Source organism: Azospirillum sp. NS33 (genome assembly GCF_059703765.1).
The window spans coordinates 166,244-209,181 of record NZ_BAAKJB010000005.1 but is presented as its reverse complement, the minus strand read 5'-3'; the positions used below and the strand labels follow the sequence as shown (position 1 = coordinate 209,181).

41 protein-coding genes and 1 pseudogene (1 of these 42 cut by a window edge) are annotated in these 42,938 nt (G+C 72.5%); 18 read left to right on the top strand and 24 right to left on the bottom strand.

What is annotated here, in order from left to right; genetic code table 11:
* Both AC6H2I_RS07405 and AC6H2I_RS07400 read right to left on the bottom strand, forming a co-directional pair.
* Positions 1–142 (bottom strand): annotated as a pseudogene (locus tag AC6H2I_RS07405) (NAD(P)(+) transhydrogenase (Re/Si-specific) subunit alpha); the annotation flags it as partial.
* A gap of 311 nt (positions 143–453) precedes the next feature.
* Positions 454–1,473 (bottom strand): 2-dehydropantoate 2-reductase, encoded by a 1,020-nt coding sequence (locus AC6H2I_RS07400; protein WP_497499952.1) that lies wholly within the window; start codon positions 1,471–1,473, stop codon positions 454–456.
* A gap of 288 nt (positions 1,474–1,761) precedes the next feature.
* Between AC6H2I_RS07400 and AC6H2I_RS07395 the strand changes: the two genes are divergently transcribed.
* A complete protein-coding gene (locus tag AC6H2I_RS07395; RefSeq protein ID WP_497499951.1) occupies positions 1,762–2,202 on the top strand; it encodes a GNAT family N-acetyltransferase in 441 nt (146 codons plus the stop codon).
* Between the two features lie 90 nt (positions 2,203–2,292).
* Here the strand turns inward: AC6H2I_RS07395 and AC6H2I_RS07390 are convergent, their stop codons facing one another.
* Positions 2,293–4,707, bottom strand: coding sequence for a methyl-accepting chemotaxis protein (locus AC6H2I_RS07390; RefSeq protein WP_497499950.1), 2,415 nt, complete (start codon positions 4,705–4,707; stop codon positions 2,293–2,295).
* A gap of 201 nt (positions 4,708–4,908) precedes the next feature.
* Between AC6H2I_RS07390 and AC6H2I_RS07385 the strand changes: the two genes are divergently transcribed.
* Entirely contained in the window at positions 4,909–6,540 is a 1,632-nt protein-coding gene (locus tag AC6H2I_RS07385; RefSeq protein WP_497499949.1) for an alpha-D-glucose phosphate-specific phosphoglucomutase, read from the top strand.
* A 16-nt stretch (positions 6,541–6,556) separates the two neighbouring features.
* Here AC6H2I_RS07385 and rraA read toward each other — a convergent pair whose 3' ends face one another.
* Positions 6,557–7,054: a ribonuclease E activity regulator RraA gene (rraA, locus tag AC6H2I_RS07380; protein WP_497499948.1), complete on the bottom strand. Its 498-nt coding sequence runs from the start codon at positions 7,052–7,054 to the stop codon at positions 6,557–6,559.
* An 81-nt stretch (positions 7,055–7,135) separates the two neighbouring features.
* A complete protein-coding gene (locus AC6H2I_RS07375) occupies positions 7,136–7,771 on the bottom strand; it encodes a LysE family translocator (RefSeq protein WP_497499947.1) in 636 nt (211 codons plus the stop codon).
* 389 nt (positions 7,772–8,160) lie between these two features.
* Here AC6H2I_RS07375 and AC6H2I_RS07370 point away from each other — a divergent pair, with 389 nt between their 5' ends.
* Positions 8,161–8,880 carry a GAF domain-containing protein gene (locus tag AC6H2I_RS07370; protein WP_497499946.1) on the top strand — a complete coding sequence of 240 codons (720 nt, stop codon included), beginning with the start codon at positions 8,161–8,163 and terminating at the stop codon, positions 8,878–8,880.
* Between the two features lie 20 nt (positions 8,881–8,900).
* On the opposite strand, the gene AC6H2I_RS07365 is transcribed toward AC6H2I_RS07370, so the two are convergent.
* The 6 genes from AC6H2I_RS07365 to AC6H2I_RS07340 form a co-directional block, all read right to left on the bottom strand.
* Complete coding sequence (locus tag AC6H2I_RS07365; RefSeq protein ID WP_497499945.1) at positions 8,901–9,722, bottom strand: ABC transporter ATP-binding protein; 822 nt, start codon at positions 9,720–9,722, stop codon at positions 8,901–8,903.
* Positions 9,719–10,780 (bottom strand): dihydrodipicolinate synthase family protein, encoded by a 1,062-nt coding sequence (locus tag AC6H2I_RS07360; RefSeq protein ID WP_497499944.1) that lies wholly within the window; start codon positions 10,778–10,780, stop codon positions 9,719–9,721. Before AC6H2I_RS07360 ends, AC6H2I_RS07365 begins: the two co-directional genes overlap by 4 nt.
* 32 nt (positions 10,781–10,812) lie before the next feature.
* On the bottom strand, positions 10,813–11,661 hold the full coding sequence (locus AC6H2I_RS07355; protein WP_497499943.1) for a GNAT family N-acetyltransferase: 849 nt from the start codon (positions 11,659–11,661) through the stop codon (positions 10,813–10,815).
* Positions 11,648–12,691, bottom strand: coding sequence for an NAD-dependent epimerase/dehydratase family protein (locus AC6H2I_RS07350; protein ID WP_497499942.1), 1,044 nt, complete (start codon positions 12,689–12,691; stop codon positions 11,648–11,650). Before AC6H2I_RS07350 ends, AC6H2I_RS07355 begins: the two co-directional genes overlap by 14 nt.
* Positions 12,688–13,524 (bottom strand): ABC transporter permease, encoded by an 837-nt coding sequence (locus AC6H2I_RS07345; protein WP_497499941.1) that lies wholly within the window; start codon positions 13,522–13,524, stop codon positions 12,688–12,690. Before AC6H2I_RS07345 ends, AC6H2I_RS07350 begins: the two co-directional genes overlap by 4 nt.
* Positions 13,525–13,600: 76 nt before the next feature.
* Positions 13,601–14,296, bottom strand: a complete 696-nt coding sequence (locus tag AC6H2I_RS07340) for a TetR family transcriptional regulator (protein WP_497499940.1) — start codon at positions 14,294–14,296, stop codon at positions 13,601–13,603.
* Between the two features lie 123 nt (positions 14,297–14,419).
* On the opposite strand from AC6H2I_RS07340, the gene AC6H2I_RS07335 reads away from it, so the two are divergent.
* Positions 14,420–15,439 carry an ABC transporter substrate-binding protein gene (locus AC6H2I_RS07335; protein ID WP_497499939.1) on the top strand — a complete coding sequence of 340 codons (1,020 nt, stop codon included), beginning with the start codon at positions 14,420–14,422 and terminating at the stop codon, positions 15,437–15,439.
* A 57-nt stretch (positions 15,440–15,496) separates the two neighbouring features.
* On the opposite strand, the gene AC6H2I_RS07330 is transcribed toward AC6H2I_RS07335, so the two are convergent.
* A complete protein-coding gene (locus tag AC6H2I_RS07330; RefSeq protein WP_497499938.1) occupies positions 15,497–16,207 on the bottom strand; it encodes a GntR family transcriptional regulator in 711 nt (236 codons plus the stop codon).
* 75 nt (positions 16,208–16,282) lie between these two features.
* Positions 16,283–16,993 carry a GntR family transcriptional regulator gene (locus AC6H2I_RS07325; protein WP_497499937.1) on the bottom strand — a complete coding sequence of 237 codons (711 nt, stop codon included), beginning with the start codon at positions 16,991–16,993 and terminating at the stop codon, positions 16,283–16,285.
* Between the two features lie 241 nt (positions 16,994–17,234).
* Between AC6H2I_RS07325 and AC6H2I_RS07320 the strand changes: the two genes are divergently transcribed.
* From AC6H2I_RS07320 to AC6H2I_RS07300, 5 genes are all read left to right on the top strand, one after another.
* Positions 17,235–18,008 (top strand): maleate cis-trans isomerase family protein, encoded by a 774-nt coding sequence (locus AC6H2I_RS07320; protein WP_497499936.1) that lies wholly within the window; start codon positions 17,235–17,237, stop codon positions 18,006–18,008.
* A 118-nt stretch (positions 18,009–18,126) separates the two neighbouring features.
* Positions 18,127–19,158 (top strand): TRAP transporter substrate-binding protein, encoded by a 1,032-nt coding sequence (locus AC6H2I_RS07315; RefSeq protein WP_497499935.1) that lies wholly within the window; start codon positions 18,127–18,129, stop codon positions 19,156–19,158.
* An 85-nt stretch (positions 19,159–19,243) separates the two neighbouring features.
* Positions 19,244–19,798, top strand: a complete 555-nt coding sequence (locus AC6H2I_RS07310; RefSeq protein ID WP_497499934.1) for a TRAP transporter small permease subunit — start codon at positions 19,244–19,246, stop codon at positions 19,796–19,798.
* 4 nt (positions 19,799–19,802) lie between these two features.
* Complete coding sequence (locus AC6H2I_RS07305) at positions 19,803–21,119, top strand: TRAP transporter large permease (protein WP_497499933.1); 1,317 nt, start codon at positions 19,803–19,805, stop codon at positions 21,117–21,119.
* A 10-nt stretch (positions 21,120–21,129) separates the two neighbouring features.
* Positions 21,130–22,551 carry an amidase gene (locus AC6H2I_RS07300; RefSeq protein WP_497499932.1) on the top strand — a complete coding sequence of 474 codons (1,422 nt, stop codon included), beginning with the start codon at positions 21,130–21,132 and terminating at the stop codon, positions 22,549–22,551.
* On the opposite strand, the gene AC6H2I_RS07295 is transcribed toward AC6H2I_RS07300, so the two are convergent.
* The 9 genes from AC6H2I_RS07295 to AC6H2I_RS07255 all read right to left on the bottom strand — a co-directional run bounded on the left by AC6H2I_RS07295 (position 22,539) and on the right by AC6H2I_RS07255 (position 32,790).
* Complete coding sequence (locus tag AC6H2I_RS07295; RefSeq protein WP_497499931.1) at positions 22,539–23,297, bottom strand: iron ABC transporter ATP-binding protein; 759 nt, start codon at positions 23,295–23,297, stop codon at positions 22,539–22,541. The genes AC6H2I_RS07300 and AC6H2I_RS07295 overlap by 13 nt on opposite strands.
* Positions 23,294–24,259: an iron chelate uptake ABC transporter family permease subunit gene (locus AC6H2I_RS07290; protein ID WP_497499930.1), complete on the bottom strand. Its 966-nt coding sequence runs from the start codon at positions 24,257–24,259 to the stop codon at positions 23,294–23,296. Before AC6H2I_RS07290 ends, AC6H2I_RS07295 begins: the two co-directional genes overlap by 4 nt.
* Positions 24,252–25,214 (bottom strand): ABC transporter permease, encoded by a 963-nt coding sequence (locus tag AC6H2I_RS07285; protein ID WP_497499929.1) that lies wholly within the window; start codon positions 25,212–25,214, stop codon positions 24,252–24,254. Before AC6H2I_RS07285 ends, AC6H2I_RS07290 begins: the two co-directional genes overlap by 8 nt.
* Before the next feature lie 16 nt (positions 25,215–25,230).
* A complete protein-coding gene (locus AC6H2I_RS07280) occupies positions 25,231–26,187 on the bottom strand; it encodes a siderophore ABC transporter substrate-binding protein (protein WP_497499928.1) in 957 nt (318 codons plus the stop codon).
* Positions 26,188–26,361: 174 nt separating this feature from the next.
* Positions 26,362–27,396: an ABC transporter substrate-binding protein gene (locus AC6H2I_RS07275; RefSeq protein ID WP_497499927.1), complete on the bottom strand. Its 1,035-nt coding sequence runs from the start codon at positions 27,394–27,396 to the stop codon at positions 26,362–26,364.
* Between the two features lie 50 nt (positions 27,397–27,446).
* Positions 27,447–28,274, bottom strand: a complete 828-nt coding sequence (locus AC6H2I_RS07270; protein WP_497499926.1) for an ABC transporter permease — start codon at positions 28,272–28,274, stop codon at positions 27,447–27,449.
* Entirely contained in the window at positions 28,271–29,086 is an 816-nt protein-coding gene (locus AC6H2I_RS07265; RefSeq protein ID WP_497499925.1) for an ABC transporter ATP-binding protein, read from the bottom strand. Before AC6H2I_RS07265 ends, AC6H2I_RS07270 begins: the two co-directional genes overlap by 4 nt.
* A gap of 25 nt (positions 29,087–29,111) precedes the next feature.
* Entirely contained in the window at positions 29,112–30,200 is a 1,089-nt protein-coding gene (locus AC6H2I_RS07260) for an ABC transporter substrate-binding protein (protein WP_497499924.1), read from the bottom strand.
* A gap of 127 nt (positions 30,201–30,327) precedes the next feature.
* The gene (locus AC6H2I_RS07255) at positions 30,328–32,790 is read right to left on the bottom strand and encodes a putative bifunctional diguanylate cyclase/phosphodiesterase (protein ID WP_497499923.1); all 2,463 of its coding nucleotides are present in this window, start codon (positions 32,788–32,790) and stop codon (positions 30,328–30,330) included.
* Between the two features lie 400 nt (positions 32,791–33,190).
* Between AC6H2I_RS07255 and AC6H2I_RS07250 the strand changes: the two genes are divergently transcribed.
* Complete coding sequence (locus AC6H2I_RS07250) at positions 33,191–33,964, top strand: response regulator (RefSeq protein WP_497499922.1); 774 nt, start codon at positions 33,191–33,193, stop codon at positions 33,962–33,964.
* Entirely contained in the window at positions 33,961–34,452 is a 492-nt protein-coding gene (locus AC6H2I_RS07245) for a hypothetical protein (protein ID WP_497499921.1), read from the top strand. The genes AC6H2I_RS07250 and AC6H2I_RS07245 overlap by 4 nt, the downstream gene beginning before the upstream one ends.
* A gap of 16 nt (positions 34,453–34,468) precedes the next feature.
* Here the strand turns inward: AC6H2I_RS07245 and AC6H2I_RS07240 are convergent, their stop codons facing one another.
* Together AC6H2I_RS07240 and AC6H2I_RS07235 are read right to left on the bottom strand one after the other, a co-directional pair.
* Entirely contained in the window at positions 34,469–35,668 is a 1,200-nt protein-coding gene (locus AC6H2I_RS07240; RefSeq protein ID WP_497499920.1) for an MFS transporter, read from the bottom strand.
* The gene (locus AC6H2I_RS07235; RefSeq protein ID WP_497499919.1) at positions 35,665–36,990 is read right to left on the bottom strand and encodes a protease; all 1,326 of its coding nucleotides are present in this window, start codon (positions 36,988–36,990) and stop codon (positions 35,665–35,667) included. The genes AC6H2I_RS07240 and AC6H2I_RS07235 overlap by 4 nt, the downstream gene beginning before the upstream one ends.
* A gap of 296 nt (positions 36,991–37,286) precedes the next feature.
* On the opposite strand from AC6H2I_RS07235, the gene AC6H2I_RS07230 reads away from it, so the two are divergent.
* From AC6H2I_RS07230 to AC6H2I_RS07200, 7 genes are all read left to right on the top strand, one after another.
* Positions 37,287–38,615: an alanine racemase gene (locus tag AC6H2I_RS07230; protein WP_497499918.1), complete on the top strand. Its 1,329-nt coding sequence runs from the start codon at positions 37,287–37,289 to the stop codon at positions 38,613–38,615.
* A 21-nt stretch (positions 38,616–38,636) separates the two neighbouring features.
* Positions 38,637–39,305: an amino acid ABC transporter permease gene (locus AC6H2I_RS07225; RefSeq protein ID WP_497499916.1), complete on the top strand. Its 669-nt coding sequence runs from the start codon at positions 38,637–38,639 to the stop codon at positions 39,303–39,305.
* A 15-nt stretch (positions 39,306–39,320) separates the two neighbouring features.
* The gene (locus tag AC6H2I_RS07220; RefSeq protein WP_497499915.1) at positions 39,321–39,971 is read left to right on the top strand and encodes an amino acid ABC transporter permease; all 651 of its coding nucleotides are present in this window, start codon (positions 39,321–39,323) and stop codon (positions 39,969–39,971) included.
* Positions 39,958–40,686, top strand: coding sequence for an amino acid ABC transporter ATP-binding protein (locus tag AC6H2I_RS07215; protein WP_497499914.1), 729 nt, complete (start codon positions 39,958–39,960; stop codon positions 40,684–40,686). The genes AC6H2I_RS07220 and AC6H2I_RS07215 overlap by 14 nt, the downstream gene beginning before the upstream one ends.
* A gap of 44 nt (positions 40,687–40,730) precedes the next feature.
* Positions 40,731–41,519 (top strand): transporter substrate-binding domain-containing protein, encoded by a 789-nt coding sequence (locus tag AC6H2I_RS07210; RefSeq protein ID WP_497499913.1) that lies wholly within the window; start codon positions 40,731–40,733, stop codon positions 41,517–41,519.
* Between the two features lie 41 nt (positions 41,520–41,560).
* On the top strand, positions 41,561–41,905 hold the full coding sequence (locus AC6H2I_RS07205) for a RidA family protein (RefSeq protein WP_497499912.1): 345 nt from the start codon (positions 41,561–41,563) through the stop codon (positions 41,903–41,905).
* Between the two features lie 70 nt (positions 41,906–41,975).
* Positions 41,976–42,938: the 5' portion of a deacylase gene (locus tag AC6H2I_RS07200; RefSeq protein ID WP_497499911.1), read on the top strand. The gene runs 66 nt beyond the window's last position; only the first 963 of its 1,029 coding nucleotides appear in the window; it begins with the start codon at positions 41,976–41,978; its stop codon lies beyond the right edge, outside the window.

Genomic DNA, 42,938 nt, shown 5'->3' with positions numbered 1-42,938 from the left:
CGTCCGTGACCGCGGCGCTGATGCCCGCCCCGGCCTCGACGGTGACCTCCAGGCCGAGGCCCTTGAGCTTCTTCACCGTCTCCGGCGAAGCGGCGACGCGCGTCTCGGTGGCGCGGCGCTCCTTGGGTATGGCGATCTTCATGATGACTCTCGAACCTTATGCTGGCGCGTGCGGCGGCCGGCCGGCCGGCGGGGGCGCGGAAACCGTGCCGCCGTCGATCGGGGCGGGCGGCTGACCGGGGGCGGGCGCCAGGGCCATCGTCGTGCGCGCGGTGGAACACGGGGTGTGGGGGCGGGCGGCCGTCCCCGGCAGGCGCCGGGAAGCCGCGCGGGCGGTGCGGGCACGCGGGCCCGTGCCCGCCCGGCACGGTGGCGGCCGGTGCGTGGGGGAGGGCATCGGCCCGCCCGCCGCGCCGCGGCGCGCGGGAGGGCCGATCCGGACGGGGAGGGGGCTTACTGGGCGGCGACCATCTGCGTGGCGGCGGGCGTCTCCGGCTGGGTGTAGCAGCCGGCCATCTCGCCGCGCTGGCGGACCAGCGCCAGGACGACGTCGAGGGTGGGGGTGGCGACGCCGACCAGACGGCCCATCTCCTGGACCACCGACACCAGGGCGTCGATCTCCATCGGCCGGCCGCGCTCCAGATCCTGGAGCATCGAGGTCTTGTGGGCGCCGACGGCGCCGGCGCCGTTGATGCGGCGTTCGACGTCGACCCGGAAGTGGACGCCCAGGCGGTCGCCGATCTCCTTGGCCTCCAGCATCATCGCCTTGGCCACGGCGCGCGTCTCGGTGTTGCCGCAGATGTCCTCCAGGGTGGCGTGGGTCAGCGCGCTGATCGGGTTGAAGCACAGGTTGCCCCACAGCTTCAGCCAGATCTCGTCGCGCACCCGCTCCAGCACCGGGGCGCGCAGGCCGCCGGCCTGCATCATCTCGCTCAGCGCCGTGGCGCGCGCGGAGATGGAGCCATCGGGCTCGCCAAGCGGGAACTTGTCGCCGTAGACGTGCTTGATCACGCCCGGCGCCACGACCTCGGTGGCGGGGTACACGATGCAGCCGATGGCGCGCTCCGGACCCAGGCCCTTCCACTGCTTCGCACCGGGATCGATGGTCTCCAGGGTGCGGCCCTCGAACGCCCCGCCGTGCTTGTGGAAGTACCAGTAGGGGATGCCGTTGACGGCGGTGACGACGGCGGTGTCCTTGCCCAGCAGCGGCTGCATGGAGTCGACCACCCCCGGCACGGAATGCGCCTTGAGGCCGACGATGACGTAATCCTGCGGCCCCAGCTCGGCCGGGTCGTCGGTGCAGCGGGGGTGGACGACCTGCTCCTCGTCGCCGACCAGAAGCGTCACGCCGTTGGTGCGCATCGCCTCGAGGTGGGCGCCGCGCGCGATGAGGCTGACATCGGCCCCGGCCTGATGAAGTCGAACGCCGAGATACCCTCCGATCGCCCCCGATCCGTAGATGCAGATTTTCATGATTGCGTGGCCCTCTCCCTACCGTTGGCACGCCCGGCCTGGGCAATGGGTTGCCTGGCCGATTGTTGGTGCCACAATACAGGCGCATTCTGGTATACCATATACCGGGTGTCAACAGCCAAGTGGCGTCCCCGGGCCCCGCGGGCCGCATTTTTGTCAAGGCGTGAAAACTTTACGGCCTCGTCCTTGCCTCTCAGGCCGAAAACCGCACAGCATGTGGGTCTCTGCTGCTCAGTGCGGGGGGCGGCGTTGGTAAAGTTTTGAAAATCAGGGCAGAGGAGAGCGACCATGAGCGAGGCCAAGATCACCATCGAACCCGCGGGCAGCGACGCCGACATCGACGCCAGCTTCCCCATCGTCCAGCAGCTGCGCAGCCACATCACCGACGCCGCGGCCTTCCGCGCCCAGGTGCGCCGCCAGATGGACGACGGCTACACCCTGGCGTTGCTGCGCGTCGACGGCGAGATCGCCGGCTGCGCCGGCTTCCGGGTGCACGAGACCCTGTCGCGCGGCACCTACATGTATGTGGAGGACCTGGTCACCAGCTCGGCGCACCGTTCGCTCGGCCTGGGCGACGCCCTGTTCGACTGGCTGGCCGGCCAGGCCAAGGAGCGCGGCTGCGCCCAGATGGAGGTGGTCTCCGGCACCCAGCGCACCGAGGCCCACCGCTTCTACCATCGCAAGCGGATGGTCATTAAGGCCTTCCAGCTCGTCCTGATGCTGAAGTGAGGGCGCGCGGGGGGGCGGCACGCCGCCCCCCCGCAGCGGCCCGCTGCGCCGTCGGCCACGGGCCGGGCTTGACGCGGGCCGCCGCGCCGGTCACGCCGCGCGCACGCGCTCCAGGAAGCCGCGCACCTCGCCGCGCAGCGCCTCGGCCTGGCCGGCCAGGCCGCGGGAGGCGTCGAGGACGGCCTGGGCGACCGTGCCGGTCTTGACCGCCGACTCCGTCACCTCGGCGATGCGCTCCATCACCACATGGGTGCCGACGGCCGCCTCCTGGACGTTGCGGGCGATGTCCCGGGTGGCGTCGCCCTGCTCGTGCATGGCCCCGGTGACCTCGCCGACCGAGGCGCTGATCGCCTCGGCCGAGCCGACGATGGAGCGGATCGCCGCCACGGCGTCGTCGGTGGCGGTCTGCATCTCGGCGATCTGCTGGGTGATCTCGGCGGTCGCCCGGCTGGTCTGGCCGGCCAGGTTCTTGACCTCGCCGGCCACCACGGCGAAGCCCTTGCCGGCCTCGCCGGCGCGCGCCGCCTCGATGGTCGCGTTGAGCGCCAGCAGGTTGGTCTGGCCGGCGATCTCGCCGATCATCTCGACCACCCGGCCGATGCGGCCGGCGGCGGTCGCCAGCCCCTCGACGATGCGGTTGGTGTCGCCGGCCCGGGTGGCCGCACCGGCGGCGGCGCGGGCGGAGTCCGCCAGCCGGTCGGCGATGGCGTCGACCGAGGTCGACAGCTTTTCCGCCGCCGCCGCCACCGTGTCGACGTTGGCGCTGGTCTGCTCCGAGGCCGCGGCGACGGTGGCCGAGCTGGTGCGGGTGGCGACCGCGTCGGCGGACATGGTCTCGGCGTCGCGGGCCATGGCGTCGGCGGCCTCGCGCAGCCGCTCCACCACCGTGCCGACCGACTGCTCGAAGGCGTTGGCGAAATCCTGCATGGCCCGGCGACGCTCGGCCTCGCTGCGGCGCTGCAGGGTGTCGCGCTCCGCCTCCAGGCGGCGGCGCTCCACGGCGTTCCGCTTGAACACCTCCACCGCCGCGGCGAGGCTGCGGATCTCGTCCTTGCGGTCGCCGCCGGGCACCGCCACCTCCAGGTCGCCGGCGGCCAGCCGCTCGGTGGCGCCGGCCATGGCGCGCAGCGGCCGCACCACGCTGCGGCCGATCGCCCAGGCGAGCGCGGCGCCCAGCAGCAGGGCGAGGCCCGAGCCGGCGACGATCAGGGTTTCGGCGTTGCGGCGGCTGGCCTCGCGCGCCGCATCCTGCTCGGCGACCAGCCGGGCGACCGTGTCGGTGATGGCGTCGGTGTCCGCGTCCATGGCCGCCGCGGCCGCCGTCTGGCGCTCGGTGGCGGCGGCCAGGGCGGCGAACTCCTCGTCCAGGGCCACCGCCGCGGCGTCCATCGCCGCCGTCTCGGCCGCCGCCTCGTCGCCGTCCACCAGATCCGCCGTCTCCGCCACCAGGGCGCGGACGCGGCCCATGGCCTGGGCGACCGCGGCCCCGGCATCGGGGTTCTGGGTCAGCTGGAAATCGCGCTGGGCCACCGCCGCCGCCTGCACGACCTCGGCGATGCGCAGCGCCAGCGTGCGCAGTTGGGCGGCGGCGTTCAGTTCGTCCTGGGCGGCCGCCTGGGCGTAGCCGGTGGCCTCGCGCAGCGAGGCGAAGGCGGCCATCTGGCTTTCGCCCAGCACGGCCGCGGCCCCCTCCAGGGCGGCGGCGGCGTCCTGGGCGGCGGTGGCCAGCGCGGGCGGCAGGGTGGCGGCCGACTCCGCACCGGCCGCGATCGCATCGGCGAGGGCCGCCAGCGCCGCGCGGTAGGCGGCGGCGCCGTCGACGATCTCGCCAACCGCGCCCTCCTCGGCGGTGCCGGCGACGCGGGCCCGGAGCGCCGTCGCCTCCGCGACCACGCCGTCGACGGCGACCAGTCCATCCGCCGCGGCGTCCTTCAGGGGGCGGCGCAGCAGCGTCTTCAGGCGCAGGCTCAGCTCGCCCACGCGGCCCACCAGGTACTCGGTCATGGACGCCGTGCTCTGCGCCTCGTCGAGGGCCGCCTTGGCCTCGGCCAGGCCGGATCGCGCCGCCTCGTAGCGCGCGGTCTGCCGGCGCAGGATGCCCTCGGCGCCCATGCGCAGCTGGAGCGAGCGGGCGGTCAGCGTCTCCAGCCGCTGCTGCTCGTCCTCGCGTTCGGCGACCAGACGCTCGAAGGTCGCGGCGTAGCGTTCCACCGCCGTGCCGATGGTCGCGCCCTCGGTGGTGGTCGCCCGCACCGCCTCGGCCTGCCCGCGCAGGCGGTCGAGGCCGTCGCGCACCTCGGCGGCGTGGGCGGCGTTGCCACTGCGGCCGTAGACGGCGACCCGCTCGGCGACCCGGGCGAGGCCGCCGTCGATCCCGGCGAGGTGGGAGGAGACGTCGGCGGACCCGACGAAGGTCCGCAAGCCCGTCCAGCCGGCCAGCGCCACCACCAGGGTCAGCGCGAGAACGGTGGAGAAGCCGATGGCGATCCGGGTGGCGATCTTCATGGCACGGTCCCTTCCAAGCGCACCACCGTGGCGGGATGTCGCAGGTTTAATCAATATTTGCCCATTTCCTTTCCATAGAGTGAAAACTGTTTCTTGGACGAACAATATCGCCGCCTGTTGATCGCGGCGGTGCGGCGGGGCATACAGGACGTCAGCGGTGTGCCCGGCCGGCCGCCGACGCGCCCACGAGGGAGGTTTCCTGTGACCGCCGTGACCCATCCGACGACCCCGTTCACCGACCAGCGGCCGGGAACCTCGGGGCTTCGCAAGGCCGTCCGCGTCTTCGCGACGCCCGGCTACCTGGAGAATTTCGTCCAGGCGATCTTCGACTGCCTGGACGGGCTGGCCGGGGCCAGTCTGGTGGTGGGCGGCGACGGCCGGTATCACAACCGCAGCGCCATCCAGACCATCTTGAAGATGGCCGCGGCCAACGGGGTCGCCCATGTGGTGGTGGGCCGCGGCGGCATCCTCTCGACGCCGGCGGCCTCGTGCCTGATCCGCCAGCGCGGCACCCTGGGCGGCCTGATCCTGTCGGCCAGCCACAACCCCGGCGGCCCCGACGGCGATTTCGGCATCAAGTACAACGCCGGCAACGGCGGCCCGGCGCCGGAGGCGCTGACCGAGGCGTTCTTCCGCCGCTCCAAGGAGATCACGGAATACCGCGCGCTCGACGCCGCGGACCTCGACCTGGAGTCGATCGGCACCACCACCCTGGGCGGCATGACGGTGGAGGTGGTGGACCCCGTCGCCGACTACGCCGCGCTGATGGAGGGCCTGTTCGACATGGCCGCCATCCGCGCCCTGTTCGCGTCCGGCTTCCGCATGGTGTTCGACGCCATGCACGCGGTCACCGGCCCCTACGCCACCGAGATCCTGGAGCGCCGGCTGGGTGCGGCGCCGGGCACGGTGATCAACGGCGTGCCGCTGGAGGATTTCGGCGGCCACCACCCCGACCCCAACCTGGCCCACGCCCATGACCTGGTGGCCCGGATGGAGGGCGCTGACGCGCCCGATTTCGGCGCCGCCTCGGACGGCGACGGCGACCGCAACATGATCCTCGGGCGCGGCGTCTTCGTGTCGCCCAGCGACAGCCTGGCGGTGCTGGCGGCCAACGCCACCCACGTCCCGGCCTTCGCCGGCGGGCTGAAGGGGGTGGCGCGTTCCATGCCGACCAGCCGCGCCGTCGACCGGGTGGCGGCCGCGCTGGGGCTGGAGTGCTTCGAGACACCGACCGGCTGGAAGTTCTTCGGCAATCTGCTGGACGCCGGCCGCATCCGCCTGTGCGGTGAGGAGAGCTTCGGCACCGGCGCCGACCACGTGCGCGAGAAGGACGGGCTGTGGGCGGTGCTGATGTGGCTCAACGTGCTGGCGGTGCGGCGCCTGTCGGTGGCGGAGCTGATGGCCGAGCACTGGCAGGCCTACGGGCGCACCTATTATGGCCGCCACGACTACGAGGCGATCGAGCATGGCGCGGCCGACGCCCTGATGGGGGCCCTGCGCGATCGCCTGCCGGGCCTTCCCGGCCAGGACCTGCAGGGGCATCGCATCGCGCTCGCCGACGAGTTCGCCTACACCGACCCGGTGGACGGCAGCCGCACCGAGCGCCAGGGGCTGCGCATCGGCTTCACCGACGGCTCGCGGATCGTCTTCCGCCTGTCGGGCACGGGCACCGCCGGCGCCACCCTGCGCGTCTACCTCGAGCGCTACGAGCCCGACCCGGCGCGCCACGGGCTGGCGACGGAGGCGGCGCTGGCCGACCTCGCCGCGATCGCCGTCGAGGTCGCCGGAATCCGCCGCCACACCGGCCGCAGCGCGCCCGACGTGCGGACCTGACGGGCCGCGCCGCCCGTCAGTCGGCCGGCGGCGCGTCCCAGGCCGCGGCGTCGAGCACCAGAACCCCGTCGGCGTCGGCGAACACGCGGTCGCCGGGGGTGATGCGGATGCCGGCGACCGTTATGGGCAGTCCGGTCCGGCCCTCGCCGCACCGTTCCGTCTTGCGCGGGACGGCGGCCAGCGCCTTGATCCCGAGGTCGAGGCCGGCCAGCTCCGCGGTGTCGCGCACGCAGCCGTCGACGATGACGCCCTCCCAGCCCTGGGCCACCGCACTCTTGGCGATGAGGTCGCCGACCAGGGCGTAGCGGCGGCTGGCGCCGCCGTCCACCACCAGCACCCGGCCGTGGCCCGGTGTGGCCAGCAGCTCCTTGACGCGCGAGTTGTCCTCGAAGCATTTGACGGTGACCGCCTCGCCGGCGAAGGCGGTGCGCCCGCCGAAGTCGCGGAACACCGGATCGCACACCCGGGCGGTCTCGCCGAAGCGGTCGTAGAGGTCGCAGGTGCTGTGGCTCATGGCGCGCAATGCTCCCGGTTGGTGGGCCTCGGGAGCCCACTTAACCCGATTTCGCGCCGCCCGGGCAGGGGGCGCGATGCCTCACGCGCGGCGGACCAGCGCCAGCAGGGCGCCGGCGCCGATCAGCAGGCCGCCGGTCAGGCGGTTCAGGCGGCGCGCCGCGCGCGGCCCGGAGAGCCGCGCCGCCAGCGTCGTGCCGCCCGCGGCGTAGGCGAGGATCCAGGCGAACTCGATCACCAGCATGGCGGCGACCAGCGTGGCGAGCTGCGGCGCCAGCGCCGCCGCGGGGTCGATGAACTGGGGAAACAGCGCCGCCATGAACACCAGCGCCTTGGGGTTGCTGGCCGCCACCAGGGCGCCGCGCACGGTCAAGCGCAGGGCGGTGGCGTCGGCTCCCGGCGCCGCCGCGGCGCCATCGCCCGGCGCCGCCGCCACCGGGGCGCGCCAGCTCTGCACGCCGAGCCACGCCAGATAGGCCACGCCGGCCCACTTCACCGCCTGGAAGGCCGGCTCGGAGGCCGCCAGCAGGGCGCCCAGCCCGAGCGCCGAGAGGGCGGCCATCACCGCCAGGGCCAGGCACATGCCGACCCCGGCCCAGGCGGCGCGGCGCACCCCGAAGCGCACGCCCAGCCCCATGGCCAGCAGCATGTTCGGCCCCGGCGTCATCGACAGCACGAACGCGGTCGCCACGAACACCGACAGACTCTGCCAGCTCACCGGATGCCTCCCCTCACCAAAAGCCTGAGGTGACACACGGCCGGACGATGCACCACCGCACCCCGCGCAACACAGCCACGCGTCCGCCGCGCAGGTGTCGCGGTCCGGTCCGGAACATGCCGGACAATGCACCGATCCGTTCCGCTTCCGTCGCGCGTTGGAAAGAAAACCCACGCCATTGTGAAGACTTCGTGCTTTTCGCACAAAGCCCCGCCTTGCAGCAATCCACGGCGGTTCCACCGTAGTATGGTGGAATGCTGGATGACGTGGCCGGTGATCGCATGCGTACGGATGGACGTCTTGGGGCGATGGCGATGCGGTGGTTGGTTGTTTGGGGTGGGGCGGCGTTGTGCCGTGACGCCGTGACGCAGGGCGGGGATGTGGGCCGGATGACGAGGGACGGGAAGGTGGACGTGTCGGATGGGATGGACGAGGCGGCGCACCGGAGCCAGGGGGGCGGGTGGACGCCGGGCCGCGGCGGTTGGGGCGGTGGCGGCTGGGGTGGCGGTGGCTGGGGCGGGGCGGGGGACGAGGACCCGCCATTGACGGCCTTTCACGAGCCGCCGGCCTTCCCCGACCTCGCCGACTCCGACCTTCCGGACCCGGGCCCCCTTGACGCGTGCGGCACCGACCCGGTCGACGACGAGCCGGCGCGGCTGGCCGCGCTGCACGAGCTGCGCGTCCTGGACACGGTTCCGGAAGCGGCCTTCGATCGGCTGACCCGCTGGGCGGCGGAGCATTTCGAGGTGCCGACGGCGCTGATCTCGCTGATCGACGCCGACCGCCAGTGGTTCAAATCGGCCCACAACCTGGCGCTCCGGGAAACGCCGCGCGACGTGGCGTTCTGCAACGTGACCATCCTGTCCCGCCGGCCCACGGTGGTCGAGGACACCACCCGGGACCCGCGCTTCCGCTTCAATCCGCTGGTGGTCGGCGAGCCGCAGATCCGCTTCTACGCCGGCGCCCCCATCGTCACGTCCGACGGCTTCGCCCTGGGCACCTTCTGCCTCGTCGACCGCGAGCCGCGCTGCTTCCCGATCTCCGACCAGTTCACCCTGCGCCAGTTGGCGGCGCTGGCGATGGAGGAGCTGGCGGCGCGGCGGCGCTGACCGGCGCGCCGCCGCCCCGTCTACTCCATGCCCAGCAGGCGGTAGATGCGCTTGGCGTAGGCGCCGAAGGGCTCGGTGGTCTTGACGTCGAGGTGGCGCGGGAAGGGCAGGGTGATGGCGAAGTGGTCGGCCATCCGCGCCGGCCCGGCCGTCAGCACGGCGCAGTGGGAGCCGAGGAACACCGCCTCCTGGATGGAGTGGGTGACGAAGACAATGGTCTTGCCGCTGCGCTGCCAGATGCGCAGCATCTCCAGGTTCATCTTCTCCCGGGTCAGGGCGTCGAGCGCGCCGAACGGCTCGTCCATCAGGATCAGCTTGGGGTCGTGCACCAGGGCGCGGGCGATGGCGGCGCGCTGCTGCATGCCCCCCGACAGCTCGTACGGGCGCTTGTCCTCGACCCCGTCGAGGCCGACCATGGCCAGCAGGTCGCGGGCGCGCTCCACCGTCGCGCGCCGCGGCAGGCCGAGGATCTCCGCCGGCAGCGTCACGTTCTCCAGGATCGTGCGCCACTTCAGCAGCAGCGCCTGCTGGAACACCATGCCGACGTCGCGGCCGGGGGTGAAGGCGCTGGCGGCGCTGCCGATGCGCACCTCGCCGTCGCCCTCGTCGGCGTCGTGCAGCCCGGCCAGGACCTTCAGGAGCGTGCTCTTGCCGCAGCCGCTGGGTCCGACCAGGGAGACGAGGTCGCCCTCGGCCACGTCCATGGTGACGTCGGAGATGGCGACGAAGGTGCTGGCGCCGTTGCGGTAGGTCTTGCGCACGTTGCGCAGGCGGATCAGCGGTTCCCGGGGCGGTTCCGGCGGCGCGGCGGCGGCGGGGCCGGCGGGGTGCGTGGCGGTCATGACAGCCAGCGCTCCCGGTTGGCGGCGACGAAGGCGTCGTCGGCGAGGTCGGCGTGCTCCCGGCACACCCGGTCGATGGCGGCGGCCTGGCCGGGACTCAGCCCCTCGGCCGGGTCGAGGCACCAGGTGCCCTCCAGCAGGCCCTGGCGGCGCAGCACCTCGTGGCAGCCGGCGATGCAGCCGTGGAAGTCGTGGGCGACGTCGAAGAACGCGGCGTTGCAGTCGGTGACCCGGCTGTCCAGCGCCAGCACCTCCGCCGGCACCGGCCCGGCGGCGACCGCCGCGTGCAGGCGCTCCAGCAGGCGCACCGCGCCCTGCGTCCACACCGACCAGTGGCCGAGCAGGCCGCCCTTGAAGCGCACGGTCACGTCGGCCCCGTCGCGCCGCACGGTGAAGGGGGTCACCAGGTCCGGCACGATGTGGTCGTCGTTGCCGGTGTAGAGGGTCACCCGCTCCTCGGCCCCGGCGGCGACCACGCCGCGCACCACGTCCAGGGTGCGGTAGCGGTGGAAGGGCGCGACCTTGATGGCGACGACGTTGTCGATGGCGGCGAAGCGGGCCCAGAACGCCGCGTCCAGCACCAGCCCGCCGACCGCCGGCTGGAGGTAGAAGCCGACCAGCGGGATCTCCCCGGCGACGCGCTGGCAATGCGCGATCAGCGCGTCGGGGCCGGCGCCCTTGAGGGCGGCCAGGCTGAGCAGCCCGGCGTGGTAGCCGAGGCCGGCGGCGGTCCGCGCCTCCGCCACCGCCTGCTCCGTGCCGCCGCACAGGCCGGCGATCATCACCAGGGGCCGGTCGGTCCAGGCCCGCGCGTCCTCCGCCGCGGCGGCCAGCACCGGCGCGTAGAGGCCGACGTCGCGGATGGCGAACTGGGTGGTGTGCACGCCCACCGCCAGGCCGCCGGACCCGGCGTCCACGTAGTAGCGGGTGAGCGCCCGCTGCCGGCGCCGGTCGAAGCGGCGGTCGCTGTCGAGGGCCAGCGGGTGGGCCGGGATCACCGCCCCCCGGCGCAGGATGCCGAGAACCTCGGGCGGCAGGTCGGTGCGGTGCAGGGCCATGGGCGGGGGTCCTAGGGGAAAGGGGGGTGAGGTCAACCGAACTCGGGCCCGGCGGCGACCACCAGGCGCCGCGGGTCGCCGAAGGGCCGGGTGCGGCCGCGCGCCATGCGCAGGAATGGCCGCTCGACGGTGAAGCCGCGCGCCGCCAGCCGGCGCTCCAGGGCCGGCCGGCCGTCGGCGAGATCGAGCAGCACCGGGCCGGTGGCGGCGTCGAGCGCCGCGTCCAGCAACGCCACCGCCGCCTCTGGCCGCTCGGCCACCAGCGGGCCGATCTGCGTCGCCACCCGGCCGGGCCGGGACAGCACGGCGCCGGAGCCGTCGGCCAGGACGAAGGCGCCGGCCGGGGCGCGGGCGCGGAGGTCCGCCAGCAGGAGGCCGCGCGTGGCGCCGAACGCGGCGGCGTCGGCCGCCACCGCCCCGGGCAGGTCCGCCGCCGTCAGGGCACGCACCCCGGGCGGCGGGGCGGAGCCGCCGCCGCCGCCCGTGCCGTGCCAGCGGGCAAGGCCGAACAGCGGGGCGAACCCCAGCGGCCGGTAGACCGCCTGCCCCGCCGGGGTGGCGTCGAGCACCGGCACGAGGCGCCGCTCCGCCAGGGCGGCGACGCAGGTCTCCAGCACGCGGGTGCCGAGGCGGGCGCGGCGCCGCGCCGCGGTGACCAGCACCATGCCGATCCAGGCGAAGCCGCCGTCGTCGTAGGGCAGCACGGCGCCGGTGGCGACCGGGCGGTCCCCTTCGCAGACGCCGTAGACGGTGCCGTGGCCCAGGAACACGTCCCAGTCCGCCGCGCTCTGGTTCCAGCCGGCCTCGGCCGAGAGGGCGAGGCAGCCGCCACCGTGATGCGGCCCGAGCGCCACCGGGGCGAGCGGCTCAGTAGGTGCCATCGCGGACCTCGAAGCGGGTCGGCTTGCCGTAGCTGGGCCGGTCGCGGGCCACCCAGTCGGCCACCCAGTCGACCATGCGGCCCAGCGGCACCGCGGGGTAGCCGAACAGCGCCGCCGCCTTGGCCGTGTTGGTCAGCCAGGCCGTCGGCGCCTCGCTGCCGACCACCTCCGGCGCCCTGCCCAGCCGCTCGCCGAACGCCTTGGCCAGCCAGCGCACCGACACCGTCTCCGGACCGGAGACGTTGATCGGCGTGGTCGGCGTGGTCGCATGGCGCAGGCAGCGCAGGGCCTGGGCGTTGGCGTCGCCCTGCCAGATCACGTTGACGTGGCCCATGGTGACGTCCACCGGCTGGCCGTCGCGCACCTTGCGGGCGATGTCGAACAGCACGCCGTAGCGCAGGTCGATGGCGTAGTTCAGGCGGAACAGCCGCCCCGGCGTGCCGTGGAGGTGGGAGAAGTGCTCGAACACCCGCTCGCGACCGATGCAGGAGTTGGCGTACTCGCCGGGCGGGGTCAGCGGGCTGTCTTCGGTCGAGCCCTGGCCGCCGGTGGGCACGAAGGGGTAGACGCAGCCGGTCGAGAAGGCGACGATCCGCGACTCCCGGAACACCTCGGCGACGATGCCGGGGACGTGCACGTTCATCGCCCAGGTCAGTCCCTGGTTGCCCTCGGCGCCGAACTTGCGGCCGGCCATGAAGACGACGTTGCGCGCCCGCGGCAGGGCGGCGACGGCGTCGCGGTCGAACAGGTCGCAGGCGATGGTCTCCACGCCATGGCGTTCCAGCGCCTCGCGCAGGCCCGGCTCGCTGAAGCGGGCGACCGCCAGCACGCGGCGGTCGGGCGCGGCGTTGCGGGCCAGGCGGGCCAGGGTGGGGCCCATCTTGCCGCCCGCCCCCAGCACCAGGATGTCGCCGTCCACCGTGGCGAGATCGGCGGCCAGCGCCCGGCTCGGCCGGGCCAGGAAACCGTCGACCGCCTCCGGCGCGTCGAAGCGGTCGGGAAGCGGGGAGTCGTCGAGCCAGGCGGTCATGTCATTCTCGCGTCCTTGGGAACCAGGAGGTGCTCCAGCACCAGCACGGCGAGGTAGAGGGCGATGCCGAGCAGCGTGAGCAGGACGACGGCCATGAACATGGCCGGCGTGTCGAGGGAGGCCTGGACCTGGATCATCAGGTAGCCCAGGCCGCGCTCCGAGGCGATGAACTCGCCCACCACGGCGCCGGCGACGGCCAGGATGGCGGCGACCTTCATGCCGGAGAACAGGTAGGGCAGGGAGCCGGGCAGTTGGATGTAGCGGAACGCCTGCCAGCGCGAGCCCTTGAGCGAGCGCACCAGGTCCAGCAGGTCGGGCTCCACCTCGCGCAGGCCGCGCACCGTGGTCAGCAGGATGGGAAAGACGCACAGCGTGAAGGTGATCAGCACGTTGGTGCCGATGCCGTAGCTGAACCACACGATCACCAGCGGCCCCAGCGCCACCTTGGGGATCATGTTGAGGGTCACCAGCAGCGGGAACAGCAGCAGGGTCAGCGTCCGCGACCACGAGAACGCCAGCGCCAGCAGAACCCCCAGCACCACCGAGAGCGCATAGCCGCCGAAGATCTCCGCCGCCGTCACCGCGGCGTTGCCGAACCAGTCGTAGCTGCCCTTGCCCAGGGTGGCGACGATCGCCGTCGGCGCCGGCAGGATGTAGGCGGGAACCGCGAAGCCCCGCGCCGCCGCCTCCCACAGCACGAGGACGCCGAGATGGACCGCGGCGACCACCAGCGCGTGGCGGGCGCGCACCGCGGCCGCCGTCGCCGATGCTGCCGCCGATGCTGCCGCCGTGGGCGTCGCCCCGCCATCGGCCAGGTCTGGGCTGCCCGTCATGCACCGTCTCCCGTTGCGGTCGGTTCCAAAAGCGTAGGGTGCGACGACCGATGATGTCAACCAACCAGTTGGTTGACTATGGAGTGTCGGGACGGAGCGCCGCCAGCACGAAGGCGATGACGTGGCGCCGCCGTCCCGACACCGCCTTGGCGCTGTCCAGGTTGGTGGCGAAGATCGCCGACAGGGTGCGGTTGTTGGAGAAGAAGAAATAGGACAGGCCGGCGATCGAGACGTAGAGGTTGATGGGGTCGACGTCGCCGCGGAACGCGCCGTCGCGCACGCCGCGCGCCAGGGTGTCGGCGATCATGTCGACCAGCGGCGAATGCATCGCCCGCACCGCCTCCGACCCGCCGAGGTGGGGCGCGCCATGGCGGTTCTCGTCGTTCAGCAGGGCGATGAACTCGGGGTGTTCGGCGAGGTAGTCGAAGGAGAATCCGACCAGCCGCTCCATGGCCGCCAGTGGCGGCAGGTCGGCCAGGTGGAGTTCCCGTTCCCGGGCGCGGATCTGGCCGTAGACCTCTTCCAGCGCGGCGCGGAACAGGTCGTCCTTGTTGCCGAAATGGTGGTAGACGAGCTGCTTGTTGACGCCGGCGCGCCGGGCGATCTCGTCGACCCGCGCCCCGGCCAGGCCCTTGTCCGCGAACTCCCCCACCGCCGCGGCCAGCAGCGCGCGGCGGGTGCCCTCGGGGTCGCGGCGGGCCGGCCGCTCGGCCGGCGCTCCGGCCGGCGCTCCGGCGGGTGCAGCGGCGGGTGCAGCGGTGTCGTCGCTCATGGTCCGTGTGTTCCGTTATCAACCAACTGGTTGTTTGATAGTTGATCCGCCGGTTCGGTCAAGGCTAATGTTTTGCCACGGTCCGCGCCACCGGCGCGCCTTCCCCAAGGGAGACAACGGCCCATGATGACTTCCGCGCGCTTCACCGTCCTTCCCGCCGTCGCCGCCGTCGCCATCCTGGCGGCCACGCTGCCGGCCCCACGCGCCGCGGCGGCGGCCGAATCCGTCGGCCTCGTGCTCAACTGGGTGCCGACGGCTGACCACTCCCCCTATTATTACGCCAAGGCCCAGGGCTGGTACGCCGACGCCGGCATCGACCTGACCATCGAATCCGGCAAGGGCTCGGGCGTGTCGGCGCAGCGGGTGGGGGCGGGGGTGTCGCAGCTCGGCATCGCCGACATGGCGACGGCGTTGCTGGCCCGCGGCAAGGGCGCCGACGTGGTCGCGGTGATGGCGGTCTACGCCAACTCCCCCCAGGGCTTCTACTGGCTGAAGAGCGGCGGCATTGCCGGGCCCAAGGACTTTCCCGGCCACAAGATCGGCAACCCGCCGGGCGACGCGTCGCGGGTGATGTGGCCGGCCTTCGCCCAGGCGGCGGGGATCGCCGAGGATTCCGTGGGCTTCGTCAACGTGGCCCCCCAGGCCAAGGTGCCCTCCTTGAAGAGCGGCGCCATCGACATCACCAGCGACTTCTACAACGAGCACGACCTGAAGCTGCGGACCTTCGGCGACGACCTGGGCTTCGTCGCCTGGCGCGACATCGGCATCAACCCGTACGGCAACGCGATCATCGCCAACGGCGCCTACCTCGAGGAGCACCGCGCCGTGGTCGAGGCCTTCACCCGGGTGAGCCAGAAGGCCTTCGCCGCCTGCGTCGCCGACGTCGCTCCCTGCCTGGAGGCGCTGATGGCCGAGGTGAGCGGGCTCGACGCGGCCAACCAGCGCGATCAGTGGACCCGCATCCAGGAGCTGATGCGCGACCCCACCACCACCACGGTGGCGCTCGGCGCCTTCTCGCCGGAGCGCATGGCCAGCGACTACGCCATGGTGAAGACCTATTTCGGCATGGACCAGCCGTTCGAGGTCGAGGCGGTCTACACCAACGATTTCCTCGACCCCGCGCTCAAGATGACGGCGCCCTGAGCGCCCGTCTTCGTCCACCCGTCTTCCGGCCGCCCACCGGCGGCGGTTCCGCCGGGGTCAGGGCCGGGAGGGGCTGCCGCGGCGGCCGCCCTCGTGCAGGCCGGCCAGGACGGTGCCGCGCTGCTTGAGCAGCCGGCGCTCCAGCAGCGCGACCAGGGCCTCGCCGTTCCTGCGCCGCAGGGCGTCGAGCACCCCGGCCACCTCGCCGAACGCCTCCTCGCCACGGTCGGCGGTGCCGTCGACGAGGTGGAGCGCCCGACGGATGCGGGCGGACACCGTGGCGTGGAGCCCCTCGAGCACCGTGTTGCCGGCCAGCGCGACGATGCGGCGGTGGATCGCCTGGTCGAGGCGGGCGCCCCCCTGCCGGTCGCCGCGGTCGAGGCAGGCGCGCATCTCCGCGTGCAGCCCGGCGAGCCCGGCCAGGTCGGCGTCGCTGGCGTTGGCGCAGGCGAGCTGACCGGACAGGCGGTCGAGCGCCCCCATCACCTCGAACACCTCCTCCGCCTCCACCGCGGTGAGCGTGGCGACCCGGCATCCGCGGTTGGGTTCCAGCACCACCAGCCCCTCGCGGGCGAGCACCTTCAGTGCCTCGCGCAGCGGCGTGCGGGACACCTTGAAGGCCAGCGCCAGCTCGCGTTCCGGCACGCGGGCCCCGGCCGCCAGCTCGCCGTCCAGGATCATCCGGCGCAGGGCCGCGACCACTTCGTCGTGGAGGTTGGGGCGGGTGATGGGCTGGACGGCGTCCGGCAGGGGGGCGGCGTCGGTCATCGCGGTGTCGGCCGAATGCGGTGGTCGGCGGCGACTATCGTGCCGACCGCGGCGCGGCGCAAGCGTCGGCTGCGTTCACCCGCCGCCGGCACCTTGGCCCTCCAGGTCGGCCAGGCCGGCGACCACCCGCACCGCGGTGGCGCGCATGTGCGCCGCCAGCGCCCGTGACAGCGCCTCGCCGTCGCGCCGCTCCAGCGCCGCCAGGATCTCGCCGTGCTCGCGGGCCGCCTCGGCCCAGCGGTCCGCCGTGAGGTTGGCCAGGTAGCGGGCGCGGCGAAGCCGGGCCGCGAGCCCGGCGTGCACGCCCAGCAGCACCGTGCTGCCGGCGGTCTCGGCCATGCGGCGGTGGAACGCCTCGTTGGCGAGGTAGTATTCGGCGCGGCGGTCGGCGGCGTGCAGCGCCCCCATGCGCCCGTGCAGCGCGCGCAGCTGGCGGATGTCGCGGTCGGTGGCGCGTTCCGCCAGGCGGCGGCCGATCAGCCCCTCCATCTCGGCCATCACCTGGAACAGCTCCGCAGCCTCGCGCGCCGTGACCGTGCTCACCGAGGCGCCGCGGTTGGGCTCGATCACCACCAGCCCTTCGGCGGCCAGCACCTTCAGCGCCTCGCGCAGGGGGGTGCGCGAGACGCCGAGCCGCTCGCACAGGGCGGTCTCGTTCAGCCGCGTGCCCGGCGGCATGCGCCCGTCCAGCACCATGGCGCGCAGGCGATCCGCCACCGCGCTGTGCATCGACGCGCGGCCGGCGCCGCGCGCCCGCCGCCGCGCCATGGGCTTCGCCTCGCTCACCAACGGCATCCTCCCCGGTCGGACCCGCGGCGGCGGGGCGGTTCCGCCCAAACGCCGGGCATGTGGCCGCCGAATTGGGCAGAGCCCCGCGGACGCCCCGCGCGGACCCCGATCGTCGAGACAAAATTACATGCAAAATCAATGGGTTGTATCATATCGTAATGCAGAATTACGTTTGGCACGATCCTTGTAGAAGAGACGGGGAGAGCAAACAGGGCGCTGCGGCGAAAGGCAAGACCGAATGGACGTGGGCACGACGGCGGCGGCGGGTTCCGAGGCAAAGCTGCGGTGGCGGCGCATCGGCATGATCACGCCGTCCTCCAACACGGTGCTGGAGCCCTACACGGCGGCGATGCTGGCGCCGCTGCTGCCCGGGGTGACCGCCCATTTCGCGCGCATCCCGGTCACCCGCATCGCCATGGAGGAGGAGTCGCACCGGCAGTTCGACGCCGACGCCATGCTTGCCGCGGCGCGGCAGCTCGCCGACGCCCGGGTCGACGTGATCGCCTGGAACGGCACCGCGGCGGGCTGGCTCGGCTTCGAGCGCGACGCCGCGCTGTGCGCACGGATCACCGGGGAAACCGGCATTCCCGCGACCACGACCATCCTGGCGCTGAACGAGGCGCTGCGGCGGCTGGACGTCGCCCGCCTCGGCCTGGTCACCCCCTACCGGCCCGATGTCCAGGACCGCATCGTCGCCAACTACCGCCGGTCCGGCGTGGCGGTGACCGCGGAGCGGCACCTCGACGATCCCGGCAACTTCAGCTTCGCCGAATTCTCCGAACCCGTCATCGAGCGCCTGATCCGCGCGGTCGCGGCCGACCGGCCGCAGGCGATTGCCATCTTGTGCACCAACTTCCGCGGGGCGCCGCTCGCCGAGCGCCTGGAGGCCGAACTCGGCATCCCGATCCTCGACTCCGTCGCGGTCACCGTGTGGAAGACGCTCGCCCTCGTGGGCGAGGCGACCGACACGGTGCGCGGCTGGGGCGGCCTGTTCCGCATCCCGCCATCCTAGGCGCCGACCGTTCATCCGGGCCGGCACGACGCCGTCCCGTATTCCGGGACCGCAAGGCCCCATCGCCCGCCGGAGCGGCCCCGCCGCGCCGACCGGCCCCCTGAAGGAGGAGTTTCCGATGCGCCGCATCCTGCTCGCCGCCGCCCTGGCGGTGGCCGCCGCCACCCCGGCGATGGCGGAAACCGTCGCGCTCAAGGTGATGGGCCAGCCGGTCTCGACCGGGCTGATCCAGAAGACCATGGAGCAGCCGTTCTTCGAGGACTTCGCCACCAGGACGGGGCTCGACGTCACCGTCGACTACAAGCCGCTGGAGATGACCGGCATCAAGGACGCCGAACAGCTCCGCGTTCTGAAGAGCGGCCTGTTCGACATCATCTCGCTGCGCCTGTCGGCGGTGTCGCGCGACGAGCCGACCATCCTCGGCCTCGACCTGGTCGGGCTGAACCCGACCTACGCGGCGGGGCGCAAGGCCATCGACGCCTTCCGCAAGCACGTCGACGCCCGCCTGCAGGAGCGCTTCAACACCAAGCTGCTGGGCGTCTGGCCGTTCGGCCCGCAGGTCTTCTTCTGCCAGCCGGAGATCAAGCAGCTCGCCGACCTCAAGGGCAAGAAGGTCCGCGTCTACGACCAGAACCTGGCGAACTTCGTCTCCTCGATCGGCGGGACGCCGGTGCCGCTGAGCTTCCCCGACGTCCAGCAGTCGCTGGCGCGCGGCGTGGTGGACTGCGCGATCACCGGCCCCAGCTCCGCCAACTCCGGCGGCTGGACGGAGGTGACGAAGTTCACCCTGCCCATCGGCGTCCAGCTCGCCCTCAACGGCTACGGCATCAACCTCGACACCTGGAAGCGGTTCTCGCCCGAGCAGCAGGCGACCCTCGAGGCCGCCTTCGACGGCCTGGTCGACGAGATCTGGGCCTATTCCGAGGAGCTGTTCGACGACGCCGTGCGCTGCAACGTCGGCAAGACCCCGTGCGAGACGGTCAAGCCCTACGGCCTGACCGAGGTGCCGGTCACCGAGGCCGACCTCGCCATCGTCAAGAGCGCGGTCAAGGACATCTCGTTCCCGGCCTGGGCGGAGGTCTGCGACAAGGTGAATCCCACCTGCTCCGCCGACTGGAAGGCCAGCGTCGGCCCCCTGGTCGGCTTCTGACGCGGATGCCCCCCGCCCCGGCGCGCCCCCGCGGTGCCGGGGCGGGGCGCCCTCCCGCACCCCTGCTGCCGGAAGGACATCGCCCATGAAATGGCTCATGACGGCCGTCAGCTGGCTGTTCGGGCTGGCCCTGCTCGGCCTGTCGGCGTTCGTCGCGGTGGAGACGGTCCTGCGCAAGGCCATCAGCTTCTCGTTCGAAGGCGCCGACGAACTGGGCGGGTACGTGCTGGCCGTCGGCTCCGGCCTGGCCTTCGTGGTGGCCCTGGCCGACCGCGCCCACATCCGGATCGACCTCCTCCACCAGCGGTTCGGGCCGCGCGCCCAGGCGGCGGTGAACTGGCTGTCGGCGGCGTCCATGGCCCTGCTCGGCCTCTTCCTGGTCTGGGTTGGCCGGCTCGTCATACTGGACACGCTGGACTACGGCAGCACCGCGCCGACGCCCTGGGCGACGCCGCTGATCTACCCGCAGGCGCTGTGGTACGGCGCGCTGTGCGCGTTCGCGCTGCTGGCCGCCCTGCTGGCGCTGCGCGCGAGCTGGCTGCTCGCCACCGGGCGCATCGCCCAGCTCAACCGCGATTTCCATCCGAAGAGCACCCTCGAGGAGCTCGACGAGGAGATCGGCGACCTGGAAAGGCGCTGACGCCATGAGCATCCTGGCACTGTCCGCCGGCTTCGCGGTGATGATGGGGCTTCTCCTGCTGGGGCTGCCCATCGCCGCCATCCTGGTGCTGGTCGGCGCCGCCGGCGGGGTGGCGCTGTACGGGCCGCCCCTGCTGACCTCCATGGGGCCCATGCTGTGGGGGGTGCAGAACGAGAACATCCTCACCGCCATCCCCCTGTTCATCCTGCTGGGCGAGCTGCTGCTGCGCAGCGGGATCGCCGACCGCATGTACGGCGCGCTGGCGCTCTGGCTGGGGCGGCTGCCGGGCGGGCTGCTGCACACCAACATCGGGTGCTGCGCGCTGTTCGCCGCGACCTCCGGGTCCTCGGTCGCGACGGCGGCGACGGTCGGCACCGTGGCGCTGCCCGCCCTGCGCCAGCGCGGCTACGCCCCCAGCCGGGCGCTGGGGTCGCTGGCGGCGGGGGGCACCCTGGGCATCCTGATCCCGCCCAGCGTCAACATGCTGGTCTACGGCTCGATCGCCAACGTCTCGATCGGCCAGCTCTTCATCGCCGGCATCGTGCCGGGGATCGCGCTGACGCTGGCCTTCATGGCCTTCATCGCCGGCGAGAGCCTGCTGGCGCGCCGCCTGGGCCGCACCACCGACCCGGTCGAGCCGGCGGTCGACCTGGCGACGCGGCTGGCCGCGCTCAAGCACCTCGCCCCGCCGGCGCTGATCTTCGCCATCGTCATGGGATCGATCTACCTCGGCCTGGCGACGCCGACGGAATCGGCGGCCATCGGCGTCGTCGTGGCGCTCGGCCTGGTGTGGTCCGGCGGCCGGCTGACGCTGGGCTTCCTCGACCAGTGCTTCCGCCAGACGGCCAAGACGACGGGCATGATCCTGCTGATCATCGCCGCCGCCTTCGTCCTGAACCTCACCCTCGCGCTGGGCGGCGTCGCCGAGGCGATGACCAAATGGGTGGCGGCGCAGGGGCTGTCGGCGACCGGGCTGGTGCTGGCGCTGATCGTGTTCTATCTGCTGCTGGGGATGTTCATGGACGTGCTGTCCATGCAGGTGCTGACCATCCCGGTCGCCATGCCGATCATCACCGCCGTCGGCATCGACCCGATCTGGTTCGGCGTCTTCATCGTCCTGATGTGCGAGCTCGGCATGATCACCCCGCCGGTCGGCATGAACCTCTACGTGGTGCAGGGCGTGCGCAAGGACGGCGGCGACTTCCGCGACGTGGTCGTCGGCGCCATTCCCTACGCCGTCCTGATGATCCTGTTCGTGGTGCTGCTGATCGCGGTGCCGGAGATCGTGCTGTGGCTGCCCACCAGCATGGCCGCCCCCTGACGGAGCCCCGATGACCGACGTCGACACCCTCTGGCGCCTCGACGCCCACGACCTCGCCGCCGCCTTCGCCGCGGGCCGGGTCACGCCGCTGGACGCGCTGGCGGTGTTCCGCGAGCGGATCGCCCGCCTGGACCCGGTGCTCAACGCCTGGGTGTGCGCCAACCCGGCGGCCGAGGCGGAGGCGCGGGAGAGCACCCTGCGCCACCGCGCCGGGCGGCCGCGCGGCCCGCTCGACGGCGTGCCGGTCGCGCTGAAGGACAACCTGGTCGCCCGCGGCATGCCGGCGACCTGGGGCAGCCGGGTCTACGCCGACACGGTCTGGCGCGCCGACGAGCTGCCGGTGGCGCGGCTGCGCGATGCCGGGGCGGTGGTGCTGGGCAAGACCAACGTTCCGGAGTTCGCGGTGGAAGGGTACACCGGCAACGCCCTGTTCGGCGTCACCCGCAACCCCTGGCAGCCGGCCCTCACCCCCGGCGGGTCGAGCGGCGGGGCGGTGGCGGCGGTCGCGGCGGGCATGGCGACCCTGGCGCTGGGCACCGATGGCGGCGGCTCCATCCGGCGCCCGGCCGCCTACACCGGGCTGGTCGGCGTGAAGCCGGGGCTGGGCCGGGTGCCGCGCGGTGGCGGCCTGCCGCAGGTGCTGCTCGACTTCGAGGTGGTGGGGCCGCTGACCCGCACGGTGCGCGACGCCGCGGCGGTGCTGGCGGTGCTGTCGGGGGCCGACCGGGGCGACCCGCGCTCGCGCGGGCGCCACCCCGGCGCGGCGGAGGCCGCGGGAGCGCCGGGGCTGCGCATCCTGGTCGTGGAGAGGCTGGGCAGCGCGCCGCTGGACCCGGTGATCGCCCGGGCGGTGGGGGCGGCGGCCGACGGGCTGTCGCGGCTCGGCCATCGGGTGGAGCGCGGCGCCCTGCCGCTCGACCTCGACGCGGTGACCGGGTTCTGGCCGGTGGTGGCGCAGACCGGCCTGGCCCGGCTGCGCGCGGCCGAGCCGGGCATGGACCGGGCGAGCCCCCGGTACCTGGCCATGGCGGAGGAGGGCGCACGGGTGGCGGCCACCGACCTCCTGGCCGGGCTCGAGGCGGTGCACGCGCTGCGCGCCGCGGCCTCCGCGCTGTTCGCCGCCTGGGACATGATCCTCATGCCGGCCTGCGCGGCGATGCCGTGGCCCGCCGACCAGCCCTTTCCGCCGATGATCGACGGGGTCGCGGTGGGTCCGCGCGGGCACGCCGTCTACACCGGCTGGGTGAACGCCGCCGGCCACCCCGCGGTGACGCTGCCGGCCCCGGTGGAGGCGGGCGCCCTGCCGGTGGGCGTCCAGCTCATCGGCGATCTCGGCGCCGAGGAGCGGCTGCTGGCGCTCGCCGCGGCGTTCGAGGACGCCTGCCCCTGGGCCGACCGCTGGCCGGCGATGGCGGCGGATCAGGTGAAGTAGTTGCAGATGCGCCGCCCGCCGACGACCTGCACCGTCATCGGCAGGTCGTAGACGGCGTGCAGCACGTCCTCCCGGATCACCGCCTCCGGCGGCCCCTGGACCACCACCGCGCCGTCGCGCATGGCGACGATGTGGTCGGAGTAGCAGGACGCGAAGTTGATGTCGTGCAACACCAGGACGATGGTCTTGCCCAGCTCGTCGGCGAAGCGCCGGACCTGCTTCATCATCGCCACCGCGTGGTGCAGGTCGAGGTTGTTGAGCGGCTCGTCCAGCAGGATGCAGTCGGTGTCCTGGCACAGCACCATGGCGACGAAGGCGCGCTGGCGCTGCCCGCCCGACAGCTCGTCGAGGAAGCGGCCGGCCAGGGGGGCCAGGCCGAGATGGCCGATGGCGCGCTCCACATGGACCCGGTCGTCGGCGGTGAGGCGGCCCTTGGAGTGGGGGTAGCGGCCGAACTCCACCAGGTCGCGCACCGTCAGCCGGGCCGTCAGGTGGTTGTCCTGGCGCAGCACCGAGAGCCGGCGCGCCAGCGCGTGGCCCGGCGTGCGGGTCACGTCCAGCCCGGCCACGGTGACGGTGCCCGCGGACATGGGCAGCAGGCGGCTGATCATCGACAGCAGCGTCGACTTGCCGGCTCCGTTGGGGCCGATGATCGAGACGACGCCGGCGGCGGGCAGGCGCAGCGACACGCCGTCGACGACGACCGTGTCGCCGTAGCGCTTGGTGACGTTCCTGGCGTCGATCATCGCGCGACCCCGCGCAGCACCAGGCCGATGAACACGAGTCCCCCCAGGAAGTCGATGATGATGCGCAGGTTGGAGTCGAAGGCGAAGACCCGTTCCAGGATGGTCTGGCCGCCGACCAGGGTGATCGCCGCCAGGAGCACGGCGGCGGGCAGCAGGAAGCGGTGCTTGCTGGAGGGGATCACCCCGTAGGCGAGGTTCGCCACCAGGAGCCCGAAGAAGGTGACCGGCCCGACCAGGGCGGTGGAGACCGCCACCAGCACCGCCACCAGGATCAGGATGACGGTGACCGTGCGGCGGTGGTCGACGCCGAGGCTGATCGCCGCGTCGCGGCCGAGCGCCAGCACGTCGAAGCTGGAGCGGATGCGCCACGCCACCGCCGAACACCCGGCGACCAGCACCAGCGAGGCGAGCAGCAGGTCGCCGGCCACCGTGTTGACGCTGGCGAAGTAGCGGTCCTGGAGCACGGTGAACTCGGCCGGGTCGATCATCCGCTGGATGAAGTTGGACAGGCTGCGGAAGAACACGCCGAACACGACGCCGGTCAGGATCAGCAGGTGCAGGCTGCGCCGGCCGCTGGCGAACAGCAGCCCGTAGAGCACCACCGAGAAGGCCACCATGGCCGCGACCTCGCCGGCGAAGCGCAGGCGGTCGTCGATCGCCTGCACCGCGCCGGACCCCATGAGGAACACCGCGGCGCTCTGGATCAGCATGTAGAGCCAGTCGAAGCCCATGATCCCGGGCGTCAGGATGCGGTTGTTGGTGACGGTCTGGAACAGCACCGTCGACACCGCGACGGCGTAGGCCACCACCAGCATGGCCGCCACCTTGGTGCCGCGGAAGGGCAGCACGAAGCTCCAGCTTCCCCGGGCGCCCAGGGTCATGAAGGCGACCACCGCCACCGCCGCGGCCAGCGCCAGCAGCGCGATCACCGCCGGCGGCCCGAGCGCACCCCGCCTACCCAAGGGACTGGTCCTTGCGCAGCAGCAGATAGAGGAACAGCGCGCTGCCGACCACGCCGATCACCATCCCCACGGGGATCTCGTAGGGGTGGCGCAGGGTGCGGCCGATCAGGTCGCAGACCAGGACGAAGGCGGCGCTGCCCAGCCCCACCCAGGGCAGGGCGCGGCGCGCGTTGTCGCCGATCGCCATGCTGACCAGGTTGGGGACGATCAGGCCCAGGAAGGGCAGGGTGCCGACGGTGGCGACCACCACGGCGGTGTTCATGGCGACGATCACCAGGCCCAGCGCCACGGCGTGGCGGTGGTTCATGCCGAGGCTGGTGGTGACGTCCTGGCCCATCCCGGCCACCGTGAAGCGGTCGGCCGCCCGATAGGCGGCGGCGGTGAGCGCCAGGGCGATCCACAGGAGCTCGTAGCGGCCGCGCAGCACCCCGGAGAAATCGCCGGTGGTCCAGGCGCTCAGCGACTGCAGCAGGTCGTAGCGGTAGGCCAGGAAGGTGGCCATGGAATCGAACACGCCGCCCAGCATCAGCCCGACCAGCGGCACCATGATGGCCGAGCGCAGGGGGATGCGGCCGAGGATCAGCAGGAACAGGCCGGTGCCGGCCAGGGCGAACAGGGCGGCGACCGCCATGGTGCCGATGAGGTCCATCCCCGGCGCCAGCAGGGTGGCGACCAGGATGCCGAGGCTCGCCGATTCGATGGTGCCGGCGGTCCCCGGCTCGACGAAGCGGTTGCGCACCAGCAGCTGCATGATCAGGCCGCTGACCCCCATGGCCATGCCGGAGAGGATGACCGCCAGGGTGCGCGGGATGCGGCTGACCAGCAGCACCCGCATGGCGTCGCTCTCCGGCCCGGCGGCGACAAGCGCCGCCGGCGACAGGTCGGTCGCGCCGACGAACAGGCTGAGGATGGCCAGGGCGGCGACGCCGGCCGCCCCGAGGATGAGCTTTCCCATCGGGTCCCGGCCGGGTTCAGCCGCGCGAGGCGAAGGCCTGGGCGAGCTGGTCGACCATGCCCTGGACCGCGTTCAGCCCGCCGCCGACGAGGTACCAGCGCACCGGGTCGAGATAGACCACCTGGCCCCGCTTCCAGGCCTTGGTCTGGGCGACCAGCTCGTTGTCCAGCACCCGGCGCGCCGCCTCGCCGGTGCCGATCGCCGCGTCGCGGTCGACCACGAACAGCCAGTCGGGATCGGCCCGCAGGACGAACTCCGAGGAGATCGGCTGGCCGTGCACCGACGTCGTCAATCCGGCCGCCGCCGGGGCGACGCCGAACACGTCGTGCAGGATGCCGAAGCGCGACCCCGGGCCGTAGGCGCTCATCTTGCTGCCGGTGGTCAGCACCAGCAGCCCGTCGCCGATGGTGGGGGCGGTGGCGCGCAGCGCCGCGACCGACCGGCGCAGCGCCGCCAGCCGGCGCTCCGCCTCGTCCTCCCTGGCGAAGATGCGGGCGAGCCGGTCGACGTTGGCGGCGAGGCTGCCCAGGGCGTCCGCGGGGTCGGCGGTCAGGTCGATGGTCGGGGCGATGCGCGACAGCGCCGCGTGGTTGGGCGCCGACCGGCCGCCGATGATGATCAGGTCCGGCTCGAGGGCGTTCACCGCCTCGTAGTCCGGCTCGAACACCGTGCCGACCTTGGCGTAGGCGTCGGCCGCGTATTTGGACAGGGACCCGGGCAGCAGGCCGCCGGGCACCCCGTCGATCGCCACGCCCAGCGCGTCGAGCGTGTCCAGGGAGGCCAGGTCGAAGACCACGACGCGGTGCGGGGTGCGGGGCACCTCGGTGGTGCCCTGGGCGTGGGTCACCGTGACGGTGTCCGCGGCCTGCGTCGGCGCCGCCGCCGCACCCTGGGCCAGCGCCAGCGCCAGCAGGGCGGCGGAGACGATCCGGGCGAGGCGCACCGTGGGTGGGCGCTGCGGACGGTGTGCCATGGGTGCGGTCCTTCCATGCGGGGCGGGGGGCGCTGCGCGGCGGTCCGGCCGCGCGCACCGGCATGGCCAGAACAAATCGCAAAAACGGCCGCATGGCAAGGCGACCGATTCTCATTCGCACGCGCCACGCCGTCCCGGCCGGGGCGGCGTGGCGTCGCCCCGGATCACCGCATGTCAGGGCAGCGGCAGCATGCGCTGCTCCTTGGCCGGCAGGAAGGAGGCGTCAAACACCGTGTCGGGCGCCGGTGCCGTGGCGAAGCCGAAGGCCTGGGCGACCTGCTCCACCGTCACCGCGACGCGGTCGGCGCGCACCGCGCCCATGCCGTTGGCGCGCACGTCGGGGGTGTCGACGCACTGGCCGATGGCCAGCGTCAGGCGCTCCAGCTCCAGGGCCGGGTCGATCAGCGGGTCGCGGGCCTTGAGTGCGGCGACGCCGACGGCGGGGTCGGCGACCACGTCGCTCCAGCCCTTGACCACCGCGCGCAGGAAGCCCTTCAGCGCCTCGGGATGATCCGTCATCAGCTCCGGCGAGGGGATCAGCACGTTGCCGTAGAGCTTCAGCCCGACCCCGGAGTAGGTGAAGGTGGTGACCTCGCTCTCCGGAACGCCGTTGGCGCGCAGGTTGAGCAGGCTGGTGAAGGTGAATCCGGAGATGGCGTCGACGTCGCCGCGCACCAGCATCGGCTCGCGCAGCGGCGGCTCCATGGTGGCCCAGGTGACGTCGTCCGGGGCGAGGCCGACGGCGCCGGCGAAGGCCGGGAACATCTTGCGCGCGGCGTCGAAGATCGGCGCGCCCAGGGTCTTGCCCTTGAGCTGGGCGGGGTCGGTGATGCCGCTTTTCTTCAAGGTGAAGATGGCCGCGGGCGGCGCGTCGTAGATCATGAAGACGGCGGTCAGCGCCTTGTCCGGGTTCTTGTCGTTGAACTCCAGCATGGCGCCGAAATCGGCGGCGCCGATGTCGTAGCTGCCGCCGGCCACCCGGGTGACCGCGCCGACCGAGCCGTTGCCGCTGTCGACCGTGACGTCCAGCCCCTCGTCCGTGAAATAGCCCTTCTGCTGGGCCACCAGGAACGGGGCCGCCGGCCCCTCGAACTTCCAGTCCAGGATGAAGCGGATGGGGGTGTCCGCCCGGGCCGGGGCGGCCGCGGGGGCGGCCAGGCCGGCGGCGAGCAGCAGCCCGCCCAGCAGCGACGCGACGGTGGTCTTCATGGTCCCTCCGTGGATGGGGCGGCGCGACGCCGCCCGGATGGTGCGTGGGCTCACGCCGCCGGGCTGCCGCGGTGGGCCCAGCGGGTGGAGCGGCGTTCGATCACTGAGAAGGCCTCGTACATGGCGACGCCCATGGCGGCGATCACCAGCAGGCCGGCGAAGACCAGCGGCATGTTGAACTTGGAACTGGCCGACATCATCAGGTAGCCGACGCCGAGGTTGGAGGCCACCGTCTCCGACATCACCGAGCCGACGAAGGCGAGCGTGACCGCCACCTTCAGCGAGGCGAAGAAGAAGGGCAGGGCGCGGGGAAAGGCGACCTTGATCAGGATGTCGGTGCGCGTGGCGCCGAGCGCGCGCAGCACGTCGCGCAGCTCCGGCTCCAGGGTGGCGAGCCCGGTGGCGACGTTGACGACGATGGGGAAGAAGCTGATGAGGAAGGCGGTGATCACCGCCGGCACCGTGCCGATGCCGAACCACATCACCAGGATCGGCACCACCGCCACCTTGGGCACGCTGTTGAAACCGATCAGCAGGGGGTTGGCGGCGGCGTAGACCGCCCGCGACGAGCCCACCGCGACCCCCAGCAGCACCCCGAAGGCGACCGCCAGGGCGAAGCCGGCCAGGGTCGTCAGCAGGGTCTGCACCGCGTGCATCCAGATCGCGGCGCGGAAGGTCCAGGCGGCGGCCAGGCTGGCCGAGGGGGTGGGCAGGATGTATTCGGGGATGGCGAAGAGGCGGCACGCCAGCTCCCACACCACGAACAGGGCCAGGGTCGACCACAGCGGGGTCAGCCGGTCGACCTGGCGCTTCAGACGCCGGCGCCTCAGGGCGGAGCCCGTGGCGGCGGTCGCCGTGGCGCGATGATGTCCGGTCATGGCAGGGCCTCCTCGGGCGCGGCGGCCGGCGCCGTGCGCACCGCGCTGATGTGGTCGCGCAGCTCGTGGACGAGGCCGACGAAGGCGGGGGTGAAGGTGGTCTCCAGGGTGCGCGGGCGCGGCAGGTCGTTGCGGCGCACGTGCACCAGGCACCCGGGGCGCTTGCTCATGACGTAGATGGTGTCGGCGAGGAAGGCCGCCTCGCGCAGGTCGTGGGTGACCAGGATGACGGTGAAGGGCCGCTGGGTCCACAGGTCCTGGAGGATGGACCACAGCTCCTCCCGGGTGAAGGCATCGAGGGCGCCGAAGGGCTCGTCCAGCATCAGCAGGTCGGGCTCGTGGACCAGCGCCCGGCACAGGGAGGCGCGCTGCTGCATGCCGCCCGACAGCTCCCACGGGTGCTTGTCCTCGAACCCGCCCAACCCGACGGAGGCGAGGATGCGCCGGGCGCGCGCCTCGTACTCCGCCCGGTTGCGGCGCAGCCGGCCGCGATGCGGCTCGACGATCTCCAGGGGCAGCATGACGTTCTGCAGCGTGGTGCGCCAGGGCAGCAGGGTCGGGTTCTGGAACGCCATGCCGACGATCTTGAGCGGCCCCGCCACCTCGCGCCCGTCGACGATCACCGTGCCGTCGGACGGCGGCATCAGGCCGGAGACGAGCTTGAGAAGGGAGGATTTGCCGCAGCCGCTGGGGCCGACGACGGCGATGAACTCGCCGCGGGCGATCTTCATGGTGGTCTCGGCCAGGGCCAGGCTGTCATCCTCGCCGTAGCGCAGGGTGACCCGGTCGAGCTCGACGAAATGGGCGGTCACGGCAGCGGTTCCCTCCCCGGCGCGCTCACGGTGCGGTCAGCATGCGCTCGGCCTTGGCCGGCAGGAACGAGGCATCGAACACGGTCTCCGGCGCCGGCGCCGAGGCCAGGCCGAAGGCCAGCACCACCTGCGCGATGGCCTTGGCCATCCGGTCGGCGCGCACGCCGCCCATGCCGTCCTCCGTGACGTCGGGGGTGAGCACGCACATGGCGATGGCCATCTTCAGGCGGTCCAGCTCCAGCGCCGGGTCGATCAGCGGGTCGCGGGCCTTCAGCGCGGCGATCCCGGCCTCGGGGTCGGCGATGACCGCCTGCCAGCCCTTCACCACCGCCCTCAGGAACCCCTTCAGCGCGTCCGGGTTCTCGGCCATCAGCTTGGGCGAGGGAAGGAGGGCGTTGCCGTAGAGGCTGACCCCGGCGTCGGCGTAATTGAAGATGGTCAGGTCGCTTTCCGCCACCCCCTGGGCCTTCAGGTTCAGCAGGCTGGTGAAGTAGAAGCCCGAGATGGCGTCGACGTCGCCGCGCACCAGCATCGGCTCGCGCAGCGGCGGGTCCATGGTGGTCCAGGCGACGCTGTCCGCGGGGATGCCGATCGCCTGGGCGTAGGCCGGGAACAGCTTGCGCGGGGCGTCGAAGATGGGGGCGCCCAGCGTCTTGCCCGCGAGGTCGGCGGGGGCGGCGATGCCCGACTTCTTCAAGGAGAAGATGGAGAAGGGCGGAATGTCGTAGACGATGAAGACCGCCTTCATCGCCTGGTCCGGGTTCTTGGCGTTGAACTCCATCATCGAGTTGATGTCGGCCATGCCGATATCGTAGGCACCGCTGGCCACCCGGGTGACCGCGCCGGCCGACCCGTTGCCGCTGTCGATGGTGACGTCGAGCCCCTCCTCCTTGAAGAAACCCTTGTCCTGCGCCAGCAGGAACGCCGCGGCGGGGCCTTCGAACTTCCAGTCCAGGGTGAACTTCACCGCGGTCTCGGCCGCAGCACCGCCGGCCGTGTCCAGCGCGCCCAGCGCCACAACCAGCGACACCCCCAGCGACACACGGCGGGCGCCGCCCGCCGCCGTTGCGAACCGTTTCGTCACCGCCGTCAGGGCCGCCATCATCCTGGCCATCATCCGCTCCGCATCAAGACCGCCCGCCGCCCGGGCGCAACGGTCCGGGTCTAGCAACGGGCGTGCCAGCGGGCCGCGGATGCCGCGGGGCGGCTGCCGGTGCGGCCGCCCCGCGAACAATGCCCAATTATTGGGCGGCGGCGGGTTCCGCTGCGGAAATTGTCAACAATTTGGGGTAACCCTGTCGACGACGCACCGGCGGCCACGCCTGGTGGCGGGACGTCTCGTGCGCGTCGACCCACGCCACCAGCGCCTCCAGCGGCATCGGCCGGGCGATCAGGTAGCCCTGGATGAGGTCGCAGCCGGCGTCGGCCAGGAACGCCACGTGCTCGGCGCATTCGACGCCCTCGGCGACCACGGCGAGGTCCAGCGCCTTGGCCAGGCGGATGATCAGGCGCACGATCTCGGCGTTGCGGGTGCCCTGGCCCACCCCGTCCAGGAAGCTGCGGTCGATCTTCAGGGCGTCGATGTCGAGGGCGCGCAGGTGGACCAGGCTGGAGAACCCGGTGCCGAAATCGTCCAGCGCGACCGCCACGCCGAGCGAGCGCAGGCGGTTGAGGGTGGCGAGCGCACGGGCGGTGTCACCGATCACGGCGGTTTCGGTCACCTCGATCTCCAACCGCCCGGGATCGATCCGGTGGTGGTGCACCAGGCGGTCGACCTGGGCGGCGAGGTCGCCACGCGTCACCTGGGCGGCGGCGACGTTCACCGCCACGGTGAGCGGCCCCAGCCGGGCCTCGTCCCAGCCGGCGATGGTGCGGCAGACCTCCTCCAGCACCCAGGCGCCCAGGGGTTCGATCAGGCCGCACTCCTCGGCCAGCGGGATGAACTCGGCGGGCGAGACGGCGCCGCGCTCCGGATGGGTCCAGCGCAGCAGCGCCTCCACCCCCTGCAGGCGCCCCGACGCCAGCTCGACCTTGGGCTGGTAGGCCAGGGTGAACGCCCCGTCCTGCACGGCGCGGCGCAGGGCGCCCTCCAGGTCGAGGCGGCGTTCCGCCGCCTCGCGCATGGAGGCGCTGAAGTGGCGGGCGGTGTTGCGGCCCGCGCTCTTGGCCGCGTACATCGCGGCGTCGGCGCTCTTCAGAAGGGTCGACACGTCGCGCCCGTCCTCGGGAAACACGGCGATGCCCACGGACAGCCCGACATGGAGGTCCTGCCCGCGCACCCTGACTGGGGCGGCGAAGGCGTCGAGCAGGCGCCGCGCCGTGAGGTCGGCGTCCCCGGGGTCGTCCAGCCCCTCGGCGATCACCACGAACTCGTCGCCGCCCATGCGCGCCACCGTGTCCTCGGTGCGCACGCTGCCACGGATGCGCCGGGCCACTTCGGCCAGCATCTCGTCGCCGGCGGCGTGCCCCAGCGTGTCGTTGACCACCTTGAATCGGTCGAGGTCGAGAAACAGCAGGGCGAGCTTGCGCCCGTCGCGGGCGGCGCAGCGGATGATGTGGGCGGCCCGGTCGGCGAACAGGCTGCGGTTGGGCAGCGTCGTCAGCGGATCGGTGTAGGCCAGGGCGTGGACGTGGCGGTTCGACTGCTCCAGGGCGCGGGTGCGTTCGAGCACCCGTTGCTCCAGCGCCTGCTCGCTGTCGCGCAGGCGGGCGTTGGCCGCGGCCAGCGCCGCGCGGGTGCGGAACTGCCGGAGGATCAGCGCCACCAGCCCCGCCGTGAACAGCACGACGACCAGCGAGACGAGCGTGGCCGCCGTGGACAGGAAGTGGGTGCGTGCGTGCACCGGCGCCAGGCGCTCGGCGTCGGACAGGTGGACGGCGGCGACCAGCGGGAGGCGAGGCATCCGCCGGTAGGCGGTCAGGGTCGACTGCCCGTCCACCTCCATCGGGCGCAGCGCGATGGCCGGCCGGTCGGGATCGGCCAGGGCTCCGGCATCCGCCATCCGGCCGGCCGGGCCGAGCCGCGTGTGCAGCAGGCGGACGACGCCGTCGAGCCCGACGATCGACACATAGCCCCGCTCGCCGATGGCGAGGTCCTGGGCCAGGTCTGCCAGCACCGAAGGGTCGATGACGGCGACCACGACCCCGGCGAAGGCGCCCGTGCCGTCCTCGATGCGGCGCGTGAACCGGACCGCGGGATGCGCCGTGCCGGGCACCGCGGCGGGGTGCGACACCAGCAGTCGGTCGCTGCGGAAGGCGGCGGCGGCGGCGCGGTGCGCCTGGAAGAACGGCTCGCCGTCGACCGCGGCGCTGGCGGTGGCGCCGGCCGGCACGGTCGACGCCACCAGACGCCCTTCGGCGTCGGCCACCGCGAGTTCCAGAAGGGCCGGGTCCTGGAAACCGCGGGCCAGCGCCTCGAGGCGCAGCGAGACGGCCACCGGGCTGTCCGCCAGTGCCGCCTGGAGCCGGCGCAGGGCGCGGTCGATGTGGTCGAGCCGGTCGCTGAGGCGCGCCTCGAAGACGCGCGCCAGGTCGGCGGCCAGGCGCAGGTGCATCGCCTCGGTCATGACGCGCTCGCGGGTCGCCTGGTGCAGGGTCGCCGCCCACAGGCAGGCCAGCAGCACGGCGGCGAAGGCCGCCACCAGCGCCAGGGTGCGCCGTCCGGAGATGCGCCCGTCGGACAGGGGTTCGGAAGCGGCGGCCATGGCCATACCCGACTAAAGAGGTAAGAAAATCGATCTAGCGCCTATCCCGTTTAGATTTGATGAACAGGGCCGCGTGGGAACGCCGGTCGAGGACGCCGCGCCGGGCCGGTGCAACAAATGAACCGGGGAGGCGGTCGAAAGCGACCGTGGTGGAGCAGCATTCCGTCGTCCGGACCGCGCAGCCGCGCAGTCCTGCCGGGACAAATGCTTCGCATACCAATGCAATGACCGGTTGACCGTGCCGCAGGGCGGCGATGTTCTCGCCTGCCGTGTGAAATTCATTTGGAATGATCGAGGTCAAGGGGCTAGGGTCGGCGCCTGACGATCCTGGGGGGCGGATCGCTGCGGTGCCCACCCGCGGCGCGATCCGCACGCCCGCTGCATCAACACCGGCACCCTCATGCACGACGCAACGGATTCCCCACCGAAGGGGCTGGCGTACTGGCGCGACGCGTTCGTCGACAACGAGGTCCGCTACAATTTCGCCGAGTTCCAGATCCTGGTGCTCAACGAGAACCGTTTCATGCAGAGCCTGCTGGCGCAGATGCTGCGGGGGTTCGGCGCGACCACCGTGGTGTGCGTGCGCGACACCGACCTGGCCTTGCAGGAGGTCGAGGGGCGCCCCTTCGACCTGCTGCTGGTGGACTGGATGGTCGGGCCGCTCGACGGGCGGGCCTTTGTGCGCAAGGTCCGCGCGAGCCGCCAGAAGAGCCTGCGGGTCGTTCCCATCATCATGATCACCGGCCATTCCGAACAGGTCCGCGTGGAGGCGGCCCGCGACGCCGGGGCCAACGAGTTTCTGACCCTGCCGCTGGCGCCGATGACGCTGTTCGACCGCATCGTCTCGCTGATCGACCATCCCCGTCCGTTCATCCGCACCGGCACCTTCTTCGGGCCGGACCGGCGGCGGCGGCGCGGCGATGCCCACCACGGTCCGTGGCGCCGGTCGGGCGATCCGCTCCACACCGCTGCCGCCGAACCCGCGGCCGAGCCGGCCACCGACACGGCGGCCGACGCCGCCACCCAAACGGCGGCTGACGCCGCCACCCAAACGGCGGCCGACGCCGCCACCGACACGGCGGCTGACGCGGCCGGCGCAACGGCCGCGGCGGGCGACGACGCGCCAGCGCGCGCCCCGGACACGACGCCCCTGGAACCGGAGACCGTCTCGTGACCAAGAAGCCGGCGTTTTCCGTCATCATCCCCCCCAACACGCTGAAGGTGAAGGCGGACCGGCCCGGTGGCATCACCCGGGGCGAGGCGGCGGAGGTCGCCGCGTCGGTGGTCGCCCAGGCGGCGGCGGAGTACCGCGCGATCACCCTGAGCGACATCGAGGAGCTGGAGGCGCTGGCCGCCGCCGCCGCGGGTCCCGGCGAGGCCGCCGACCGCCGGCTGTTCTTCCGCAAGGTCCACGACCTGTGGGCGCTGGGGGACACCTTCGGCTATCCGCTGGTCACCGCGGTGGCCGGCAGTCTGCTCACCTATGTCGATGGGATCGGCGACGACGCGCCGCTCGACCGGGCCATCGCCCTGCTCCACGTCCAGGCCCTGCGCATGATCGTTGCCGGGCGCGTCAAGGGTGCCGGCGACCCCGCGGTGCGGGAGATGGTGGGTGGCCTGGCCAAGGCGGTGGCCAAGGCGCTCGGGGCGCCGCCGGCGTGAGCCGGCCGGCGCGCCGTCAGACCACGTCGCGCACCGGCTCCGCCCCGCCGCCCCTGCCGTTCCGCGGCCGCGTGGCGGCCACGAAGGCCAGGCAGGCGAGGGCGGCGAACAGGGCGAGGCCGTGCGGAACCAACTCCATCGCCGCCCCCGCGAGCACGGGACCGACGAGCGCGCCGACGCCCCACATCAGACCCATGGCCGCGTAGATGCCGACCAGCGCCGATCCCTGGAAGCGGCTGCCGACGATCGCCAGCATGATGGTGTAGATGCCGACGAAGGCCCCGCCCCAGGCGAACAGCAGGGCGTAGGTGGCGACCTCGCTGGCCAGCGCGACGGGCCAGGCCAGGGCCCCGACGCCCGCACCCGCCGCCAGCAGCCGGACCAGCCGCGTGCGGTCCATGCGGTCGCCCAGCCAGCCGATCGGCAGTTGCAGCAGGATGGCACCGATCATCATGCAGGACATCAGGCGGGTTGCACCGCTCTCCGGCCAGCCGAGTTCGCCGGCGTAGAGGGCGAGGAAGGACAGGCCCGCGGTTTCCAGGGCGGCGTTGAGCACGACCGCCGCCATCGCCACCGGGGCGAGGCGGATGAAGTGCAGCGGCCCCTCCTTGGCCGGGCGGTCGAAGGCCGGGGCGACGACGCGCGGCGACGCGACCAGCACCGCCGCGGCCAGCGCGATGGCGGCGCCGACGAGGTAGGGGACGGCGCCCGTGGTGCCGATGGCCGACAGGATCAGCGGTCCCAGCGCGAAGCCGACGGACAGGGCGGCGGTGTAGGCGGCCATGTTGCGCGCGCGGGTGGCCTCGCTGCTCAGGCTGTTGGTCCAGGTCTCCGACAGCACGAACAGCGCTTCCGACGCCGCCCCCAGCACCACCCGCAGCGGGAACCACAGCCAGATCGCGGGCACGGCCGGAAACGCCGCGAGCGTCAGCGCGCTCACGGCGAGGGCCAGGATCACCAGGCGGCGGACGCCGGCGGCGGCGGCGATGCGTGGCAGCAGGAAGGCCATGGCCAGGACGCCCAGCGCATGCATGCCCGCGTTGGCGCCGATCAGCGCCTCGTCGACCCCGCGCCGCGCGAGATCCAGGGCGATGAGCGCGGCGCTGAGGCTGTAGGTCAGCCCGAACATGGTCGCCGTGGCGATCACGGCGGCGCGGGACAGCAGGGTGGCGTGCGGTTCGCCGCCGTCGGTCGCCGGCGCGCCGGTATCGGTCATGGTGTCAAGCCTCCACGGGTGCCTTTGCCGAGTTGTCCGAGATAGCCGCGAAAGCGCCACCCCCAGGACCGTTCGCGCCGATCGACGAGGCGGGCCAGCGTCTTGGCGTAGTCCAGCGTCGCCCCCGGCGTCCAGGTCAGCGCCGCGGCGCGGTCGCGCAGCAGGGCGGCGACCCAGAGATCCGGGTTGAGCAGCAGGGCGATCAGGCGCAGCCAGGGCGACGGTCCGGCGAGCGCCCCCTCCACCGCCGCCTCCAGGGCGGCCACGACGACGACGGAGCAGTTGCGGTTGGTGAGGTTGTAGGTGGCGTCCTGGCGGTAGCCGGCCCAGAAGGCGCGCAGCCGCCGGGGGCTGAAGGTGCGGATCTGCACGTGGCGGTCGGCCGGACACCAGTCCGCCACCTCATCGGCGTAGGAGGGGAGGAAGCGGCCGTTCATGTCGTTGTCGGCGCCCGCCCGCAGCGCCTGAACGAAGCTGACGCCGGAGCGTTCGATCTCCACCGCGGGGTAATGGCTGATGTAGACGTCCGGGGCCATTTCCAGGGAGCTGTGGCCGGTGGAGACGACGCCCTTGGCGTCGACCGCGGCGATGTAGCGGGCGATCAGCAGCCGTCGTTCCGGCGTCCCGGCGACGCCCGCCGGGGTCCAGACATGGACCACCAGCGGGTGCTCGTCGCCCCGGCGCAACGGGGCGTCGCCGATCAGCACGGGGGCATGGTCGTTCCAGCCGCGCCCGGCGAAGAGCGGCAGCAGCAGCAGGGCGACCTCGGGCTCCAGCGTGCGCAGCATGAACCCGAGCCGGATCAGCAGCCAGCCGGACAGGCCGACCAGCAGGCCGACGCAAAAGGGGACGTTGCGGTCGCGCGGCAGCGGCCAGCCCGCGAGAAGCATGAGGGCGGCCGCCAGTTCGGCGGCCCCGCACGCGGCGTGCGTGCGCCAGCCGGGAACGCGCAGGACCACCGCGCTGCCGATCCGGGCGAGGCCGTCCAGCACGAGGGCCGCGGTGAACAGCAGCGCCACCGCGCGGTCGCTCTCGATCGGCAGGGCGACCATCAGAGCGCCCGCGGCCAGCACCGCCGCGCCCCGGGCAACCGCCAGGCCGTGGCCGGCACCCTCGGTCGCGCCGGCGGTGAGCAGCGCGACCAGCCCGCCGGCCAGCAACACCAGCCCCAGGACGAACTCCGTGGTGGCGGCCACGCCGTCGCCGGCGTCGATGGCGACGTAGACCGGCAACAGCAGGAGAACGGTGCCGATGACGGCCAGCACATGCCACTGCGACCGGAAGCCCTCAGGACCGATCAACAGGAAAGCCAGTTTCAGCATGCCGTCTTCCGGAAGCCGCAGCGCAGCGCACGATACACCGCCCCGGCACGGCGGAGAAGGGGCCGGGCGTCCTGTGTCCGATCCGGTAGGGAACCCGGCCAACACCCTGCAGCTCAAGGCGGAGCGGCCGCCCGGCAACCCCCGGCCTCAGCCCGCGGCCGGGGTTTCCGACATTGGTGAACGGTCAAAGAATTCTGACATGATAACGTTGCCATATGCGGTTTTGAGCGATATGATAACGTTATCATTCGCCGGACGCGGCTCCCCTCCATTCCCTCGCCAGGGCTTGACTGCCGATGAACGCCTATCTGGAATCCCTGCTCGACGGCCCGCTCGACGACAGCATCCGCGGGGTGCCGCCCGACGCGGGTCCGCTGCGCCTGCGTGACGCCGGGACCACGGGGTGGCGGCCGGCGGCTGGGGACATGCCGCTTCCGGTGCTCACCCTCGACGAGGAGGCCTACGCCGCCAACCGCGACCGCATGGTCGCCTACGCCCGGCATCAGGGGGTGGCTCTCGCTCCGCACGCCAAGACCCCGATGGCGCCGCAGCTCGCCCGGGGTCTGGTGGATGCCGGCGCGTGGGGAGCCACCGTCGCCAATGTCCAGCAGGCGTCGGTTCTCCTGCGCGCCGGCGTCACCCGGCTGATCCTCGCCAACGAGGTCGGCGGCCTTGCCGCCGGCCGCCATCTCGGCGCCCTCCTGGCCGCCCATCCCGCCGCCGAGTTGACGTGCTTCGCCGATTCGCCGGCGGCGGTCGCGGCCCTGGCCGCCGCGGCCGAGCGTGCCGGCCGGACCGGCATGCCCGTGCTGGTCGAGGTCGGCGCCGGCCGCGGCGGCGCCCGCGATCGCGCGGCGGCGGAGGCGGTGATCCGGGCGGTCCATGACACGCGCGGGCGCCTCGTCCTCGACGGCGTGGCCACCTACGAGGGGGCGGCCGCCGGGCCGGACGCCGCCACCACGGCGGCGGCGATCGCGGCGCTGCTCGGGCTGGCGGCCGAGGTCCTGGCGCTGGTGCGCGCGGTGGAGCCGCGCCGGCACCTGACCCTGACCGCCGGCGGATCGTCGTTCTTCGATCTGGTGGTGGAGGCGCTGGCGCCGGTGGCGCGGGGTGACGGCAACATGACCCTGGTGCTGCGCAGCGGGGCGGTCTTCTTCCATGATCATGGCGTCTACGAACGCGCGCTCGGGGCGTTGGCCGCGCGCAAGGGCTGGCCGGCCGGCTGTGGCGCCGCCGCCGATGCGGCGGGCGGCGCGGGCTTCCGGCCGGCGTTGCGGCTGTGGGCGGAGGTGCTGTCGCGTCCTGAGCCGGGGCTGGCGATCTGCGGCTTCGGCATGCGCGACGCGTCGTTCGACCAGGGGCTGCCACGGCCGCTGCGGGTTCATCGCGGCGGGGACGTGGCCACGGACGTGGCCACGGACGGGGACGCGGCCGACCTGCGGGTGAGCCGTCTGAACGACCAGCACGCCTTTCTCGTCGTGCCGGAGGCCAGCCCTCTGGCGGTCGGCGACGTGGTGGAGTTCGGCATCTCCCATCCCTGCACCTGCCTGGACCGCTGGCGGGTGGTGTTCGGCCTCGGCAGGGACGGTCGGGTCGTCGCGGCCTACCGCACGGTCTTCGGTTGACCGGGGTGGGGAGGGGCTGACATGGCGAACCTGAACTTCCAGCAGCTCTGGCGCTACCAGGACCATTTCATCGACGGCACGCTGCTGACCCTGGTGCTGACCCTGGCCGCCGCGGCGATCGGGGTGACCATCGGCATGGCTGGGGCGGTCGCGGTGCGCGGCGGGCCGCGGCCGCTGCGCTGGGCGATCCGCGGCTACATCGAGGTGATCCGCAACACCCCGTCGCTGATCCAGCTCTTCCTGGTCTTTTTCGTCCTGCCCAATTTCGGGGTGAAGCTGTCGTCCTTTTCGGCCGCGGTGATCGCGCTGGGTCTCTATTTCGGGTCCTACTGCGTGGAGATCTTCCGGGCCGGTTTGGACGCCGTTCCGAAGAGCCAGGTGGAAGCCGGCCAGTGCCTAGGCCTGACGCGGTGGGAGGTGTTCCGCCACGTCGTCCTGCCGCCGGCCCTGCGCACCGTCTATCCCGCCTTCACCAGCCAGTTCGTCCTTCTCCTCCTCGGCACCTCGCTGGCCTCGCAGGTCTCGGCGCAGGAGCTGTTCCACACCGCTGGCTTCGTGGAGAGCCGGACCTACCGCAGCTTCGAGGTCTACGCCGTGGTCTGCGGCATCTACTTCGCCCTCGTCATGGCCTTCAAGGCCCTGTTCGCCGCGGTGGCGCACGTCGCCTTCCGCTGGCCCGAACGCCGCTGACCTGGGAGATCCGCAATGCGCACCTTTTCCGCCGCCGATCTCCTGTCCCTGATCGCCGCCCTGCAATGGACGGTCGCCCTGGTCGCCATCGCGCTCGCCTGCGGGGGGCCGCTCGGCCTTGGGCTGGCCCTGATGCGCACCAGCCGGCTGCGGGCGGTGCGCTGGCTGGCCATGGCGGTCCTCCAGCTGGCCCAGGGCGTGCCGCTGCTCGGCCTGCTCATGTTCTTCTACTTCGGCATGCCGATGTTCCTCGGCATCCAGGTGCCGCCGCTGGTCGCCGTCGGCATCGCCTTCACGGTCTACACCGCCGCCTTCCTCGGCGAGATCTGGCGGGGCGGCATCCAGGCGGTCAAGCAGGAGCAGTGGGAGGCGGCGGCCTGCCTCGGCCTGAGCACCTGGCAGCAGTTCCGCCACGTCATCGCCCCGCAGGCGTTCCGCATGGCGCTGCCGCCGACCGTCGGCTTCCTGGTGCAGCTCATCAAGGGAACCTCCCTGGCCTCCATCGTCGGCTTCGTCGAGCTGGCGCGGGCCGGGCAGCTGGCCAGCGCCGCCACCTTCCAGCCCCTGCTGGTCTACTCCATCGTCGCGGCGATCTACTTCGCCGCCTGCCTGCCGCTCACCCTGTGGTCGCGTTCCCTGGAGGCCCGTCTCAATGGCGCTCGTTGAAATCCGCAACGTCTGCAAGAGCTTCGGCTCGGTCTCCGTGCTCAAGGGGGTCTCGCTGGACGTCAACGAAGGCGAGATCGTCACCATCATCGGCCGCTCGGGGTCGGGAAAGTCGACGCTTCTGCGCTGCATCAACGCCCTTGAACGCGTCGACGAGGGCGAGATCTTGGTGGAGGGGCAGGCGGTGCGCACCGACATGCCCAACCTGCGCCGGTTCCGCCAGCGGGTCGGCATCGTCTTCCAGGCCTTCAACCTGTTCCCCCACCTGACGGTGGAGCGCAACATCACCCTCGCCCCCGTGCTCACCGGTCGCATCGCCAAGGGTGAGGGGCGGGCGCTGGCGCTCGACGTGCTGGGCCGGGTCGGACTGGCCGATAAGATCGACGCCCACCCCAACCAGCTCTCGGGCGGCCAGCAGCAGCGCGTCGCCATCGCCCGCTGCCTTGCCATGGGGCCGCACCTGATGCTGTTCGACGAGGTCACCTCGGCCCTCGACCCCGAGCTGGTGGGCGAGGTGCTCAAGGTCATGGAGGACATGGCCCGCCAGGGTATGACCATGGTCCTGGTGACCCACGAGATGGCCTTCGCCCGCGACGTCGCCACCAAGATCGTCTTCATGCACCAGGGGTGCGTCTGGGAAGAGGGGCCGCCCGACGCGCTCTTCGCCAACCCGCGCACGCCAGAACTGAAGAGCTTCATCAGCGCCGTCAAATAGGCGTCCCGCAGACGCCGCACTCATCCGAACAGAGGAGCACTTCCATGTCACGCTTTCGCAGCCTGGTCGCCGGCGCGGTGGCCTGCGCCCTTCTCACCCTTCCCGCCGCGGTCAAGGCCGACACCCTTCAGAACGTGCTCGACGCCGGCACGCTGCGCGTCGGCGTGCTGCTGGACGCCGCCCCCTGGGGCTTCAAGGACGCCCAGGGGGAGGCGGCCGGCCTCGACGTCGACCTGGCCAAGCTGATGGCCGCCGACATGGGCGTGGACCTGGAACTGGTGGCGCTCACCGGCGCCAACCGCATCCCCAGCCTGCTGGCCGACAAGGTGGACGTCCTGGTGGCCGCCGCCGGTGCCACGTCGGAGCGGGCCTTGCAGGTCATGTTCTCCCAGCCCTACGCCGCGGTGAACCTGGGCGTCTACGGACCGCAGGCGATGGCGGCGACCAAGGACGCCGGCGCCCTCGCCGGTCACAGCATCGGCGTCGCCAAGGGCTCCACCCTGGACGTCTGGCTGACCGACAACGTCGAAGGCGCCAACATCGTCCGGTTCGAGGACACGCCGGCCGCCATCGCCGCCTATCTGGCCGGCCAGGTCGAGGCCTTCGCCGAGAACAGCGCCATCACCATGAAGGTGGCCGAGGACAACCCGGGCAAGGAGGTCGGCCTGAAGTTCCTCATCCGCCAGTCGCCGGCCCACGCCGCGGTGCGCCAGGGTGAACAGAACTTCCTCAACTGGATCAACACGTTCCTCTTCCAGAACCGGCTGAACGGCAAGCTGGCGGCGATCCAGCTGAAGTGGTTCAAGGAAGCCCAGACCCTGCCCCAGATGTGAGGCGGGGCAGACACCCGCAGCACCCACCCACGAGGACATCGATGATCAAGAGATTCCAGGTCGGCCCCCGCATGAGCCAGGCGGTCGTCAGCAACGGCATGGTCCACATCGCCGGCCAGGTCGCCGACGACCGCAAGGCCACCATCCAGGAGCAGACCCGCGGCGTGCTGGCCAAGATCGACGCCTTGCTGGCGGAGGCTGGCAGCGACCGCTCGAAGCTGGTCACGGTGAACGTGTTCCTGCCGCACATCACCGACTTCGACGCCATGAACGAGGTCTACGACGCGTGGATCGATCCGGCGAATCCGCCGGCGCGGGCCTGCGTCGAGGCGCGGCTGGCGGATCCCGACCTGCGGGTCGAGATGACGGCGCTGGCCGCCCTCTGACGGGGCCATTTCCCAACGGGACGCCGGCGGCGCGATGGGCGCGCCGCCGGCGCGAAAAGGTGTTCATCCCATGCACACTGGCGTGTTCCACGCGCTCGATTTCGCGGCCGAAGGGAAGTCGCTGAGCCATATCAGCATCCCCTTCTCGATCGATCGGTCGCCCTACCACCAGGTCAAGGTGCCGGTCTGCCGCATCCGCAACGGGTCGGGGCCGCGTATCCTTCTGATGGCCGGCAACCACGGTGACGAGTACGAGGGCGAGCTCCTTCTCGGCAAGATCTTCCGCCGCCTCGACGCCAGGGCGGTGCGCGGCGAACTGACCATCCTGCCAATCACCAACGCACCAGCGGTGCTCGCCGCGCGGCGCCGGTCCCCCCTCGACGACGGGAACCTCAACCGGGCCTTTCCCGGCGACGCCGGCGGCACCCCGACGGCGCGCCTGGCGCATTTCCTGGAACACGAGCTGTTTCCCCGCCATGACGTGGTCTTCGACATCCATGCCGGCGGCACCAGCATGGCGCATCTGCCTTGCGCCCTCATCGAGCGACAGGGGCCGCCGGACCGGCTGCGCCAGGCCATCGCCCTGATGCGGGCGCTCGGCATGCCCTATGGCTTCGTCGCGGAGAACGGGGCTGCGGCGCCGACCTCCATGGCGGCGGCGGCCCGGGCCGGGGCCATCGGCCTCAGCGGCGAGTTCGGCGGGGGCGGCACGGTGACGCCGGCGACCATGGCCGCCACGGCCCGGGCCATCGACGGCCTGCTGGTGACCCTCGGCAGCGTCGAGGCGCCGGTGCTCCGACCAACGGTGGCTGAGGTGGAGCCGATGCAACTCTTGGCGCTCGACAACCAGGACCAGCTGGTCTATGCGCACCGGCGCGGTTGGTTCGAACCGGCGGTCGAGCTCGGTGCCCGTGTCGCCGCCGGGGACGTCGCCGGCTGGTACCACGATCTGACGCGGCTCGACGCGCCCGAGGAGGAATTGCGGTTCCGCGAGGGCGGGGTCGTCATTTCGCGGCGCCTGCACACCGACAGC

Coding starts and splice junctions, on each gene's coding strand:
- AC6H2I_RS07400 (WP_497499952.1), bottom strand. CDS start 1,473: ATGAAAATCTGCATCTACGGATCGGGGGCGATCGGAGGGTATCTCGGC.
- AC6H2I_RS07395 (WP_497499951.1), top strand. CDS start 1,762: ATGAGCGAGGCCAAGATCACCATCGAACCCGCGGGCAGCGACGCCGAC.
- AC6H2I_RS07390 (WP_497499950.1), bottom strand. CDS start 4,707: ATGAAGATCGCCACCCGGATCGCCATCGGCTTCTCCACCGTTCTCGCG.
- rraA (WP_497499948.1), bottom strand. CDS start 7,054: ATGAGCCACAGCACCTGCGACCTCTACGACCGCTTCGGCGAGACCGCC.
- AC6H2I_RS07370 (WP_497499946.1), top strand. CDS start 8,161: ATGACGAGGGACGGGAAGGTGGACGTGTCGGATGGGATGGACGAGGCG.
- AC6H2I_RS07365 (WP_497499945.1), bottom strand. CDS start 9,722: ATGACCGCCACGCACCCCGCCGGCCCCGCCGCCGCCGCGCCGCCGGAA.
- AC6H2I_RS07360 (WP_497499944.1), bottom strand. CDS start 10,780: ATGGCCCTGCACCGCACCGACCTGCCGCCCGAGGTTCTCGGCATCCTG.
- AC6H2I_RS07355 (WP_497499943.1), bottom strand. CDS start 11,661: ATGGCACCTACTGAGCCGCTCGCCCCGGTGGCGCTCGGGCCGCATCAC.
- AC6H2I_RS07350 (WP_497499942.1), bottom strand. CDS start 12,691: ATGACCGCCTGGCTCGACGACTCCCCGCTTCCCGACCGCTTCGACGCG.
- AC6H2I_RS07345 (WP_497499941.1), bottom strand. CDS start 13,524: ATGACGGGCAGCCCAGACCTGGCCGATGGCGGGGCGACGCCCACGGCG.
- AC6H2I_RS07340 (WP_497499940.1), bottom strand. CDS start 14,296: ATGAGCGACGACACCGCTGCACCCGCCGCTGCACCCGCCGGAGCGCCG.
- AC6H2I_RS07335 (WP_497499939.1), top strand. CDS start 14,420: ATGATGACTTCCGCGCGCTTCACCGTCCTTCCCGCCGTCGCCGCCGTC.
- AC6H2I_RS07330 (WP_497499938.1), bottom strand. CDS start 16,207: ATGACCGACGCCGCCCCCCTGCCGGACGCCGTCCAGCCCATCACCCGC.
- AC6H2I_RS07320 (WP_497499936.1), top strand. CDS start 17,235: ATGGACGTGGGCACGACGGCGGCGGCGGGTTCCGAGGCAAAGCTGCGG.
- AC6H2I_RS07315 (WP_497499935.1), top strand. CDS start 18,127: ATGCGCCGCATCCTGCTCGCCGCCGCCCTGGCGGTGGCCGCCGCCACC.
- AC6H2I_RS07310 (WP_497499934.1), top strand. CDS start 19,244: ATGAAATGGCTCATGACGGCCGTCAGCTGGCTGTTCGGGCTGGCCCTG.
- AC6H2I_RS07305 (WP_497499933.1), top strand. CDS start 19,803: ATGAGCATCCTGGCACTGTCCGCCGGCTTCGCGGTGATGATGGGGCTT.
- AC6H2I_RS07300 (WP_497499932.1), top strand. CDS start 21,130: ATGACCGACGTCGACACCCTCTGGCGCCTCGACGCCCACGACCTCGCC.
- AC6H2I_RS07295 (WP_497499931.1), bottom strand. CDS start 23,297: ATGATCGACGCCAGGAACGTCACCAAGCGCTACGGCGACACGGTCGTC.
- AC6H2I_RS07285 (WP_497499929.1), bottom strand. CDS start 25,214: ATGGGAAAGCTCATCCTCGGGGCGGCCGGCGTCGCCGCCCTGGCCATC.
- AC6H2I_RS07280 (WP_497499928.1), bottom strand. CDS start 26,187: ATGGCACACCGTCCGCAGCGCCCACCCACGGTGCGCCTCGCCCGGATC.
- AC6H2I_RS07275 (WP_497499927.1), bottom strand. CDS start 27,396: ATGAAGACCACCGTCGCGTCGCTGCTGGGCGGGCTGCTGCTCGCCGCC.
- AC6H2I_RS07270 (WP_497499926.1), bottom strand. CDS start 28,274: ATGACCGGACATCATCGCGCCACGGCGACCGCCGCCACGGGCTCCGCC.
- AC6H2I_RS07260 (WP_497499924.1), bottom strand. CDS start 30,200: ATGGCCAGGATGATGGCGGCCCTGACGGCGGTGACGAAACGGTTCGCA.
- AC6H2I_RS07255 (WP_497499923.1), bottom strand. CDS start 32,790: ATGGCCGCCGCTTCCGAACCCCTGTCCGACGGGCGCATCTCCGGACGG.
- AC6H2I_RS07250 (WP_497499922.1), top strand. CDS start 33,191: ATGCACGACGCAACGGATTCCCCACCGAAGGGGCTGGCGTACTGGCGC.
- AC6H2I_RS07240 (WP_497499920.1), bottom strand. CDS start 35,668: ATGACCGATACCGGCGCGCCGGCGACCGACGGCGGCGAACCGCACGCC.
- AC6H2I_RS07235 (WP_497499919.1), bottom strand. CDS start 36,990: ATGCTGAAACTGGCTTTCCTGTTGATCGGTCCTGAGGGCTTCCGGTCG.
- AC6H2I_RS07230 (WP_497499918.1), top strand. CDS start 37,287: ATGAACGCCTATCTGGAATCCCTGCTCGACGGCCCGCTCGACGACAGC.
- AC6H2I_RS07225 (WP_497499916.1), top strand. CDS start 38,637: ATGGCGAACCTGAACTTCCAGCAGCTCTGGCGCTACCAGGACCATTTC.
- AC6H2I_RS07220 (WP_497499915.1), top strand. CDS start 39,321: ATGCGCACCTTTTCCGCCGCCGATCTCCTGTCCCTGATCGCCGCCCTG.
- AC6H2I_RS07215 (WP_497499914.1), top strand. CDS start 39,958: ATGGCGCTCGTTGAAATCCGCAACGTCTGCAAGAGCTTCGGCTCGGTC.
- AC6H2I_RS07210 (WP_497499913.1), top strand. CDS start 40,731: ATGTCACGCTTTCGCAGCCTGGTCGCCGGCGCGGTGGCCTGCGCCCTT.
- AC6H2I_RS07205 (WP_497499912.1), top strand. CDS start 41,561: ATGATCAAGAGATTCCAGGTCGGCCCCCGCATGAGCCAGGCGGTCGTC.